The organism is Streptomyces sp. NPDC048590, from assembly GCF_043199535.1.
Taxonomy (GTDB): domain Bacteria; phylum Actinomycetota; class Actinomycetes; order Streptomycetales; family Streptomycetaceae; genus Streptomyces.
The window spans coordinates 171,343-220,284 of record NZ_JBICWC010000006.1 but is presented as its reverse complement, the minus strand read 5'-3'; the positions used below and the strand labels follow the sequence as shown (position 1 = coordinate 220,284).

At 70.7% G+C, this 48,942-nt stretch carries 38 protein-coding genes (1 of these 38 only partly in view); 16 read left to right on the top strand and 22 right to left on the bottom strand.

Translation table 11 applies throughout. From position 1 onward, the window contains the following. Nucleotides 1-343: 343 nt before the first annotated feature. Nucleotides 344-2,401 (bottom strand): PhoX family protein, encoded by a 2,058-nt coding sequence (locus ACGFNN_RS19435; RefSeq protein WP_393557340.1) that lies wholly within the window; start codon nucleotides 2,399-2,401, stop codon nucleotides 344-346. Between the two features lie 279 nt (nucleotides 2,402-2,680). Between ACGFNN_RS19435 and ACGFNN_RS19430 the strand changes: the two genes are divergently transcribed. Further along, the gene (locus ACGFNN_RS19430) at nucleotides 2,681-4,333 is read left to right on the top strand and encodes a VWA domain-containing protein (protein WP_393557338.1); all 1,653 of its coding nucleotides are present in this window, start codon (nucleotides 2,681-2,683) and stop codon (nucleotides 4,331-4,333) included. Here ACGFNN_RS19430 and ACGFNN_RS19425 read toward each other — a convergent pair. Further along, entirely contained in the window at nucleotides 4,270-5,463 is a 1,194-nt protein-coding gene (locus ACGFNN_RS19425; protein WP_393557748.1) for a sensor histidine kinase, read from the bottom strand. The two genes, ACGFNN_RS19430 and ACGFNN_RS19425, sit on opposite strands and share 64 nt — an antisense overlap. A gap of 59 nt (nucleotides 5,464-5,522) precedes the next feature. Next, nucleotides 5,523-6,176: a response regulator transcription factor gene (locus tag ACGFNN_RS19420; RefSeq protein WP_393557746.1), complete on the bottom strand. Its 654-nt coding sequence runs from the start codon at nucleotides 6,174-6,176 to the stop codon at nucleotides 5,523-5,525. Nucleotides 6,177-6,344: 168 nt separating this feature from the next. On the opposite strand from ACGFNN_RS19420, the gene metG reads away from it, so the two are divergent. Further along, entirely contained in the window at nucleotides 6,345-7,958 is a 1,614-nt protein-coding gene (metG, locus tag ACGFNN_RS19415) for a methionine--tRNA ligase (protein WP_393557336.1), read from the top strand. Between the two features lie 90 nt (nucleotides 7,959-8,048). Here the strand turns inward: metG and ACGFNN_RS19410 are convergent, their stop codons facing one another. The 3 genes from ACGFNN_RS19410 to aspS form a co-directional block, all read right to left on the bottom strand. Continuing rightward, nucleotides 8,049-8,810 (bottom strand): hypothetical protein, encoded by a 762-nt coding sequence (locus tag ACGFNN_RS19410; RefSeq protein ID WP_393557335.1) that lies wholly within the window; start codon nucleotides 8,808-8,810, stop codon nucleotides 8,049-8,051. Nucleotides 8,811-9,018: 208 nt separating this feature from the next. After that, the gene (locus tag ACGFNN_RS19405) at nucleotides 9,019-9,963 is read right to left on the bottom strand and encodes an intradiol ring-cleavage dioxygenase (protein WP_393557333.1); all 945 of its coding nucleotides are present in this window, start codon (nucleotides 9,961-9,963) and stop codon (nucleotides 9,019-9,021) included. A gap of 154 nt (nucleotides 9,964-10,117) precedes the next feature. Beyond that, a complete protein-coding gene (gene aspS, locus ACGFNN_RS19400; protein WP_362545067.1) occupies nucleotides 10,118-11,935 on the bottom strand; it encodes an aspartate--tRNA ligase in 1,818 nt (605 codons plus the stop codon). A 189-nt stretch (nucleotides 11,936-12,124) separates the two neighbouring features. Between aspS and ACGFNN_RS19395 the strand changes: the two genes are divergently transcribed. Further along, nucleotides 12,125-14,245, top strand: a complete 2,121-nt coding sequence (locus ACGFNN_RS19395; RefSeq protein WP_393557331.1) for a SpoIIE family protein phosphatase — start codon at nucleotides 12,125-12,127, stop codon at nucleotides 14,243-14,245. 62 nt (nucleotides 14,246-14,307) lie between these two features. On the opposite strand, the gene ACGFNN_RS19390 is transcribed toward ACGFNN_RS19395, so the two are convergent. Next, nucleotides 14,308-15,408 (bottom strand): AI-2E family transporter, encoded by a 1,101-nt coding sequence (locus ACGFNN_RS19390; RefSeq protein WP_393557329.1) that lies wholly within the window; start codon nucleotides 15,406-15,408, stop codon nucleotides 14,308-14,310. Nucleotides 15,409-15,678: 270 nt separating this feature from the next. On the opposite strand from ACGFNN_RS19390, the gene ACGFNN_RS19385 reads away from it, so the two are divergent. After that, nucleotides 15,679-15,897 (top strand): hypothetical protein, encoded by a 219-nt coding sequence (locus tag ACGFNN_RS19385; protein ID WP_393557328.1) that lies wholly within the window; start codon nucleotides 15,679-15,681, stop codon nucleotides 15,895-15,897. Beyond that, complete coding sequence (locus ACGFNN_RS19380; protein WP_393557326.1) at nucleotides 15,894-17,510, top strand: serine/threonine-protein kinase; 1,617 nt, start codon at nucleotides 15,894-15,896, stop codon at nucleotides 17,508-17,510. The genes ACGFNN_RS19385 and ACGFNN_RS19380 overlap by 4 nt, the downstream gene beginning before the upstream one ends. Nucleotides 17,511-17,556: 46 nt before the next feature. On the opposite strand, the gene ACGFNN_RS19375 is transcribed toward ACGFNN_RS19380, so the two are convergent. Together ACGFNN_RS19375 and ACGFNN_RS19370 are read right to left on the bottom strand one after the other, a co-directional pair. Beyond that, nucleotides 17,557-18,513: a pirin family protein gene (locus ACGFNN_RS19375; RefSeq protein ID WP_393557324.1), complete on the bottom strand. Its 957-nt coding sequence runs from the start codon at nucleotides 18,511-18,513 to the stop codon at nucleotides 17,557-17,559. Between the two features lie 151 nt (nucleotides 18,514-18,664). Then, a complete protein-coding gene (locus tag ACGFNN_RS19370; RefSeq protein WP_362673482.1) occupies nucleotides 18,665-19,105 on the bottom strand; it encodes an SseB family protein in 441 nt (146 codons plus the stop codon). 172 nt (nucleotides 19,106-19,277) lie between these two features. Between ACGFNN_RS19370 and ACGFNN_RS19365 the strand changes: the two genes are divergently transcribed. From ACGFNN_RS19365 to ACGFNN_RS19355, 3 genes are all read left to right on the top strand, one after another. After that, complete coding sequence (locus ACGFNN_RS19365; RefSeq protein ID WP_393557322.1) at nucleotides 19,278-21,104, top strand: acyl-CoA dehydrogenase; 1,827 nt, start codon at nucleotides 19,278-19,280, stop codon at nucleotides 21,102-21,104. A gap of 161 nt (nucleotides 21,105-21,265) precedes the next feature. Then, nucleotides 21,266-22,564, top strand: coding sequence for a M18 family aminopeptidase (locus tag ACGFNN_RS19360; RefSeq protein ID WP_362675486.1), 1,299 nt, complete (start codon nucleotides 21,266-21,268; stop codon nucleotides 22,562-22,564). A gap of 102 nt (nucleotides 22,565-22,666) precedes the next feature. Then, on the top strand, nucleotides 22,667-22,888 hold the full coding sequence (locus ACGFNN_RS19355) for a DUF6458 family protein (RefSeq protein ID WP_327116942.1): 222 nt from the start codon (nucleotides 22,667-22,669) through the stop codon (nucleotides 22,886-22,888). 61 nt (nucleotides 22,889-22,949) lie between these two features. Here ACGFNN_RS19355 and ACGFNN_RS19350 read toward each other — a convergent pair whose 3' ends face one another. Continuing rightward, nucleotides 22,950-24,761 carry an NHL domain-containing thioredoxin family protein gene (locus tag ACGFNN_RS19350; protein WP_393557319.1) on the bottom strand — a complete coding sequence of 604 codons (1,812 nt, stop codon included), beginning with the start codon at nucleotides 24,759-24,761 and terminating at the stop codon, nucleotides 22,950-22,952. A gap of 64 nt (nucleotides 24,762-24,825) precedes the next feature. On the opposite strand from ACGFNN_RS19350, the gene ACGFNN_RS19345 reads away from it, so the two are divergent. Next, the gene (locus tag ACGFNN_RS19345) at nucleotides 24,826-25,317 is read left to right on the top strand and encodes an LURP-one-related family protein (RefSeq protein WP_362545111.1); all 492 of its coding nucleotides are present in this window, start codon (nucleotides 24,826-24,828) and stop codon (nucleotides 25,315-25,317) included. 59 nt (nucleotides 25,318-25,376) lie between these two features. On the opposite strand, the gene ACGFNN_RS19340 is transcribed toward ACGFNN_RS19345, so the two are convergent. Continuing rightward, nucleotides 25,377-26,174: a carbon-nitrogen family hydrolase gene (locus ACGFNN_RS19340; protein ID WP_393557318.1), complete on the bottom strand. Its 798-nt coding sequence runs from the start codon at nucleotides 26,172-26,174 to the stop codon at nucleotides 25,377-25,379. A 200-nt stretch (nucleotides 26,175-26,374) separates the two neighbouring features. On the opposite strand from ACGFNN_RS19340, the gene ACGFNN_RS19335 reads away from it, so the two are divergent. Beyond that, nucleotides 26,375-27,199 (top strand): maleylpyruvate isomerase family mycothiol-dependent enzyme, encoded by an 825-nt coding sequence (locus ACGFNN_RS19335; protein ID WP_393557317.1) that lies wholly within the window; start codon nucleotides 26,375-26,377, stop codon nucleotides 27,197-27,199. A 66-nt stretch (nucleotides 27,200-27,265) separates the two neighbouring features. Here the strand turns inward: ACGFNN_RS19335 and ACGFNN_RS19330 are convergent, their stop codons facing one another. Both ACGFNN_RS19330 and ACGFNN_RS19325 read right to left on the bottom strand, forming a co-directional pair. After that, on the bottom strand, nucleotides 27,266-28,573 hold the full coding sequence (locus ACGFNN_RS19330) for a nitrate/nitrite transporter (protein WP_393557316.1): 1,308 nt from the start codon (nucleotides 28,571-28,573) through the stop codon (nucleotides 27,266-27,268). After that, the gene (locus ACGFNN_RS19325) at nucleotides 28,570-29,265 is read right to left on the bottom strand and encodes a GntR family transcriptional regulator (RefSeq protein WP_362545123.1); all 696 of its coding nucleotides are present in this window, start codon (nucleotides 29,263-29,265) and stop codon (nucleotides 28,570-28,572) included. Before ACGFNN_RS19325 ends, ACGFNN_RS19330 begins: the two co-directional genes overlap by 4 nt. Before the next feature lie 223 nt (nucleotides 29,266-29,488). On the opposite strand from ACGFNN_RS19325, the gene ACGFNN_RS19320 reads away from it, so the two are divergent. Next, nucleotides 29,489-30,391: a D-alanyl-D-alanine carboxypeptidase family protein gene (locus ACGFNN_RS19320; protein WP_393557315.1), complete on the top strand. Its 903-nt coding sequence runs from the start codon at nucleotides 29,489-29,491 to the stop codon at nucleotides 30,389-30,391. Nucleotides 30,392-30,683: 292 nt separating this feature from the next. Here ACGFNN_RS19320 and ACGFNN_RS19315 read toward each other — a convergent pair whose 3' ends face one another. From ACGFNN_RS19315 to pdhA, 3 genes are read right to left on the bottom strand one after another with little or no spacing between them, the layout of a single operon-like run. Then, nucleotides 30,684-32,084, bottom strand: coding sequence for a dihydrolipoamide acetyltransferase family protein (locus tag ACGFNN_RS19315; RefSeq protein ID WP_393557314.1), 1,401 nt, complete (start codon nucleotides 32,082-32,084; stop codon nucleotides 30,684-30,686). 10 nt (nucleotides 32,085-32,094) lie between these two features. After that, nucleotides 32,095-33,075: an alpha-ketoacid dehydrogenase subunit beta gene (locus tag ACGFNN_RS19310; RefSeq protein WP_362545135.1), complete on the bottom strand. Its 981-nt coding sequence runs from the start codon at nucleotides 33,073-33,075 to the stop codon at nucleotides 32,095-32,097. 2 nt (nucleotides 33,076-33,077) lie between these two features. After that, nucleotides 33,078-34,226 carry a pyruvate dehydrogenase (acetyl-transferring) E1 component subunit alpha gene (gene pdhA, locus ACGFNN_RS19305; RefSeq protein ID WP_362673033.1) on the bottom strand — a complete coding sequence of 383 codons (1,149 nt, stop codon included), beginning with the start codon at nucleotides 34,224-34,226 and terminating at the stop codon, nucleotides 33,078-33,080. Nucleotides 34,227-34,570: 344 nt separating this feature from the next. Here pdhA and ACGFNN_RS19300 point away from each other — a divergent pair, with 344 nt between their 5' ends. The 3 genes from ACGFNN_RS19300 (at nucleotide 34,571) to ACGFNN_RS19290 (ending at nucleotide 36,905) form a co-directional block, all read left to right on the top strand. Beyond that, entirely contained in the window at nucleotides 34,571-35,230 is a 660-nt protein-coding gene (locus ACGFNN_RS19300; RefSeq protein ID WP_362545141.1) for a response regulator transcription factor, read from the top strand. 90 nt (nucleotides 35,231-35,320) lie between these two features. Continuing rightward, on the top strand, nucleotides 35,321-35,848 hold the full coding sequence (locus tag ACGFNN_RS19295; protein ID WP_393557312.1) for a pyridoxamine 5'-phosphate oxidase family protein: 528 nt from the start codon (nucleotides 35,321-35,323) through the stop codon (nucleotides 35,846-35,848). 1 nt (nucleotide 35,849) lies between these two features. Beyond that, on the top strand, nucleotides 35,850-36,905 hold the full coding sequence (locus tag ACGFNN_RS19290) for a phosphotransferase (RefSeq protein ID WP_393557310.1): 1,056 nt from the start codon (nucleotides 35,850-35,852) through the stop codon (nucleotides 36,903-36,905). Between the two features lie 101 nt (nucleotides 36,906-37,006). Here the strand turns inward: ACGFNN_RS19290 and ACGFNN_RS19285 are convergent, their stop codons facing one another. Next, nucleotides 37,007-38,623: a protein kinase gene (locus ACGFNN_RS19285; RefSeq protein WP_393557308.1), complete on the bottom strand. Its 1,617-nt coding sequence runs from the start codon at nucleotides 38,621-38,623 to the stop codon at nucleotides 37,007-37,009. A gap of 294 nt (nucleotides 38,624-38,917) precedes the next feature. Between ACGFNN_RS19285 and ACGFNN_RS19280 the strand changes: the two genes are divergently transcribed. Together ACGFNN_RS19280 and ACGFNN_RS19275 are read left to right on the top strand one after the other, a co-directional pair. Then, a complete protein-coding gene (locus tag ACGFNN_RS19280) occupies nucleotides 38,918-40,543 on the top strand; it encodes a protein kinase (RefSeq protein WP_393557307.1) in 1,626 nt (541 codons plus the stop codon). A 1,143-nt stretch (nucleotides 40,544-41,686) separates the two neighbouring features. Then, a complete protein-coding gene (locus ACGFNN_RS19275) occupies nucleotides 41,687-42,232 on the top strand; it encodes a bacterial proteasome activator family protein (protein ID WP_385020282.1) in 546 nt (181 codons plus the stop codon). Between the two features lie 165 nt (nucleotides 42,233-42,397). On the opposite strand, the gene ACGFNN_RS19270 is transcribed toward ACGFNN_RS19275, so the two are convergent. The 5 genes from ACGFNN_RS19270 to ACGFNN_RS19250 form a co-directional block, all read right to left on the bottom strand. Then, nucleotides 42,398-43,384, bottom strand: a complete 987-nt coding sequence (locus tag ACGFNN_RS19270; RefSeq protein WP_393557305.1) for an NAD(P)H-quinone oxidoreductase — start codon at nucleotides 43,382-43,384, stop codon at nucleotides 42,398-42,400. Nucleotides 43,385-43,676: 292 nt separating this feature from the next. After that, the gene (locus ACGFNN_RS19265) at nucleotides 43,677-44,822 is read right to left on the bottom strand and encodes a potassium channel family protein (RefSeq protein WP_393557303.1); all 1,146 of its coding nucleotides are present in this window, start codon (nucleotides 44,820-44,822) and stop codon (nucleotides 43,677-43,679) included. Further along, nucleotides 44,780-46,336, bottom strand: a complete 1,557-nt coding sequence (locus ACGFNN_RS19260; RefSeq protein WP_393557744.1) for a molybdopterin-binding protein — start codon at nucleotides 46,334-46,336, stop codon at nucleotides 44,780-44,782. Before ACGFNN_RS19260 ends, ACGFNN_RS19265 begins: the two co-directional genes overlap by 43 nt. Nucleotides 46,337-46,488: 152 nt before the next feature. Continuing rightward, a complete protein-coding gene (locus ACGFNN_RS19255; protein WP_393557301.1) occupies nucleotides 46,489-47,364 on the bottom strand; it encodes an NTP transferase domain-containing protein in 876 nt (291 codons plus the stop codon). An 835-nt stretch (nucleotides 47,365-48,199) separates the two neighbouring features. After that, nucleotides 48,200-48,942: the 3' portion of a dihydrolipoamide acetyltransferase family protein gene (locus tag ACGFNN_RS19250; protein WP_393557299.1), read on the bottom strand. The gene runs 610 nt beyond the window's last position; 743 of the gene's 1,353 nt are visible here — the last part of the coding sequence; its start codon lies off the right edge, out of view — the gene reads right to left on this strand; it ends in the stop codon at nucleotides 48,200-48,202.

The window sequence follows — 48,942 nt, the reverse complement described above, 5'->3', positions numbered from 1 at the left end:
GGGGGGGGGGGCCCCCGCCCCCGGCCCCCCCGGGCCCCGCCCGCTCGGCGTTTAGCCCGCCCCCACCGCCACTGGGGGGGCCCTTCCGTGGGGGCCCCCCCCCCGGGGGGGGGCCCGGGGGGCCCCCCCCCCCCCCCGGCCGGTCACGCTAACAACGCAACTTCGTTCCCCACACATGCATTTGTGCGACGCCCATCGTGCCCCCACCGCTCGGGCACGTCCGGAGGACGGCTTCCGCTTGGTCCGTCACGCCGGTGAGCCCGGCGGTCGGTCTCCGCCACGGTCGGACGGCGATGTCGCTGCCGTCCTTGCGCCGGACGGCGATGTCGCTGCCACCCTCGGCTCAGACGCCGATGTCGCTGCCGTCCTTGCGCCAGACGGCGACGACCGACGGGCGGACGATCCTGCCCGGACCGTCCGGCCAGGTGCTCGCCGGCTTCTCGACCGACGCGCCGTCGACCTCACCCGGGTGCTGCACGGCGACCAGGACCCGGCGGTCCTGGATCAGCGGGCCGCACGTCTCGGCACCGGTCGGCACCGTCAGGAACTGCTTCAGCTCGCCCCGGCGCTCGCCCTGGGTGGCGACACCGAACAGCCCGTCGTGCGAGCCGAGCTGGTTGCCGTCCGTGGAGATCCAGAGATTGCCGTGGCTGTCGAAGGCCACGTTGTCCGGGCAGGAGATCGGGCTGACCTTGTCCTTGGGGAAGCCCGAGAAGTACGTGGCCGGGTCCTCCGGGTCGCCCGCGACGAGGAAGAGCCGCCAGGCGAAGCCGTCACCGGCCGGGTCGTCCCAGTTCTCCGCGAGCTCGAGGACCTGGCCGTGCTTGTTGGCGTTGCGCGGGTTGGCCTCGTCGGCACCGGCCTTGCCGGCCTTCCCGCGGTCGGTGTTGTTGGTGAGCGCGACGTACACCCGGCCGGTGCGCGGCGACGGCTCGACGTCCTCGGGGCGGTCCATCTTCGTGGCGCCGACCTTGTCACCGGCCAGGCGGGTGAAGACGTAGACCTCGTCGGCGGTCATGCCGGGCACGTGCGAGGTGTCACCGGTCGCCAGCGGGATCCAGACGCCGCTGCCGTCGAACTCGCCGTCCGAGGGCAGCTTGCCCGAGCCGTCGAACTCACCGGCGGGGGAGTCGCCCGTCAGCTTGGCGACGTAGAGCGTCCCTTCGTCCAGCAGCGTCAGGTTGTGCTCACGGGCGGCCCGTGAGTTCCCCTTCCGCATCTGCTTGCTGGAGACGAACTTGTAGAGGTAGTCGAAGCGTTCGTCGTCGCCCATGTAGACGACCGGACGGCCGTCCGCCGTCAGCCGGGGCTGCGCCGCCTCGTGCTTGAAGCGGCCGAGTGCGGTCCGCTTCCGGGGCGTCGAGTCCGGGTCGTACGGGTCGAGTTCGACGACCCAGCCGAAGCGGTGCGCCTCGTTCGGCTCCTGAGCGAGGTCGAAACGCTTGTCGAACCTCTCCCACTTGCGCTCCGTCGCGGCGGTGCCGATGCCGTAGCGCTTGTCGGTGTCGCTGGAACCGTTGGCGAAGTACTGGTTGAAGTTCTCCTCGCCGTGCAGCGTGGTGCCCCACGGGGTCGTGCCGCCCGCGCAGTTGTTGAGCGTGCCGAGGACCCTGCTGCCTGTGCGGTCGGCGGAGGTGCGGAGCAGCGGGCTGCCCGCCGCCGGACCGGTGATGCGGAACTCGCTGGTCGCCGTGAGGCGGCGGTTCAGCGGGTGACGGCTGACCGGGGTCAGCTTGCCGGTGCGGTTCTCCTCCTGGACGACGACCACGGAGAGTCCGTGTGCGGCCCAGGCGATCTCCACCTGCTCACGCGTCGGGTTGGCCGGATCGTAGCCACGGAACATCAGGATCTCGTCCGTGTACTCGTGGTTGGCGACCAGCACCTGACGGCCGTGTTCACCCTTGAGGGGGAGCAGGGAGAGGAAGTCGTTGTTGTAACCGAACTGACCCGCCTGGGCCTTCGCGGTCTGCTTGTCCGGGTTGAAGGCGGGGGCACCGCGCAGGATCGGTTCGCCCCAGCGGATCACCACGTTCTGGCCGTACCCGTCGGGGACGGTCACCTTGTCGTCCTTGTTGGGCGCGACGGCGCCGAACCGCAGACCACGGGCACCCGAAAGGGTGGGCTTCGGCTTGCCGCCGTGGCGGCCGGCGAGCGGGGCGGCCTCGGCGGCGGGCGCGGCCGGGCCGCCGAGCGCGGCGGTTCCGGCGGCGGCCACGGTCACCACGGCCGCGGCGCGCATCATCGACCGGCGCGACAGGGCACCGGCGATGATGTCGCCCGCGTACTCGTTCTCGCTGGTGTTGGGGATGTCCTGGAAGCAGGCGTCACCGCAGCGGTAGCGGCAGGTCAGCGCAGAGCGCCCGCCCGGGTGCGAGCCGATGAGCGGCAGCAATTTGCGCACGTTTTCGTCCCTCCGTCTGTGTGTCACGCGTGACGGTAGGTCCGCGTCCACGCCATACGTGGGACTGCCGGTGAACAGACGGTGAAGTCCCGGCCACCGCTGGTCTCACGGCCGTCCAGGACTCGGTTTCGACTCGGTTGGAGCTCGGTTGACGCGGGGGCGGGCCGCGCCGCCGAACGGCCGGATCCGGCCGCTAACCTTACGTATCCGCCCTGGCCAGGGATCAATTCCCGCAGTACGGACATTTATCGCACCCAACTCATGCGAAAGGCCTCGCTCATGGGCATTCGGAGCTTGCTGCGCAAGGTGTTCGGCCGGACGGAGCAGGACGAGCCGACCACGGCCACCGTCCCGCCCCAGGCCGAGCGCACTCAGCCCACGGAGGCGGAGAAGACCACCACTTCGGCGGCCGAGCCGGCGCAGACGTCGGTTCCGGCCCCCGCTTCATCCCCGGACCGGTCCGCCGGTGACGGGCACGACGACGGACAGGCCTCGGACCTGGTGGCGGCGGCCTTCGACAAGCCGGCCGCGGCGGTGACCGCGCCGGTCTCGGCGCCCACGCCCCGCGTTCCCGCCCAGGGGTCGGACCCGGAGGCGAAGCCGGCCGGGAACGCCGCGGACGCCACGGAGGAGCCGGTTGGCGCCGTCGAGGCCGCGGCGGAGGACTCCGCCGAGGCCGAGCCGGCTCCGATCACGATCGACATGGACGACCCGGAGCCGGAGCCGGCCGTCGTGCCCGCCACCACCGCCGACGCGGACGCCGCACCGGCCGCCACCTCCACGGAGGCACCCGCCTCCGAGGCGCCCACGGCCGAGGAGACCGCCCAGGACGCACCCGCGGCCGAGGCCGCCATGCCCGCCGCTCCGGAGGAGCCCGCGGCCGAGACCGCCGCTTCGGAGGAGCCTTCCGCGGAGAAGCCCGCCGTCGAGACCGTCGAGCCCGAGACCGTCGCCGAAGCCGCGCCCCTCGCAACCGAGCCCGTCGCCGCTGAGCCGGCCGCCGTCGTGGAGCCCGTCGCCGTCACCGCCGAGCCCGAGCCCGTCGTGGAGCCCGAGCCGGTCGTCGCCGAGGCCGCCCCCGTCGCCGAGGCCGCCCCCGTCGCCGAGGCCGCCCCCGTCGCCGAGCCGCTCGCCGCGCCGGCGCCGGTCGCCACGCCCGAGCCCGAGCCCGTCGGCGTCCCCGAGCCTGTCGCCGCAGCGGCCGCTCCGGAGGCCGCTCCGGCGCCCAAGGCCGCCCCCGCGGGCAAGCCCGCCGTGACCCTCGCCCGGGTGAAGGGTGCCGCCCCCGAGCTGGTCACCCCGTACAAGGCCGCGCAGGCCGCGCTCAAGGCCCAGGGGCTGACCGGGCTGCGGGCCACCGTGTACCTGGTCCTCGACCGGTCCGGGTCCATGCGGCCGTTCTACAAGGACGGCAGCGCCCAGCACCTGGGCGACCGCACCCTTGCGCTCGCCGCGCACCTGGACACCGGCGCCACCGTGCAGGTCGTGTTCTTCTCCACCGACATCGACGGCACCGGCGCGATCGACCTCACCGCCCACGAGGGCCGGATCGACGAACTGCACGCCGGACTCGGCCGCCTCGGCCGTACGAACTACCACCGCGCGGTCGAAGAGGTCGTCACCCACTACGAGAAGTCCGGCGCCACCGGTCCTGCCCTGGTCGTCTTCCAGACGGACGGCGCCCCGGACGCCAAGGTCGCCGCCAAGCAGGCGCTGACCGACGCGGCCCGGCTCCCGCTGTTCTTCCAGTTCGTCGCGTTCGGCGACGAGGACGCCAAGGGCTTCGACTTCCTGCGCCGGCTGGACGCCGACAACGCCGGGTTCTTCCACGCGGGCCCCGCCCCCCGCGAGGTGCCCGACGCGACGTTCTACCGCGAGGTGCTCGCCGGGCTGCCCGCCTGGGCCGCCGCGCGCGGAATCGTCGAGGGCTGACCCACCGGCAGCCGTACGGTCACGGCGAGCCCGCCTTCGGGGCCGGGTGCAGCCGTGACCGTACCGCCGTGAGCCACGGCGATGGAACGCACGATCGACAGTCCCAGTCCCGACCCCTGGCCCATCCGGTCCCGGCCCTCTCCGCGCCGGAACGGCTGGAAGAACCCGGCGATGTCCCCCTCGGCCACCACCGGCCCCGTGTTGCGGACCACCAGGACCCCGCCGGCCGACAGCGACACGTCCACCCGGCCGCCCGCCACGTTGTAGCGCACCGCGTTGGACAGCAGATTCGCCACCAGCTGGGCGAGCAGCTGCCGGTTGCCCCGTACGACGCAGGGCTCCGCCGCGACCGTGACCTCCGGGCGGGGCACCGCCGTCCGGTCGGTCGCCGCCGGGGGCCGCGCCGCCTCCTCGGCGACCACCCCCGCGAGGTCGACCTCCACACGCTCGCCGTTCGCCAGCCCCCGTTCACTGCGCGCCAGTACCAGCAGTCCCTCGATGAGCCGCTCGCTGCGCCTGTTGTTGTCCAGCAGTGTCTGCCGGGTGCGTACGAGGTCCTCCGGCGAGGGGTCGTCGAGGCCCACCTGGATCGCCGCCCGCTGGGTGGCCAGCGGCGTGCGCAGCTCGTGCGAGGCGTTCGCGATGAATCTCCGCTGGCTGTCGAAGGCCTTCTCCAGCCGCGCCAGCAGCGCGTCCAGCGTCTCCCCCAGCTCCTTCAGCTCGTCGTCCGGGCCGCTGGAGGCGATCCGCTCGTGGAGGGTGTGCTCGGACAGCCTCCGCGCCTTGGCGGTCATCGCGTGGACGGGCCGCAGCACCCGCCCGGCGGTCCACCAGCCCACCCCGACCGCGCACCCCGTCATGACGAGCAGCGCGGCGACGGACCAGTAGAGGAGCTCCCGGCTCGCGGCGTCACTGACGTCGTCGGTGACGTCGTAGACCGTGGGCGGACCGAGACGGCCCCTGGTGTGCAGGGGCCCGTTGACCGCGAACCCGGGCTGGGAGACGGCGGCGGAGGTGGCGATCGCCCGCGCCTGCGAGTCCGTACCGGCGCGTGAGGCCAGGTTCACCGTGGTGAGCAGCGCCGTGCCGAGGACCAGGAAGACCCCGCCGTACACGAGGGCGATCCGCATGCGGATCGTCGAGTGCCGGACGGCGGGCGCCCTCACGGCCCGCAGCAGCCCCGGCCGGCTCACAGCGCGTACCCGACGCCCTGCACGGTACGGATCAGCGCGGGCTCCCCCAGTTTGGCCCTGAGCTTGCTCATGCAGACCCGGACGGCCCCCGTGAAGGGGTCGGCGTTGGCGTCCCAGGCCCGCTCCAGCAGCTCCTCCGCGCTGACCGTGCCGCCGTCCGCCTCCAGCAGGAGCTGCAGCACGGTGAACTCCTTCGGCGACAGGTCCAGCTCCCGACCGTCCCGGGTGGCTGCCCGCCGGGCACTGTCGAGGCGGATGCCGTACCGCTCCAGCCGGGGCGGCACCGGGCGGGCGCTGCGACGCCGCAGGGCGCGGACCCGGGAGACCAGCTCGGGGAACTCGAAGGGCTTGCTCACGTAGTCGTCGGCGCCGAGGTCGAGCCCCTCCACCCGGTCCTCCATGGTCCCGGAGGCCGTGAGCATCAGGATCCGCGTCCGCGAACCGGTGGACACCAGCCTGCGGGCCACGTCGTCGCCGTGCACCCGGGGCAGATCCCGGTCGAGGACGACCACGTCGTAGTCGTGCAGCCCGAGGTAGGCGAGCGCCGCGTCCCCGCTGTACACGGTGTCCACGGCGAATCCGGCCCTCCGGAGCCCGGTCGCCACCAGCTCCGCCAGGATCTCCTCGTCCTCGGCGACCAGTACCCGCATCGTGTCGTCCCCTGCCTCGCGCACCCGTGCCCACTCCTCCCAGGATGCGTCTTTGGTACCTGAGGAGATGTTTCGCAAAGCTCTCCGGGACGGGGCGGGGCGGAGGCGAGGTCGGTGCACCCCTTATCGATGTGAGTGGATCACCCACGGGCCGTTAGGATTTCGACCATGGCGGCCACTGGATCCGAGAAGCAAGGGGGCGACGGCGTGAAGGGTTTCTACGTCTCGACCCCCATCTACTACGTCAACGACGCTCCTCACCTGGGCCACGCCTACACGACCGTCGCAGGCGACGTGCTCACCCGTTGGCACCGCCAGCGCGGCGAGAAGGTGTGGTACCTCACCGGCACGGACGAGCACGGTCAGAAGATCATGCGCACGGCCGAGGCGAACAACGTCACCCCTCAGGCCTGGTGCGACAAGCTCGTCGAGGAGGCCTGGAAGCCCCTCTGGGAGCACCTGAACATCGCGAACGACGACTTCATCCGCACGACGGAGAAGCGGCACACGGACCGTGTGCAGGAGTTCGTGCAGGACCTGTACGACAAGGACCAGATCTACAAGGGCGGGTACGAAGGCCCGTACTGCGTGGGCTGTGAGGAGTACAAGCTCCCCGGCGATCTGGTCGAGGCCGAGGACGGCACGAAGCTGTGCCCGATCCACAAGAAGCCGGTGGAGCTCCTCAAGGAGGAGAACTACTTCTTCAAGCTCAGCGAGTACGGCCCGAAGCTCATGGAGCTCTACGCGGCCAACCCGGACTTCATCCAGCCCGAGTCGGCGCGCAACGAGATCGTGAACTTCGTCAAGCAGGGCCTGCAGGACCTGTCGATCTCGCGCTCCACCTTCGACTGGGGCGTCCCCGTGCCGTGGGACCCGAAGCACGTGATCTACGTGTGGATCGACGCGCTGCTCAACTACGCGACGGCGGTCGGCTACGGCGCCAACCAGGAGAAGTTCGACAGCACCTTCCCGGCGAACGTCCACCTGATCGGCAAGGACATCCTCCGGTTCCACTCGGTGATCTGGCCGGCCATGCTCATGGCGCAGGGCCTCCCGGTGCCCGGCAAGGTCGTCGCCAACGGCTGGCTGATGGTCGGCGGCGAGAAGATGTCGAAGTCGAACCTGACCGGCATCAAGCCCCAGGACCTCACCTCGCACTTCGGCGTGGACGCCTACCGCTGGTACTTCCTGCGCGCCATCGCGTACGGCAGCGACGGCTCCTTCTCCTGGGAGGACTTCACCGCGCGCTACACCTCGGAGCTCGCCAACGACTACGGCAACCTCGCCTCGCGCGTCGCGGCGATGGTCGGCAAGTACTTCGGCGGCGCACTCCCCGAGGCCACGGCCGCCGGTGAGGCGGAGCAGGCGGTCCAGGAGGGCCTGGCGCAGGCCGTCTCCACCGCCGACCGGAAGATCGGCGAGGAGCTGGACTTCCAGGGCGGCATCCTGGCGATCTTCGACTTCGTGAAGCAGGTCAACGGCTACATCACCGAGCAGGAGCCCTGGAAGGTCGCCAAGGACACCTCGCCGGAGGGCCAGGCGCGCCTCGCGACCATCCTGTACACGGCGGCCGAGTCGCTGCGCGGTGTCGCGGTCCTGCTCAACGCGGTCATGCCGGACACCTCGCAGAAGCTGTGGGACTCCCTGGGCGCCGAGGCGTCCCTCGGTGCCCTCACCGCTCAGCCGGTCCAGGACGCGGGCCGCTGGGGACAGCTGCCCGCCGGGGCGACGGTCACCAAGGGCGCGGTGCTCTTCCCGCGCCTGGAGGAGAAGCCCGCGTAAGCGGTTCACGCACACGCCGAGGAGCCCGGACCCGATCACATCGGGTCCGGGCTCCTTCGTACGTACGGCCTGTCAGCACGTACCCGGGAATCAGCGGGCCAGTGAGGCCTGGTCCCCCATCACGATCACCGGTTCCTTCGCCGGGTCCAGGGTGAGCAGCAGCTCCCGCATCCGGTCCTCGGTCAGCGAGACGCAGCCCTGGGTGGGACCGCCGTGGTCCACGTGGATCCAGATGCCGCCGCCACGTTCCTCGCCCATCGGCCGCGTACGGTCCAGCGGGCTGGTGCCCGCGACACGGTTGTAGTTGATCGCCACGACGTAGTCGAAGGAGCCTTCGAGCGGCTCCCCGAGGAAGCCCTCGCCGGACACCGCGAACCGGTGCTCCTCGTCGTACGGGAGCAGCGCGCCCGGGTCGGGCAGCCGGCCGCCCGCGTCGGTGAGCCCGAAGATTCCGACCGGTGACCGCAGGTCGTCGGTGAGGTGGTGGTCGGTCCAGCCCTCCATCCCGTTGTGGGCGGGCCAGGGACCCGCCAAGGGCCGCCAGCCCCTGGCCGCGTCGTCGCGGCTGTACAGCTCCACCGCCGAGCGGTTGGAGTCGGGGCCCTGGCCGGTCACCAGCACGGCCTGCCGCGCGGTGTCCGGAAGCTGTGCCAGGGTCTCCGGTCCGAGTCCCGGGATCTCGGCGGGAGCCACATAGGGCTCGACGGTACGGGGCGGAGCCGCTGAGGCGCCGGGCCCGGACAGCGCCCGGGGCCCCGAGGGGTCGGAGCTCCGCACGGCTCCCGAGGAACAGCCGATGACCAGCAGGAAGAGGGCGACGAGAAGGACGTACGGGCGACGCGGGACGGACACGGTGCGCAACTCCTCGGTGGCGGGCGGGCGAGCACTTCCGGTGCCATGTGCCGGGGCGGGCGGCGCCCAACCTGAACCGGTGCCATCCGGATGTACCCGGACCGCGTACCCCCGCTCCACGCGTTCCGCACGTCTCACCCGTACGCAGCAAGAAGGCCCGGAGCCCGAACGGCCCCGGGCCCGCTGCGCCGGAAGTGCTGGGCGCGTCCTAGAGGTCCGTGCCGTCGTGCGTCTCGTCGGGGTCGACGCCCATCGTGATCGAGCCGGTCACCCCTCGCGCCATCCGCCCCTTGCGGTACGAGAGCTTGAGCAGACCTCCGGTCACACCGCTCTGGTCGTAGATGGTGTCCTCGGTCAGCGTGGTGCGGGGCGTGGTGCTGGTCGAGTACGGCTCCGCCTTCGCCGAGTCGAGGACCGCGGACTCGGCGAAGAAGAACTGGCCGGTGTGGCAGGTGTGCCCGCCCTCGTACCCGGCGTCGGTCATCTTCCCGCCGACGTGAACCTTCGTGTGGATGTGGACGGCCCGGCCCTGGTACCAGCCCGGGAAGACAGTCTTGAACTCGACGTATCCGTGCTGGTCGGTGAGCTGGGTGCCGCGCAGATAGCGCTCGTCGTCGGTGGGCTCGCTGTGACCGCCACCGCCGCCCGGACCGCCGGAGGGAGGGGTCCCGGTGGGCTGACCGGTCGGAGCGTCCGTGGGGATGTCCGTGGGCGCGTCGGTGGGGGTGCCGCTCGGCGGGGTGCCACCGCCGCCGGGCCCACCGCCCTGGCTCATGCTCTCGTAGCCGGAGTAGATCCCCAGGGCGTCGCAGTGCCAGATGTCGACGGCCGCCCTCTTCAGCGGCTTGCAGGTGTCGGAATCGATCACCTTGAGCCGGAGGGTCATCGGAATGCCCTCCCTGTCCTCCGTGATGTCCTTCCGGATCTTGTCGGCGTCGATGTAGTACGGGCCTTCGGTCGTCTCCGAGGTGAGGCGGTAGCAGGCCTCACCCTCTCCGGGCCTGCTGCCGGAGGACTTCGTCTCCTCGTCGGCCGACGCCGTGGCGACGAAGCCGGCGCCGACCCCGGCAGCCGCCACCACGGCTCCACCGGTGAGGATCATGCGTCGCCGGGTCATGTCCTTCTTGTGCGCGGGTCCCTGAGTCTCTGTCATGCCTCGGGAGGCTAGGCAGCCTGCCTGGCAGGAACATGAGGGTCGGCTGTGCGTTCCTGTGCGTGGCCGCCGGGGAAGGCGGCGGGAACGCGAACAGTCCCCGGCGGGGCGGCCGGGGACTGTTTCACGTGGAACCGAAGCGGAACCTCGGGCCTTACTTGGCGCCGGTGTCCCTCGCCACGGAGTCCTTCGCGTCGGCCTTGTCCTTGGCCGCCGCGACGGGCTTGCGGAGCTGGATGTTCAGCTCGCGCAGGCGGGTCTCCTCCAGCACGGTCGGGGCGCCCATCATCAGGTCCTGGGCGTTGCCGTTGAGCGGGAAGGCGATCGTCTCGCGGATGTTGGGCTCGTCGGCGAGCAGCATCACGATGCGGTCGACGCCGGGGGCGATGCCACCGTGCGGCGGGGCGCCGAGACGGAAGGCGCGCAGCATGCCCGCGAACTCCTGCTCGACGGTCTCGCGGTCGTAGCCGGCGATCTCGAAGGCCTTGAGCATGAGCTCGGGCTCGTGGTTACGGATGGCGCCGGAGGACAGCTCGATGCCGTTGCAGACGATGTCGTACTGCCAGGCGAGGATGTCCAGCGGGTCCTTCTCCTCCAGGTCGGCGAGGCCGCCCTGGGGCATGGAGAAGGGGTTGTGCGAGAAGTCGATCTTGCCGGTCTCCTCGTCCTTCTCGTACATCGGGAAGTCGACGATCCAGCAGAACCGGAAGACGCCCTCCTCGAAGTGGCCGGCGCGCTTGGCGGCCTCGACCCGGACCGCCGACATGATCTTGGAGACCTCGTCGAACTCGCCCGCGCCGAAGAAGACGGCGTGGCCGGGGACGAGGGAGAGCCGCTCGGTGAGCGTCTTGACGTCCGCCTCGGTGAGGAACTTGGCGATCGGACCGGCCAGCGTGCCGTCCTCGCCGACGCGGACCCAGGCGAGGCCCTTGGCGCCGTGCTCGACGGCGTACTCGCCGAGGCCGTCGAAGAACTTCCGGGACTGACCGGCGGTGTCCGGGACGGGCAGCGCGCGGACGTGCTTGCCGGCGAACGCCTTGAAGCCGGAGTCGGCGAAGACGTCGGAGATGTCGACGAGCTCCAGCTTGGCGCGCAGGTCGGGCTTGTCGTTGCCGTACTTCAGCATCGACTCGCGGAACGGGATGCGCGGGAACGGCGAGGTGACCTCGCGGCCGTTGCCGAACTCGGTGAAGAGCTCGGTCATCAGCTTCTCGATCGGCTGGAAGACGTCCTCCTGCTCGACGAAGGACATCTCGACGTCGAGCTGGTAGAACTCGCCCGGCGAACGGTCGGCACGGGCGTCCTCGTCGCGGAAGCAGGGCGCGATCTGGAAGTAGCGGTCGAAGCCCGAGATCATCAGCAGCTGCTTGAACTGCTGCGGCGCCTGCGGCAGCGCGTAGAACTTGCCGGGGTTCAGCCGGGACGGGACGACGAAGTCACGGGCGCCCTCGGGGGAGGTCGCGGTGAGGATCGGGGTCGCCATCTCGTTGAAACCGAGGGCCACCATCTTGGAGCGGATGGAGGCGATCACGGCGGAGCGCAGCATGATGTTGCGGTGCATGCGCTCACGGCGCAGGTCCAGGAAGCGGTACTCCAGACGCCGCTCCTCGTTGACGCCGTCCTCGGTGTTGATCGTGAAGGGCAGCGGTCCGGCCTCGCCGAGCACCTCGACCTCGGAGACCTCGATCTCGATCTCGCCGGTCGGCAGCTCCGGGTTGACGTTGTCGGCGCCACGCGCCGAGACCTTGCCGTCGATCCGGACGACGGTCTCCTTGGTCAGCTTTGCCAGGGCCTCGTTGCCGGGCGTACCGGGGCGGGCCACGAGCTGCACCAGACCGTAGTGGTCGCGCAGATCGATGAAGAGGATGCCGCCCAGGTCTCGGCGATTGTGCAGCCAGCCGCTCAGCCGGACGTCGGTGCCGACGTCAGAGGCGCGGAGCTCGCCGCAGGTGTGGGACCTGTACCGATGCATCGTCGTTCATCCAGTCTTCGCGGGGCGGGGGTGTCCGATTGACACCCCAGGCTACCGCCCGCGGGCACACCTCCCGCGAGGGATTACCGCCGGACAGGCCCGAGGCGCACCCGGACACCTCCGGCGGGCGACCGCCGGGCGGAAGACCCTCGGTGGCGACAAGGAAGAGAATCTTCCTAAAGTGGGGCAATGCGCACCGAGGAGATCCTGGCTGCGATCGGGACCGGCCTGTGGAGCTGGGACAGCTCGTCAGGCACGGTCACGCTCGACGCCGAGGCGGCGCGGCTGGTGGGACTGCCCGCCGAGGCCGTGTCCCGCCCCGGCGACGAGGTGCGCCCCCGTTTCCACCCCGCCGACTGGAACGAGATCTTCGGCATCGTGAACTTCGCGATCGCCGAGCGCACGGTCGCCGAGGCCCGGATGCGCATCGTGGACGAGGACGGCGCGGTCGTACGCACCGTGCGCAGCAGGTCCAAGCCGGTAGCGAAGGACACCCCGGGCCGGCACGCGTACGTGCTGATGGGGATCCTCCAGGAGGTCGTCGAGCCTCCGGGGGCGACGGCGGCGCAGACCCCGCTCACCGGGGACTGGCGGCGGTCGCGCGAGGCGTTCCTGCTGGACGCGGGCCGGGCCCTGGCCGAGGCGGGGTCCACCGAGGAGGTGCTCCGGGTCGCGGGTTCGCTCTCCATGCCGGGCTTCTCACCGGACGGTCTCGCCGTCTTCGGGATCTCGGGCGAGCACCTGACGGTCATCGGACATCACGGGCACAACGAGGGCGACGAGAAGCCGTTCACCGACATGCCCCTGCAGACCGACTACCCGGCCGCCGAGGTCGTACGGACCGGCCAGGCCATCTACCTCGCCTCGCCGGACGAGTACCGGCGGCGCTTCCCCGCCACCTGGCCGCTGGCCAAGGGGTTCGGGCGCCAGTCCTGGGCCTTCCTGCCGCTGATCGCGTCCGGGCACACCATGGGGGCCTGGATGGCCGGCTTCCGCCACAACGTGGCCTTCTCCCCCGACGAGCGCTCCGTGCTCACCACGGTGGCCAGGATGCTGGCACAGGCGCTGACGCGCGCCGGGGCCGCCGAGACCGAGCGCGAGCTGTCCCTGGGCCTCCAGCGGGCGATGAGGCCGTCCCTCGGACCCGGTGTGCCGGGCCTGACGGTCGCCGCCCGCTACATCCCCACGGGAGGAGGCCTCCAGGTCGGGGGCGATTGGTACGACGTGATCCCGCTCCCCAACGGCAGGATCGCCCTGGCCATCGGCGACGTCCAGGGACACGACGTACGGGCGGCCGGCCTGATGGGCCAGCTGCGCATCGCCCTGCGCGCCTACGCCTCCGAGGGCCACCGACCCGACGCGGTCCTCGCCCGCGCGTCACGCTTCCTGTCCGGGCTGACCGAGACCTACGACCTGACCGACGGCGAGGACCCGTCCGACGTCACACGCTTCGCGACCTGCCTCTACGCGGAGGCCGACCCGGAGACGGGCACCCTGGACATCGCCAGGGCGGGCCACCCGGACCCGGTGGTGATCAGCGTCGACGGCACCGCGGTGATCCGGCAGACCGCCGGTGGACTGCCGCTGGGCGTCGAGGAGGACGCCGACTACCCGACGACGCGCGTCGTCCTCGACCCGGGCGAGACGATCATGCTGTGCACCGACGGGCTCATCGAGACCGGCGGCCACGACATGGCCACCGGCTGGACCCGGCTCCGGCCGGTCCTCGAGAAGCCCGTCGACGACCTGGAGGAGCTCGCCGAGGCCCTCGTACAGACGGTGCACGGGCCCGGCTCGCACTACACGACCGGGCCGCTGGTCGACCGCCGCGAGGACGACATCGCGCTCGTGGTCATGCGCCGCGAGGCGTCACGGACGCGAAGGACCCCCGGCCGGCGCTCCGCCATGTCGATCGCCCAGGCGGAACCGGAGCAGGTCGCGGCCGCCCGCCGGCAGCTGCGGGAGCTGCTGCACGACTGGGCGGACTCGGAACAGGTCGACTCGGCGGAGCTGATGGTCTCCGAGATGGCGACCAACGTGCTCGTCCACACGGACGGGGACGCGCTCCTGGTCGCCGAGGTCACGGGCGAGGCGGGCGAGCGGCGGTTGCGGGTCGAGGTGGCGGACACCAGCGACGAGCTGCCGCACAAGCGGAGGCCGGGGGAGATGGCCTCCAGCGGCCGTGGCCTGGTCCTGATGGAGATGCTCGCCGACACCTGGGGGGTGGACCCGAGGGGCGAGGGCAAGTCGATCTGGTTCGAGCTGTACGAGTCCGCGGATCCGGTGGAACTGGCTGCCGTCGGTTCATGAGCTGCTGCCCGGAGCCCCCGTACGGCCTTCGGTTCATGAACCGCTGCCCGGAGCCCCGCGGTTCATGAAGTGCCGCCCGGGGCCCCGTACGCGTCGCCACCGGCCTCGTGGCTCCCGCCCCCGGCCTCGTACCTCCTGCGCAGCACCCCGATCACCCCGAACGCCGCGGCGCACAGCGGCACCGCGAGCAGCATGCCCAGGATGCCCGCCACGCTCGCTCCGGCCGTCAGGGCGATCATGATCATGGCGGGATGCATCTGGACCGTACGGCTCTGGATGGCGGGCTGCAGCACATGGCCCTCCAGCACCTGGACGGCGAGCACCACGCCCAGTGCCCAGAGCGCGATCACCAGCCCCCGGTCGGCGAGCGCCACCAGCACGGCCACGGCGCCGGAGAGGAAGGCCCCGAGGTACGGGATGTAGGCGCCGACGAAGACCAGCGCCCCCAGCCCCACCGCGCCCGGTACCCGCAGGATCAGCAGACCCACGGTGATGCAGATCGCGTCGATCAGGGCGATGAAGGTGGTACCGCGCATGAAGCCCTCGACGGCCTCGAAGGCCCTGCGGCCCATCGCCTCCACCAGGCCACCCGTCCCGCGCGGGGCGATCGAGTGGGCGAGATGCACGGCACGGTCCGAGTCACGGAGGAAGAAGAAGGTCAGCAGCAGCGCGAGGACTCCCGTCGTGACGAGCGACCCGATGAGGCTGATCCCGCTGAGCAGCCCGCCGGCCGCGCTCGCCCCGAACTTCTCGACGAGGGACTTGGCGTTGTCCGCCAGGTCGTCGACGTCGGCGACACCCGCGATCTCGAAGTGGTCGATGACCCACTGCGCGGTGTCCTTCAGGGAGTCCACGATCTGCTCACCGGTGTCGACGAGCGCGGTGACGACGATGTACCCGGCGCCGCCGCCCACCGCCACCAGGGCGACGCAGGTGAGTCCGGCGGCCACCGACCGGTTCACCCGGTGAGCCACCAGCCAGCGGTGCACCGGACCGAGCAGCGCGGTGCCGAGCAGCGCCAGCAGCACCGGAGTGACCGCGGTCTTCAGTACGACGCACAGCCAGACAGCCACAGCCGCGACACCGGCGACGAGGAGCAGCACGCCGCACCAGGCGGCCGTCCGCCGCGCGACGTCGGGCAGGAGGGGCTTCCGGGTAGGCACCATCCCACCCGATCACGGACCCGGGGCCGCGGCCCTCCCGGAGGTGCGTACGGGTGAAGGGCCCTGACGAAGCGGACGACGCGTCACCTGGCGTCGCGCACGCGGCGACCACCTTGCGCACGCCCAACACCGTTCACAATAAACGCAGTTGATTAGAACCGAATTATAGTTACCGCTCGTCCTGTCCTTGAGCGGGCACCGAGCCGGGCCCAGTCGGGCCGGCCGGAGGAGCCCCCGGCGCAGCAGACGACCAGAGGAGGCCGGACCGGCATGGCCAGTGCCAACGGCGGAGGACGGGACGAGGGACCGCGGGAGTGTGAGGGATCCGGCCAGGAGTCCCACGCCGGCGACGAGGTCGAGGGACTCCAGCCCCTCACCGCGTCGGACCCGCCGCGCATCGGCCCGTACCTGCTGCTCGGACGCCTCGGCGCGGGCGGCATGGGGAGGGTCTACCTCGCACGCGCGCAGGGAGCCGCACGGTCGCGGTGAAGGTGGTGCACGAGGAGCACGTCGCCGACCCGCAGTTCAGGGCGCGCTTCCGCCGGGAGATCGACGCCGCCCGGCGCGTGGGCAAGCGCCACACCGCCCCCGTGCTCGACGCCGACCCGGACGCGAACCTCCCCTGGGTCGCCACCGGCTACATCCCGGGCCTCTCCCTGGAGGAGGTCGTACGCCGGCACGGCCCGCTGCCGCCCTCCTCCGTGCGGGCACTCGCCCAGGGGCTGCTGAAGGCCCTCGACGACATCCACGGCGCGGACATAGTCCACCGTGACCTCAAGCCGTCGAACATCATGCTCACCGTCAACGGCCCCCGGGTCATCGACTTCGGCATCGCCCGCGCCCTGGAGACGTCCGTCGGGTCGGTGCTGACCAGCATGGGGCTGATCGTCGGCTCACCGGGCTTCATGTCGCCGGAACAGATCCGGGGGCAGGAGATCGGACCGAAGAGCGACGTCTTCTCCCTCGGCTGCGTCCTGAACTGGGCGGTCACGGGCCAACTGGCCTTCGGCCCGCCCGGCGCCCATCCCCACTCCGTCAACTACCACGCCGCCGAGAGCGCGCCCGACCTGGAACGGGTGGGTGACACGGCCCTGCGGGACCTGATCTCACGCTGCCTCACCAAGGACGTGGACGAACGGCCGGACGTGGCCGCCCTGCTCTCCGACGAGCAGGGCGCCCGGTCCATGCCGGCGAACGGGGCATGGCTGCCCCCGGACGTCATCGCCGAGCTCGCGGACCGCTCGGCGCGGCTGCTCGACGTCGACGCGGCGCCACTGCGCGAGGCGCCGCGTGACCGGGAGACGTATGCCCTGCGCCCGAAGGCCGCCCCTGTCGCGGGGGCGGACGTGACGCCGGCCGCGGACGAGGCACGGACGAGCTCGGGGCGCGGGAAGCGGCGTCGCAACTGGTTCGTGGCGATCCCCCTGGTGGTGGTGGTCACCGTCGGCGGCGGGACGGCGGTGGTGCTCGGCCCCTTCGCCGACAAGGGGGACGCCGACGCCGCTGACAGGGTCGCGCCGAGCAGCGCCCCGTCCGTACCGGGCTCCGCCACGGCCTCGCCGCCCGGGAAGGCCGGCCCTAGTCCGTCGCGGAGCAGGAGCAAGGCCCCGAAGGACAAGGACGAGGGCGGGAAGGACGGCGGGGGGACCGGTCCGGTCGAGGCCGGCGGTGGCGTCGGGGGCGCCTCGGGAGGGGGTTCGTCCGCAACCGGCGGTTCGTCCACATCCGGCGGCGGTTCAGGAACCTCCGGAGGGTCGTCCTCCGGCGGGGGATCGAGCGCCTCGGGCGGATCGGCGGGCGGCGGCTCGGGCGGGGCCGTCCCCTCGTACTTCGTCGGCACCTGGAAGTTCGACGGCCTGTCCGGGAACCATCCGGGCACCATCGCCATCAGCCAAGGGGCCGAGGGCGCGCGGGTGGTCCGCTACATCACCGACGCGCTCGTCATCGGTCACTGCGAATGGGTCGGACGGCTGGAAGCCGTCACCAACTCGGGTACCCGTCTGGAGATCACCTCGGCCCCGGTCGACGAGGCGAAGACGACCGGAGCGGCCTGCAACCGCGACCACCCCTCCCAAGGGGACGGCCACCACTACATCCGTTAGCCGTCCGTGCCGGTCCCGGAGCGCGGGACCGGCACGGCGGAGGACCTCACATGCCGTGCACGGCGGGCACCGTGCCCAGCCGGCCCTTCTGGAAGTCCTCGAAGGCCTGCTGCAGCTCCTCGCGGGTGTTCATGACGAACGGGCCGTAGTGCGCCATGGGCTCACGGATGGGCTGTCCGCCGAGGAGGACGACCTCCAGGTCCGGCGTGTGGGAGTCCTGCTTCTCGTCCGCCCGGACGGTCAGCGCGCCACCGGCCCCGAAGACCGCGGTCTGGCCGACGTGGACCGGCCGGCGCTCGGCACCGGCCGAACCCTTGCCCGCCAGCACGTATGCCAGCCCGTTGAAGTCCTCGCGCCACGGCAGGGTGATCTCGGCACCCGGCGCGAGCGTCGCGTGGACCATGGTGATGGGCGTGTGCGTGATGCCCGGACCCTGGTGCCCGTCCAGCTCACCGGCGATGACCCGGAGGAGCGCGCCGCCGTCGGCCGAGGTGAGCAGCTGCACGCTGCCGCCCCGGATGTCCTGGTAGCGCGGGCCCATCATCTTGTCCTTGGCCGGCAGGTTCACCCACAGCTGGAGGCCGTGGAAGAGACCGCCCGACATGACGAGGGACTCCGGCGGGGCCTCGATGTGCAGCAGACCCGAACCGGCCGTCATCCACTGGGTGTCACCGTTGGTGATGGTGCCCCCGCCGCCGTTGGAGTCCTGGTGGTCGAAGGTCCCGTCGATGATGTACGTGACGGTCTCGAAGCCCCGGTGCGGGTGCCAGGGCGTTCCCTTCGGTTCACCCGGCGCGTACTCCACCTCGCCCATCTGGTCCATCATGATGAACGGGTCGAGGTGCCGGTAGTTGATCCCGGCGAAGGCGCGCCGCACCGGGAAGCCCTCGCCCTCGAAACCGCTGGGCGCGGTCGTGACGGTGAGCACGGGGCGGGCCACGGCATCGGCCGGTGCCGCGACCTTCGGCAGGGTCAGCGGGTTCTCGACGGTCACTGCGGGCATGGGAGCCACCTCCGGAAGTCTTCTGCGACCAATTTAGTTGAACAGTGAACATCCTGCAAGGCGACATCCATTCCCGCCCCGGATCCGGACAGCACCGAGGGCCCGCACCGGTCCGGTGCGGGCCCTCGGCCCAGGATGTCGGGTGCGGCCGTCAGCCGTACATGCGGCGCATCGCGAAGTCCACCATCTGCTCCACGGCCTTGGCGTCGAACACCATGCGGTGATCGCCCTCCATGTCCAGGACGAAGCCGTAGCCCGTGGGCAGCAGATCGATCACCTCCGCGCCGGTGATCACGAAGTACTTGGACTCCTTGCCCGCGTACCTCCTGAGCTCCTTGAGCGTGGTGAACATGGGGATCACCGGCTGCTGGGTGTTGTGGAGCGCCAGGAAGCCGGGGTTGTCACCGCGCGGGCAGTAGACCTTCGCCGTGGAGAAGATCTGCTGGAAGTCCTCAGCGGCCAGCGAACCGGTCGTGAAGGCCCGTACCGCGTCGGCCAGGGACGGCGGAGAGGGCTCGGGGTACAACGGCTGCTCGCCGTAGCCGCCACCCATCTGCTGCTGCGCGCCCGGGTTCTGGTCGTAGCCATACATGCCGCAAAGAGTAATCGGACACATCTGCGCCTCGGGGGGTTGCATCTTATTACTGACGGGTAGCATCATCGGAGGGGTCAGGTGATATACCCGCGCCGACCGTCCGTCGCCCGCACCTCACACTCCTCCACGGGGCGCTGCGCGCCACTGCTATTGATTACGGAGCCTTGCCATGGGGCACTACAAGTCGAACCTCCGCGACATCGAGTTCAACCTCTTCGAGGTCCTCGGGCGCGACAAGCTCTACGGCACGGGCCCGTTCGCGGAGATGGACGTCGACACCGCGAAGAGCATCCTCGACGAGGTCACCCGCCTCGCGGAGAACGAGCTCGCCGACTCGTACGCCGACGCCGACCGCAACCCGCCGGTCTTCGACCCCGAGACGAACACCGCCCCCGTCCCGGCCTCCTTCAAGAGCTCCTACCAGGCGTTCATGGACTCCGAGTACTGGCGCCTCGGCCTGCCCGAGGAGATCGGCGGCACCACCTCCCCGCGCTCCCTGATCTGGGGTTACGCGGAGCTGCTGCTCGGCGCCAACCCGGCGGTCTGGATGTACAGCTCCGGCCCCGCGTTCGCCGGCATCCTCTTCGACGAGGGCAACGAGGCGCAGAAGAAGGTCGCCGAGATCGCCGTCGAGAAGCAGTGGGGCTCGACGATGGTGCTCACCGAGCCGGACGCCGGTTCGGACGTGGGCGCCGGCCGCACCAAGGCGGTCGAGCAGGAGGACGGCTCCTGGCACATCGAGGGCGTGAAGCGCTTCATCACCTCGGGCGAGCACGACATGTCCGAGAACATCCTCCACTACGTCCTGGCGCGCCCCGAGGGTGCGGGACCGGGCACCAAGGGCCTCTCCCTCTTCCTGGTCCCGAAGTACCACTTCGACTGGAACACCGGCGAGCTCGGCGAGCGCAACGGCGTGTACGCGACGAACGTCGAGCACAAGATGGGTCTCAAGGCGTCGAACACCTGTGAGATGACCTTCGGCGACCAGCACCCCGCCAAGGGCTGGCTGATCGGCGACAAGCACGACGGCATCCGCCAGATGTTCCGCATCATCGAGTTCGCCCGCATGATGGTCGGCACGAAGGCCATCGCCGCGCTCTCCACCGGCTACCTCAACGCGCTGGAGTACGCCAAGGAGCGGGTCCAGGGCACCGACCTGTCGCAGTTCATGGACAAGGCGGCCCCCAAGGTCACCATCACCCACCACCCCGACGTGCGCCGCTCCCTCATGACACAGAAGGCGTACGCCGAGGGCATGCGCTCGCTCGTCCTCTACACCGCCTCCGTCCAGGACGCGATCCAGGTGAAGGAGGCCGCGGGCGAGGACGCCAAGGCGCTCAACGGCCTCAACGACCTCCTCCTGCCGATCGTCAAGGGCTACGGCTCCGAGAAGTCCTACGAGCAGCTCGCGCAGTCGCTGCAGACCTTCGGCGGCTCCGGTTACCTCCAGGAGTACCCGGTCGAGCAGTACATCCGTGACGCCAAGATCGACACCCTGTACGAGGGCACCACGGCCATCCAGGGCCAGGACTTCTTCTTCCGGAAGATCGTCCGCGACCAGGGCGCCTCGCTGAACGCCCTGTCCGAGGAGATCAAGAAGTTCCTCGCGGGCGCACAGGGCGACGAGGAGCTGTCCGGCTCGCTCGACAACCTCGCCAAGGCCGCGGTGGACCTCGAGGCGATCGTCGGCACGATGATCACCGACCTCACCGCGACCGGCGAGGACGTCAAGAACATCTACAAGGTGGGCCTCAACACCACCCGCCTCCTGATGGCGTCCGGCGACGTCGTCGTCGGATACCTCCTGCTCAAGGGCGCGGTCGTCGCCTCCGAGAAGCTGCGCACCGCCTCCGCCAAGGACGCCGCCTTCTACCAGGGCAAGATCGCCGCCGCGAAGTTCTTCGCCGCGAACATCCTGCCGGGCGTCTCCGGGGAGCGCGCGCTCGCCGAGAACGTCGACAACTCGCTGATGGAACTGGACGAGGCGGCCTTCTAGTCGCCCGCTCCGCACTTCGCACCACACCGCGCCGCCACCCGGACAACCGGGTGGCGGCGCCGTCGTACCCGCCCGGTCCGGACCGCGAACCACGGGACCGTCCGGTGGACGGACGGCCACCAGCGGATTGCGGACGGATCGTCCTCGTTAAGGTGAGGAGCATGAGCTCTCCCATCCGCTTCGACCGCGGGCACACCGACGACCTGATGGCCTTCCTGATGGCCTCCCCTTCCCCGTACCACGCCGTGGCGACCGCAGCCGCGAGGCTGGAGAAGGCCGGGTTCCGGCAGGTCGAGGAGACGGACGCGTGGGACGGCTCCAAGGGCGGGAAGTACGTCCTGCGGGGCGGCGCGATCGTGGCCTGGTACGTGCCGGAGGGCGCGGGCGCGCACACTCCGTTCCGGATCGTGGGCGCACACACCGACTCGCCCAACCTGCGGGTCAAGCCGCTGCCCGACACCGGCGCCCACGGCTGGCGGCAGGTCGCCGTCGAGGTCTACGGCGGGACCCTGCTGAACACCTGGCTGGACCGGGACCTCGGGCTGGCCGGGCGCATCTCGCTGCGCGACGGCACCCACCGGCTGGTGAACATCGACCGTCCGCTGCTCAGGGTGCCCCAGTTGGCCGTGCACCTCGACCGCTCGGCCAACCCCGACGGCCTCAAGCTCGACCGCCAGAAGCACATGCAGCCGATCTGGGGGATCGGTGACGTGCGGGAGGGTGACCTCATCGACTTCGTCGCCGGGGAAGCCGGCGTCGACGCCGCGGAGATCACCGGCTGGGACCTCATGCCGCACCCCGTCGAGGCCCCCTCCTACCTCGGCCGGGACAACGAGCTGCTCGCCGGGCCGCGCATGGACAACCTGCTCTCGGTGCACGCGGGCACGGCCGCACTCGCCGCGGTAGCCTCACGGCCCGACGGCGAGCTGCCGTACATCCCCGTGCTGGCCGCCTTCGACCACGAGGAGAACGGCTCCCAGTCCGACACCGGTGCGGACGGCCCGCTGCTGGGCACGGTCCTCGAACGTTCCGTGTTCGCCCGCGGCGGTTCCTACGAGGACCGGGCCCGCGCCTTCGCCGGGACGGTCTGCCTCTCCTCGGACACCGGCCACGCGGTCCACCCCAACTACGCCGAGCGCCACGACCCGACGCACCACCCGGTGGTCAACGGCGGGCCGATCCTCAAGGTCAACGTCAACATGCGTTACGCGACCGACGGCGGCGGCCGCGCGGTCTTCGCGGCCGCGTGCGAGAAGGCCGACGTTCCGTGGCAGACCTTCGTCTCCAACAACTCCATGCCGTGCGGCACCACGATCGGCCCGATCACCGCGGCCCGGCACGGCATCCGGACCGTCGACATCGGGGTGGCGATCCTGTCGATGCACAGCGCCCGCGAACTCTGCGGCGCCGACGACCCGTACCTCCTCGCCAACTCCCTCGCGGCGTTCCTCACGGGCTGATCCGGTATCCCAACCGCCTTCCCGGACATGCTTGTTGCCGGGCCGGGTACGCGACCCCGTACACCGGCCCGGAGTCACCGGGCCGTCGAGGAGGCGGAAATCATGGGACTCGGAGGATGCATTCTCCTGATCGGTGCCGGGGCGATTCTGGCGTTCGCCACGGACTGGGAGATGGACACCGTCAACGTCGACCTGGTCGGCTGGATCATGATGCTCGTCGGCCTCGTCGGGGTCTTCGTCTACGTGAGCATCGCGCGTCGCCGGCGCATGGTCGTCCCGCCCACCACCACGGTGGTCACGGAGGAAGAGCGCCGCTACCAGTAGACGCGCCGTAAGGCCCCCCGTCCGCCGGACAGGCGGACGGGGGTGAAGACTTCCCGGGCCGTCAGGCCTGCTCGTCCATCCCGGCCAGCACCAGGGGAAGCCTGGACGCCCCGGTGGCGGTGACCGTGACGGGAACGCCCCAGTCCTGCTGGTGGACATGGCAGGCCGGGTACTCGTTCTCCGGGTCGTCGTCGCAGGACGCCGCCATGGCGGACACGTGCAGGACCCCTTCCGTGGCCCCGTCCGCGAGGACCAGGTCACGGCTCAGGTCCGTGCCCTGCCCCGCCCCCTCGGCCAGCAGCTCCGGCGGGGTCGAGGAGACCAGCAGCCGGGTCGACGGCCCGTAACGGGTGTCGAGCTTCTGCCCGGCGGGAGCCTGGAAGACCACGTCCAACCGCAGCGTCCCGGCCGCCACCTCGGTGGCCGCCCGCTGCGTGCGGTGGGCCCGGTCCGCGACGCGCACGGCCTCCTCCGGAAGCCGCAGCCTGGTCAGCCGGTGGCGTGCGGACTCGACGACGACCAGATCGCCGTCCACCAGCACCGCGTCACTCGGCTCCCGCAGATCCGTGGCCAGCGTGGTGACCTCGCCGCTCTCCGGGTCGTACCGCCGCAGCGCGTGGTTGTAGGTGTCGCTCACGGCGACCGATCCGTCCGGGAGGGCGGTGACGCCCAGCGGGTGCTGGAGGAGCGCCTGGCCGGCCGGGCCGTCACGGTGCCCGAAGTCGAAGAGGCCCGTGCCGACGGCGGTGTGCACCTCTCCCGCCTCGTCCACGTAGCGCAGCGCCGAGGTCTCCGAGTCGGCGACCCAGAGGCGGTCGCCCGCGGCGGCCAGCCCCGAGGGCTGCGCGAACCACGCCTCGTCTCCGGGACCGTCGACCAGACCCTCGTTGGTCGTGCCCGCGGCCACCCGCACGGTGCCCTCGGCGAGGTCGTAGGTCCACAGCTGGTGCACACCGGCCATCGCGATCCACAGCCGGTCGCCGAACCAGGCGATGTCCCACGGCGACGACAGGTCCACCTCGGTGGCGGTGCCGCTGGTCGCGGAGCCCTGCCACCACTGCCGGCCGGTCCCGGCCAGCGTCGTCGTCTCCCCCGTCGCGAGGTCGAGGGCCCGGATCGCGTGGTTCACCGTGTCCGCGACGGCGATCCGTCCGTCCGGCAGGACGGCGAGGCCCTGGGGTTCGCTGAACCGGGCCTGGCCGGGGGAGCCGTCCACGAACCCCCGCTCGCCGGCGCCGAAGTGGCGCCGCACCGTTTCTCCGTCCGGCTCCAGCTCCACCAGGCGGTGACGGGTGGTGTCCGACACCAGGAATCCGCCGTCCGGCAGGACCAGTGCCTTCCCGGGGAAGCGCAGGTGCGTGGCGACCGGCTCGGGTGCCACGTAGGGGCCGTCCCCGCGGCGCAGGGTGCCCTTGGCCGCGTGCTCGGCCTCCAGCTCCTCGACCAGCTTCTCGATGGCGTGGGCGTGGCCCTCGCCGGCGTGCTGGGCGACGACGTAGCCCTCCGGGTCCACGACGACCAGCGTCGGCCAGGCGCGGACGGCGTACTGCTTCCAGGTGGCCAGCTCGGGGTCGTCGAGGACGGGGTGGTGCACCTCGTACCGCTCGACGGCGTCCACGACGGCCTGGTGGTCCGCCTCATGGACGAACTTCGGCGAGTGGACACCGATGATCACCACGGTGTCGCGGTGCTTCTCCTCCAGCTCGCGCAGCTCGTCGAGGACATGCAGACAGTTCACACAGCAGAATGTCCAGAAATCGAGAATGACAATCCGTCCCCGCAGCTCAGCAAGGGTGTACTGCCGGTCGCCTGTATTGAGCCATCCGCCCTTGCCGATCAGTTCGGGGGCGCGGACACGTGCACGTGCTGTCATGACACCAGTCAACAGCAACCTCGCCTGCCCGCATTCCGTCAGGGCGTCGGGGAACCTGTGATCCATGAGACTTCTCGTGCGTGAGCGCCTTTTCGGCATCGGCGACGACTACTGGATCGAGGACGCGGACGGGCACAAGCTCTTCCTCGTGGACGGCAAGGCCATGCGCCTGCGCGACACCTTCGAGTTGAAGGACACCGACGGCCGGGTGCTGGTCGAGGTCCGGGAGAAGCTGGTCAGCCTCCGCGACACGATGGTCATCGAGCGGGACGGCGAGGGGCTCGCCAAGGTCAAGCGCAAGCGTCTCTCGCTGCTGCGCAATCACTACCGGGTGACCCTGGTGGAGGGGACCGAACTCGACGTCAGTGGCAAGATCCTCGACCGCGAGTTCGCCATCGAGTACGACGGTGAGCTGCTGGCCCAGATCTCGCGGCGCTGGCTGAGCGTCCGCGACACCTACGGCGTCGACATCGTGCGTGAGGACGCCGACGTACCCCTGCTCATCGCGGTGGCGGTCTGCGTGATCGTCCTCGCGGACAAGGAGCGCGAGGACTGAGACCTCGCCGGAGGCCCGCACGGCCCGGTTTCACGTGAAACCGGGCCCCGAGGATGCACTCAGGCCAGTCGGCGCGGGGCGAGGCCCAGGCGGCGGTCCTTGAGAGCCGGGAACTGCTCACGGGTGGTGGCGGCCTTCGCCGGGTCGAACTCCACGGTGAGCACCTCCTCACCTGCTCCGGCCTCGGCGAGCACCTCACCCCACGGGTCCACGACGATGCTGCGGCCCGCCTGCTCGACTCCCGCGTGGGTCCCCGCGGAGCCGACCGCCAGGACGTACGCCTGGTTCTCCACCGCGCGGGCCTGGGCCAGCAGCGTCCAGTGCGAGCGCCGGCGCTCCGGCCAGCCGGCCGCGACGACCAAGGTCTCCGCCCCCGCGTCGACCAGCCCCCGGAACTGTTCCGGGAAGCGGAGGTCGTAGCAGGTGGCGAGGCCGAGTGTGGTCTGCGGCAGGGCGACGGTGACGAGCTCCTCGCCCGCTCCCATCATCACCGCCTCGCCCTTGTCGAAGCCGAACCGGTGGATCTTGCGGTAGGAGGCGGCCCGCTCGCCCTCGGGGGAGAAGACGAGCGAGGTGTTGTAGAGGGTGCCGTCCTCGGCGCGCTCGACGAAGGACCCGGCATGCAGCCAGACCCCGGCCTCGGCGGCCGCCTTCGCCATGATCTCGTGGGTGGGGCCGTGCAGCGGCTCCGCCTCTTCCTCGAACGCGGTGTAGGCGAAAGCGCCGACGGGCCAGAGTTCCGGCAGGACCACGAGGTCTGCGCCGCGCTGGTCCACGACCAGCGAAGCCACGCGTTCTCTACGGGAATTGACCGATTCATCCGGGTTTACTGCGATCTGGATGAGGGAGGCGCGCACACTACCACCGTCCTGGCATGAGAGCCGTCAACACGGGCCTACGATCGTCACACGAAAGCACTGCCGGGGTGCCTGCTCGCAGCGTAACTTAGCGAGCGAACCTCCCACGCAGCCCGCAGACAGCACCGTCGGTGCCGGCCCTCCCGCCGGCACTCCCCTGCTCTCCAGCCCATGCACCGCAGAACCGCACGAGGGGTCCCGTGACCGTCCATCCCAGCCTCCAGACCTATGCCGATGCCTGGACCCACTCCATCGAGGCGATATCCGAGCTGGTCAAGCCGCTCGCCGACGCCGAGTGGAACCGCCGGACGCCCTGCCCGGGCTGGTCGGTCCGCGACATCGTCTCGCACGTCATCGGCATGGAGTGCGAACAGCTCGGCGACCCCCGTCCGATCCACACCCTGCCGCGCGACCTCTACCACGTGCAGAACGACCACCAGCGCTACATGGAGATGCAGGTCGACGTCCGGCGCCACCACACCGCGCCGGAGATGACCTCGGAGCTGGAGTACACGCTCATCCGGCGCATGCGCCAGCTGCGCAACGAGACACGCGCCCCCGAGACGATGGTGCGGGCACCGCTCGGCGCCGAGCAGACCCTGGAACTGGCACTGCACATGCGGGCCTTCGACGTCTGGATCCACGAGCAGGACCTGCGGACGACACTGGGACAGCCCGGCAACCTGGATTCCCCCGGCGCCCTGGTCGTCCGGGACACCCTGCTGGCGGGGCTGGCGAAGGTGGTCGCCAAGGACGCGGCCGCACCGCCGCACTCGGCCGTGGTCTTCGACGTGCACGGCCCGCTGGAGTTCCTGCGTACGGTCAGGGTCGACGCCGACGGGCACGGGTCGGTGGACGGCTCGCCGTCCCTGGGACCGGCCGCGACGCTCACGATGGACTGGGAGACGTACTACCGGCTGGCCTGCGGCCGGGTGCGCGTCCAGGCCGTCGAGGACCTCATCAAGATCGAGGGCGACCAGGAACTGGCCGCCGAGATCCTGCGCAACTTCGCCGTGACCCCGTAGCGCCCGCCCGACGGGCAGGTCCGCCGGCGGCCCTCGAACGGGCTCGCCGGCGGGGGATCGCCCAGGTCACACGGGGACGTGCACGGCCTCCACGCGGCTCACGACATGGTGGTCGCGCTCACGGTGCGTGGCACTGGCGTACAGCCGCAGGATCTGCGTGACGCCGATCGCCTCCAGGACGAAGACCGAGGCGAACGCGACGCGGTAGTTGTCACCGGTCGCGTCGAGCAGCACGCCCACCGCGAACAAGGTCGTCATCGAGGCGACGAAGCCGCCCATGTTGACGATCCCCGAAGCCGTTCCCTGGCGTTCCGGAGGATTGGCGGGCCGGCCGAAGTCGAAGCCGATCATCGACGCCGGACCGCAGAAGCCGAGGGCCACGCACAGGGTGACGAGCAGCCACATCGGCGCGTGGTCACCGGGGTAGAAGATGGTGCTCGCCCACACCAGCGCGGTCATCGCGACCGTACCGAGGGCCAGCGGAGCGCGTGCCGCGTGGTGGCGGGCGATGACCTGTCCGTAGACCAGGCCGACCACCATGTTGGACAGCACCACCAAGGTGAGCAGTTCACCGGCGGTGCCCCTGCTCAGGCCCTGCGCCTCCACGAGGAACGGCATCCCCCACAGCAGCAGGAAGACCATGCCGGGGAACTGGGTGGTGAAGTGCACCCACATGCCCAGCCGGGTGCCGGGCTCCCGCCAGGCGGCGGCGATCTGCCTGCGTACGTAGGCCGCTCCGGCGTGCTCGGCGGGAGGCGGTTCATGCCCTTCGGGATGGTCCTTCAGGAAGAGCAGCAGCAGGACGAGCACCACCACGCCGGCGAAAGAACTTCCGACGAAGGTCGTGGTCCAGCCGAGCCCGTGCAGCGCGCGGGCGATGAAGAGCGTCGAGACGAGGTTGCCCGCCATCCCGAAGAGCGCCGCCACCTGGCTGATCAGCGGACCACGCCGGGCCGGGAACCACCGGGCCCCGAGCCGCAGGACGCTGATGAAGGTCATCGCGTCACCGCAGCCGAGCAGCGCCCGGGAGGCGAGCGCCGTGCCGTAGGAGGGGGACAGGGCGAAGCCCAGCTGCCCCACGGTGAAGAGCACCACTCCGAGGGTGAGGACCTTCTTGGTGCCGAGCCGGTCGACCATCAGACCGACGGGGATCTGCATGCCGGCGTAGACCAGCAGTTGCAGGATCGAGAACGTCGAGAGGGCCGAGGCGTTGACGTCGAAGCGGTCGGCGGCGTCCAGTCCGGCGACACCCAGACTCGTGCGGAAGATGATGGCGACGAAGTAGACGGCGACACCGATGCCCCAGATCCAGACGGCCCGCCGGCCGCCGGGCGGGTCACCGGGCAGGGAGAGGGAGGGTGCGGCGGAGGTCATCGGTCGTCCCCCCGGACCAGGACCCTGACCCGGCCGACATGGCGGCGTACGACCTGGGCGGCACCTTCGGCGTCGCCGGCCCTGATCGCGTCGAGGAGTTCACCGTGCTCGGTGAGGTTGGCGGCGATCCGGTCGGGGTGCGCCTCCATCACGGCGACCCCCATCCGGAGCTGCCGGTCCCGGAGCTGGTCGTAGAGGCGCGAGAGGATCTCGTTGCCGGCGTTCTTCACGATCTCGGCGTGGAAGCAGCGGTCCTTGACGGACACCGCGGCCAGGTCGCCGACCTCTGCGAGCTCCCGCTGCTCCTCCAGGAGCTGTTCGAGCCGGGCGATCAGCCGCGGCGGGGCGGGAACGGCCTTGCGGGCGGCGAACTCCTCGACGAGCAGCCGGGTTTCCACCACGTCGGAGATCTCCTGTGCGGAGACCGCGAGCACCAGGGCGCCCTTCTTCGGGTAGAGCTTGATCAGCCCTTCGACCTCCAGGCGGAGGAGGGCCTCGCGCACCGGCGTCCGGGAGACCCCGACGGCCTCCGCCAGATCGCCCTCGGTCAGGAGCGTGCCGCCCTCGTAACGGCGGTCGAGAACCGCCTCCTTGATGTGGGTGTAGACACGCTCGGCTGCCGGTGGGGGCTTGGGGTCCGCCTTGCGGACCGTGGGTGGGGCAGAGGGTGAGGCGGTGGGCGCTGCAGGCATGCACACAGCATAGATACAAGATGTGTGCGTCTGCTGGCGCGTCCGGGATACGGGATGCGCCAGGCCGCCGAAGCCGGGCCCGGACTCCACGAGCCCGCTTCCCTCACACTCGGCCGGCATGAATTCACCCGCACGGGTGAGCAGCCCTTCGACGCTCCCGCGCGTCTCACATCAGGGCAGGCCTCCCACTCGCCGCCCTTCCGGACACTTTGGAGCGTCTACCTTGAAATTCGGCACCACGGTCACCCGTCGCACTTCCGTCGCGGCGACGGTCGCCCTGACGGCGGGAGCCGTCCTCGCGACGGGAGCCTTCGCCTCCACGGCGCAGGCGGCCGCCGCCCCACCGGTACCCACGATCACCGCCAAGGGCGGTTTCGTGATGAACGACGCCACCAAGAAGGCCCTCTACGGCAAGGCGGCGGACACCCGCCGGTCCACCGGTTCCACCACGAAGATCATGACGGCCAAGGTGGTGCTGGCACAGAAGAACCTGAACCTCGACGCCAAGGTCACCGTCCAGAAGGCCTACAGCGACTACATCGTCTCGAAGACCGCCTCGTCGGCCCGCCTGATCGTCGGTGACAAGGTCACCGTCCGGCAGCTCCTCTACGGGCTGATGCTGCCGTCGGGCTGCGACGCCGCGTACGCACTGGCCGACAAGTTCGGCAGCGGATCGACCCGGGCCGCCCGGGTGAAGTCCTTCATCGGCAAGATGAACGCCGATGCCAAGAGCCTGGGCCTGACGAACACCCACTTCGACTCGTTCGACGGCATCGGCGGCGGCTCCAACTACTCCACGCCGCGCGACCTCACCAAGCTGGCGAGCAGCGCGATGCGGAACTCCACTTTCCGCGCGGTCGTGAAGACGAAGTCGACCAAGCAGAAGGTGACCACGAAGAACGGCGGCTACCGCTACATGTCGTGGTCCAACACCAATGCCATGCTGGGCAGTTACAGCGGCATGACCGGCGTGAAGACCGGCTCCGGCCCGTCCGCCAAGTACTGCCTCGTCTTCGCCGCGACCCGGAACGGCAAGACGGTCGTCGGGACCGTCCTGACCTCGACGTCAGCGACCACCCGAACCGCCGACGCGAAGAAGCTCCTGGACTACGCCTTCAAGAAGTAGGGCCCTCGGCGGTGTCGGGGGAGCACGCGCGAGGCCTGCGCCCCTCCCCCGGCCGCCGGGTCCAGGTCCGCGGAGGCCGGCCGTGAACGCCCGGTGAGCGGCTGCACGGCTGGCTCGCCAGCGAGGACGAGTACTACGGCAGGGGGCTGATGATCGTGGCGGATCTTGCCGAGCGTTGGGGCGTCGAGCCGCGCACGGTCGGCAGGACCGTGTACGCGGAGCTCGCCGTACGCCCCGGACATGCCGGTGGGCCCGCGCGCACTCCGCGCGGGCCCACCGGGTGAACGGCCTGTCAGGCCCAGGTGATCAGCCGCTTCGGCTGCTCGAGGATCGCGGCGACATCCGCGAGCACCTTGGAGCCGAGCTCGCCGTCGACCAGACGGTGGTCGAAGGAGAGGGCGAGCGTGGTCACCTGCCGGGGCTTGACCTTGCCCTTGTGGACCCAGGGCTGGAGCTTGATCGCACCGACCGCGAGGATCGCGGACTCGCCCGGGTTGAGGATCGGCGTACCGGTGTCGACGCCGAAGACGCCGACGTTGGTGATGGTCACCGTGCCGCCGGCCATCGCGGCGGGGGAGGTCTTGCCCTCCCTGGCCGTGGTGACCAGCTCACCCAGCGCCCCGCCGAGCTGGGGCAGGGTCATCCCGTGCGCGTCCTTGATGTTCGGCACGATCAGCCCGCGCGGGGTGGCCGCGGCGATGCCCAGGTTGACGTAGTGCTTCTGGACGATCTCCTGGTTGGCCTCGTCCCACGTGGCGTTGATCTCCGGGTTGCGCTTGATCGCGACCAGGAGGGCCTTGGCGATGATCAGGAGCGGGTTGACCCGCACCCCCGCCATGTCCTTGTCCTCCTTGAGCTCCGCCACGAGCTTCATCGTGCGCGTCACGTCGAGGGTCACGAACTCCGTGACGTGCGGTGCGGTGAAGGCGCTGCCGACCATGGCCTGCGCGATCGCCTTGCGCACACCCTTCACCGGGATGCGGGTCTCACGGCCGGCCGCGTCCACCGGCACGGCGGCGGGCACGGGGGCGAGGGCGGGAGCCCCGGGCTGCGCCGGGACCTCCTCGGCCACCGGTGCGGCGGCCGCGTGGACGTCCTCGCGGGTGATGACGCCGCCCTCTCCGGTCGGGGTCACCGTCGCCAGGTCGATGCCCAGGTCCTTCGCCAGCTTGCGCACCGGCGGTTTGGCCAGCGGACGCGTCTCGGGCGCCACCGGGGCGGAGTGCCCGTTCATCTCCGCCTGGATGGCGGCAGCCGCCGGACCGGGGATCACGACCCCCTTGCGCGCCCGGCGCTTGGTGGAGGTCTCGGCCACGCCGTAGCCCACCAGGACCGGCTGGCGGCCCTTGGGCTCCTCGGCCTCCGGCTCCGCCGCGGGCTGCGGCTCGGCGGGTTCCGCGGCGGCCGGAGCGGCGTCACCGCTGCCGGGCGCCACGTCCACCGCGATGATCACCTGGCCGACGTCGACGGTCGCCCCCTCGGGGAAGCGCAGCTCGTGCACCACCCCGTCGAAGGGGATCGGCAGCTCGACGGCGGCCTTGGCCGTCTCGACCTCGCACACCACCTGGCCGTCGGTGACGGTGTCACCGGGCTGGACGAACCACTTGAGGATCTCGGCCTCGGTCAGCCCCTCGCCCACGTCGGGCATCTTGAACTCACGGAAACGCGCGGACGTCTCGGTCATCGTCGTCACGGCCCTCTCCTCAGTACGCCAGCGAGCGGTCGACGGCGTCGAGCACCCTGTCGAGCCCGGGCAGGTACTCGTCCTCGATCCTGGCGGGCGGGTAGGGCGCGTGATAGCCGCCGACCCTCAGCACCGGGGCTTCGAGGTGGTAGAAGCAGCGCTCGGTGATCCGGGCCGCGATCTCCGCCCCGGAGCCGTAGAACACCGGCGCCTCGTGGACCACCACGAGCCGGCCGGTCTTCTCCACGGAGGTCTGCACGGCGTCGAAGTCGATGGGGGACATCGACCGCAGGTCGAGGACCTCGACCGACTTGCCCTCCTCCTGCGCCGCGGCGGCCGCCTCCAGGCAGACCTTCACCATCGGGCCGTAGGCGGCGAGCGTCAGATCGGAACCCTCACGGGCCACGGCGGCCTTGTGGAGCGGGCCGGGGATGGCCTCGGTGTCGAGCTCCCCCTTGTCCCAGTAGCGCCGCTTGGGCTCGAAGAAGATGATCGGATCGTCGCTCTGGACGGCCTGCTGCATCATCCAGTAGGCGTCGCTCGCGTTGGACGGCGAGACGACCTTCAGCCCCGCCACATGGGCGAACAGGGCCTCGGGGGACTCGCTGTGGTGCTCGACCGCACCGATGCCGCCGCCGTAGGGGATGCGGACGACGACCGGCATCTTGACCTTGCCGAGCGCCCGGGCGTGCATCTTGGCCAGCTGCGTCACGATCTGGTCGTACGCGGGGAAGACGAAGCCGTCGAACTGGATCTCGACCACCGGGCGGTACCCGCGCAGGGCCAGACCGATCGCCGTACCGACGATCCCGGACTCGGCGAGCGGGGTGTCGATGACCCGGTCCTCGCCGAAGTCCTTCTGCAGCCCGTCCGTGATGCGGAAGACCCCGCCGAGCTTGCCGACGTCCTCACCCATGATGAGGACCTTGGGGTCGGTCTCGAGAGCCTTGCGCAGCGACTCGTTGAGCGCCTTCGCGATGGACATCTTCTCGGTGGCCATGGCTAGTTGCCCTCCTCGGCGAACGATGCCTGGTAGGCGGCGAACTGGGCGCGCTCCTCGTCGACGAGCGGGTTGCCGTCGGCGTACGCGTGGTCGAACATCGCCAGCGGCTCGGGGTCGGGCATGGCCCGTACCGCCTCGCGCACCCGCTTGCCGAGGGTCTCGCTCTCCTCGTCCAGCGCGGTGAAGTACGCCGCGTCGGCCAGACCCTGCTTCTCCATGTAGGTGCGCAGCCGCAGGATCGGGTCCTTGGCCTCCCAGGCCGCCCGCTCCTCGTCCGCCCGGTACTTCGTCGGGTCGTCGGAGGTGGTGTGGGCGCCCATGCGGTAGGTGAAGGCCTCCACCAGTGTCGGGCCCTCACCCCGCCGGGCGCGCTCCAGCGCGTGGCGGGTCACGGCCAGGCAGGCCAGGACGTCGTTGCCGTCGACCCGGATCCCGGGGAAGCCGAAGCCCTGGGCGCGCTGGTAGAGCGGGACCCGGGTCTGCTTCTCGGTCGGCTCGGAGATCGCCCACTGGTTGTTCTGGCAGAAGAACACCACGGGGGCGTTGTAGACGGCGGAGAAGGTGAACGCCTCCGCGACGTCACCCTGGCTGGACGCGCCGTCACCGAAGTACGCGATCACGGCCGAGTCCGCGCCGTCCTTGGCCACGCCCATGGCATAGCCGGTGGCGTGCAGGGTCTGCGAGCCGATGACGATCGTGTAGAGGTGGAAGTTGTTGGAGTTGGGGTCCCAGCCGCCGTGGTTCACACCGCGGAACATCCCGAGCAGGTTCGTCGGGTCGACGCCACGGCACCAGGCCACGCCGTGCTCCCGGTAGGTCGGGAAGACGTAGTCGTCGTCACGAAGCGCCCGGCCGGAACCGATCTGCGCGGCCTCCTGGCCCAGCAGTGAGGCCCACAGGCCCAGCTCGCCCTGGCGCTGCAGCGCGGTGGCCTCGGCGTCGAAGCGACGCGTCAGGACCATGTCCCGGTAGAGGCCCCGGAGCTCTTCGGCGCCGAGGTCGATCTCGAAGTCCGGGTGCTCGACCCGCTCGCCCTCGGGCGTCAGCAGCTGCACCAGCTGGGGGCCGGAACTGTCCGGCGCCTTCGCGGCGCTGGTCCGCTTGCTGCTGCGTCGCGGTTTACGCGCGGCAGTGCTCTCCACGGTCACGTGCGTGCTCCTCCGTCGGTCCGGCCCCCGGGATGGCCGGGAACCAGTGCGGCTCGCCTGCGTCCGGACCCGCGCACGGGGTGGGTGCGGCTCGGTCGGAACAGACGTACAGGTGCCCCGGCGAGCGTCCTGTCATAAGCACGTTACCCAGTGCTTCGCATAACTGCGAAACACCCTGTGACCTGCAATTTTGCTTGGATTTCCAAGTAAATCGCAAAAATCGCGAAGTCCCGCTGGTCACAGCACCGGTAACGCCCCGACAGCTGGCCGGAACAACGGCACGTTATCCCGGGCGCCACCCCCAGGGAAGGGCGGACGGGAAAGGAGTGTGTGAGACTTCGAATGTGCGCGAAGAAGGAAAAATCACGGTATTCCTGCTCGATGACCATGAAGTCGTCCGACGGGGAGTCCACGAGCTGCTGTCCGCCGAGGAAGGCATCGAGGTCGTCGGGGAGGCCGGCACCGCGGCGGACGCGCTCGCGCGCATCCCGGCGACGAGGCCCGATGTCGCCGTCCTGGACGTCCGGCTGCCGGACGGCAGCGGCGTGGAGGTGTGCCGGGAGGTCCGCTCCAGGGACGAGAGCATCAAGTGCCTGATGCTCACCTCGTACGCCGATGACGAGGCGCTCTTCGACGCGATCATGGCAGGCGCCTCAGGCTACGTACTGAAGGCCATCCGGGGGAACGAACTGCTCAGCGCGGTGCGCGACGTCGCGGCCGGCAAGTCCCTGCTGGACCCGGCGGCCACCGCCAGGGTGCTGGAGCGGCTGAGGGAGGGCAAGGAGGCCAAGGGCGACGACCGGCTCTCCGGCCTGACCGAACAGGAGCGCAGGATCCTCGACCTGATCGGTGAGGGGCTGACGAACCGGGCGATCGGCGAGCGGCTGCACCTCGCGGAGAAGACCATCAAGAACTACGTGTCCAGCCTGCTGTCCAAGCTGGGCATGGAGCGGCGGTCGCAGGCCGCGGCGTACGTCGCGAGGCTCCAGGCCGAGAAGCGCTGAGGAGCGGGCCGTGGGGCAGGGACTTTGGTCCCTGTGCCGCGGGGCCCCGGACCCTTACACGGTCCCTACCTGTGGCGGACAGTGGAAGCCATGTTCTTCTCCCGCCCCTCCGGTACGGACACCTGCCCCACGACGGGCTCCGGTGTCCCGGCACCGGCCGGACGCACCCGTGACGCCGCATCCGCCGCCGCGGAGCGGCTGCGCGCCATGGACCTGCTCGGCAGCGTGCCATTCGGCCGTCTCGCCCTGAGCATGCGGGCCCTGCCCTTCCTCGCGGTGGCACGGCACATGGTGATCGAGGGCGGAGTCGTCCTGCGGATCCACCGGGGCCTCGGCTTCCACGCCTCCTGCGACGGAAGCGTCGTGGCCTACGGGGCGGACAACCTCAGCTCCCCTTCCCCCGACGGCACCGAGGACCTCTGGTCGGTGCAGTTCACCGGCCCGGCGGAGATCGTGCACCCGGACCGCGATCAGCGCGACCGCTTCGGGGCGGGACCCACGGAGGTGAACGGCGAGCACTTCGATCCGGTGTACCTCCGGGTCGAGCCCCACCTCACCCATATGCACACTCTTACCTTCGGTGCAACTCCGTCGGATCGGACACATAGCGTCACCTAACATGTGGCGAGTGCTGCGCTCATCTGTGACCCTTCCGCCTGTCCCTCCGATCGGTGAGGTCCTGCGCCGCTACCCGGACGCCGGCGAGCCGCTCGCCTGCGAACCTCTCAACAAGGGCCTGCTCAACCACGGTTACCGTGTGTCCACCACCCGAGGCTCGTACTTCCTCAAGCACCACCTCGACAAGCACCACCTGGACGACTCCAGCGGCGACCACGCGACGATCGTCCGGCAGCACCGGGCGACCCAGCAGCTGCACTCCCTCGGAGTGCCGGTGGCTCCGCCTCTTGTGGACACGGAGGGTGACACGGTCTCGGTGATCGGCGGGCAGCGCTACGCCCTGCACCGATGGGTGGACGGGCTCCACCGCGACGGAACACAGCTCACGACGGCCCAGTCCCGCCGCCTCGGGACGCTGCTCGGCACCGTGCACACGGGCCTGGCACAGGTCATGGAGGCGGACCAGCCCTCGCCCGTGCGCGGCCGGAGCCCCGACCCCGCCGACACCTTCGCGCTCATCGACGACCTGCTGGAGGCCGCGAGGAGGACGGGTCCCCGCGACGCCTTCGACGAACTCGCCGTACACCGCCTCGTCGAACGCCGCGCACTGCTGGAGCGGCACGCACACCGCCGTCCACCGACCCCCGGGGTATCCGCCAGGGGGTGGGTCCACGGCGACTTCCATCCGCTGAACCTGCTCTACCGGGACGCCGACCCGGTGGCGATCGTTGACTGGGACCGGCTCGGGGTCCAGCCGCGGGCCGAGGAGGCGGTGAGGGCCGCGGCGATCTTCTTCGTCCGGCCGGACGGAAGGCTCGCGCTGGAGAAGGTACGGGCGTACGCCCGCGCCTACCGGCGCTCGGCCGGAGCGGGAGCCGCCGAGCTGGCGGCAGCCGTGCACCGGGTGTGGTGGGAACGCCTCAACGACTTCTGGATACTGCGCTGGCGCTACCGCCTCCACGACCGCAGGGCCGACCCGCAGTTCCCTGCGGTGTCGGCCCTGGCGGTGTGGTGGACGCGCGAGTACGAGGCCGTCGGCGAGGCCTTCACGGAGTGAGACCGGGGGCCCCTTGACCGTCCGGCTCCATGTCACGGGCGGGCCGTGTACTCACGCGTGCGGACCATGCCTGCGGTCGGGGGTGTCGCCGTGAGCCGCGGTCAGGGTGTCGTGCCCGCCGTGGTGCCGGTCGCCGCTCCCGCCGCCGTCCCGGCCGGGGTGCCGCCCGAGGTGGTGCCTTCCGTCGTCCCCGCCGTGTCGTCGCCGGTGCCGCCGTCGTCACCGGTACCACCGTCGTCACCGGTGCCGCCGTCGTCGCCGGTGCCGCCGTCCGTGGTCGTCCCACCGTCGGAGGTTCCGCCCGTGCCCGGGTCGGGCGAGGTGGGCGTCTGGGTCGGCGCCTTCGTCGGCTCCGTCGGCTGGTCCGAGGGGGTGTACGAGGGTTCCGAGGTCTCCCATGTCTGGCCGCCCGACGAGTCGTCCGGCTGCTCGGGCTCCTCCGACTCCTCGTCCGTCGGCTCAGGAGAGGACTCACGTTCCGAAGGGGAGACCGAACTGGAGGGCGAGACGGGGGACTTCTTGCCGCCGCCGTCGTCGTTGGCCGCCTGGACGGCGAACGCGACACCCGCACCGATCGCGATCAGCGCGAGGACGACGAACAGCCACATCTTCCCGCGGCCGCCACCGTTGTGGTGACCGCCCGTGTACGCCCCGTCGTCCGGGTTCATGGGCGGCAGGATCGGCCCCTGCGAGGTGTCCCCGTGCATGGGCCGGGCCATCGCCGCCGTACTGCCGCCGAGGTTCATCGCCGCGGTGCGGCCGCTGTCGTTCAGAGCGACCGGGCCGGTGTTCCACGTGCCCGTGTGCCCGCCCTGGACCTGCAGCATCTGCAGGCCGTACTGGACGAGGCCGCGCATCTCCTCGGCGCTCTGGAACCGGTCGTCCGGATCCTTCGCGAGGGAGCGCATGACGAGGCCGTCCAGCTCCGGCGGGACGGCGCCGGCCACCTGGGAGGGCGGAACCGGCATGTCCTGGACGTGCTGGTACACCACCGAGAGCGGGGTCTCACCCGTGAACGGAGGCCGCAGCGCCAGCAGTTCGTAGAGCAGGCAGCCGGTGGCGTACAGGTCGGAACGGTGGTCGACCGCCTTGCCGAGCGCCTGCTCCGGGGAGAGGTACTGGGGCGTGCCCATGACCATGCCGGTCTGCGTCATCGTCGACTGGGCGCCGTGCAGGGCGCGGGCGATGCCGAAGTCCATCACCTTGACCGCACCGGAGTGCGTGATGATCACGTTCGCCGGCTTGATGTCACGGTGCACGATGCCGTGCTGGTGGGAGTAGGCCAGGGCTTCCAGGACGCCCGCGACGATGATCAGCGCCTGCTCCGGCGGCGGCGCCTCGGCCTCCAGCAGCAGGTCACGGATGGTGTTGCCCTCGACGAGCTCCATGACGATGTAGGGCACGGTCGCCCCGCCGACGACATCCTCGCCGGAGTCGTACACGGCGACGATCGCGTGGTGGTTGAGACCCGCGACCGACTGTGCCTCACGCGTGAAACGGGCCTTGGAGACCGGGTCCTCGGCCAGATCGGACCGGAGCAGCTTCACCGCCACCGTACGGCCCAGACGGACGTCCTCCGCGGCGTAGACCTCGGCCATACCGCCACGGCCGAGCCGGTGGGTCATGCGGTAACGGCCGTCCCCGACCACACCACCGACGCCCCAGGAGTCGGTGCCATCCGAAACTCCGCCGCCGTTTGCTTCGGATTCGGGTGCCATCAGTCCTCGCCGTCGTATCTGTCCGCACGTCTGCGGGTTCTCGCGGTGCCTTGCTGCATCGCCACGTCACGCTACAGGCTCTGTCCGGCACACCGGTTTCCGGAGTGACGGGCCATCCAATCGGCTCGCGCGCCGTACGCGCAAATTCCATGCGCTTCCTGTAACGCTTCCGAGACGCTTCTTGTGCGTAGGGTCACGGAACGGGCACCTGGCTTGACGTGTCGTACCCCTCGGGCAGACTTGGCCCGTAATCGGGTTGACCGCGTCCGTCGGGCGCCGAGGGGGATGCAAGTCATGAGCCACGACGGCGCACAGGGGCGCTACGCGGGCGGTTCTGTGGCCGGTGGCCGCTACCAGCTGCGCGACCTGCTCGGTGAAGGCGGCATGGCGTCCGTCTACCTGGCATACGACTCGGCACTCGACCGGCAGGTCGCGATCAAGACCCTGCACACCGAGCTGGGACGCGAGCAGTCCTTCCGTGAGCGCTTCCGGCGCGAGGCGCAGGCCGTCGCGAAGCTGCAGCACACCAACATCGTCTCGGTGTTCGACACGGGTGAGGACGAGCTCGGCGGCGCCCTGATGCCGTACATCGTCATGGAGTACGTCGAGGGGCAGCCGCTCGGCTCCGTGCTCCAGTCGGACATCCAGCAGTACGGCGCGATGCCGGCCGACAAGGCCCTCAAGGTGACGGCCGACGTGCTCGCGGCGCTGGAGACCAGCCACGAGATGGGCCTGGTCCACCGTGACATCAAGCCCGGCAACGTGATGATGACCAAGCGCGGCGTCGTCAAGGTCATGGACTTCGGTATCGCCCGTGCCATGCAGTCGGGGGTCACCTCGATGACCCAGACCGGCATGGTCGTCGGCACCCCGCAGTACCTCTCCCCGGAGCAGGCACTCGGCCGCGGCGTCGACGCGCGCTCCGACCTGTACTCGGTCGGCATCATGCTGTTCCAGCTGCTCACGGGCCGTCTTCCCTTCGACGCGGACTCCCCGCTCGCCATCGCCTACGCGCATGTGCAGGAGGAGCCGGTCGCCCCGTCGACCATCAACAGGTCGGTCACCCCGGCGATGGACGCCCTCGTCGCCCGCGCGCTGAAAAAGAACCCGAACGAGCGCTTCCCCAGCGCGGCCGCGATGCAGGACGAGATCACCCGCGTGCTGAGCGCGAGCGGTCCGGCGGGCGCCCCGGTGATCACCGGTGGCAGCGGTCCGGCGAACAGCGGCTCCGGCGTCGGCTCGGCGGTCTTCCCGCCCGTCGACCAGAGCACCCCTGCCCCGCAGGGCGTTCAGATGCCGTACCAGCCGCACGCGCACCAACAGCACCAGCCGGGCCCCTACGCCACGCCCGCGCCCACACCGGGCTACGGCTACCCGCAGGCGGCGCAGCCGTACGGGACCTCGGGCGGGCTCGGGCACCAGCAGACCCCGCCGCCGTACACGATGTCCCCGCAGACCTCCTCGATGGCGGGCGGCAACAACGGCTCCGGGCGGAACATGCCCGTGATCGTGGGGGCGATAGTCGTCGCCCTGGTCGCGATCGGCGGCCTGGTCACCTTCCTGAGCCTGCAGGACGACGACTCCGGCAAGGGCGGCGACCCGAGCACCTCCGAGTCCAGCGTGGCCGGCGAGCACAAGCCTCCGGAGCGCAACCGGACCATGGACACCGAGGACTGCACCGACGCCACCGAGGACACGGACGACCCGGCCAAGGTGCAGGCTCCGAACTTCGTCTACAAGGACATCATCTCGGCGAAGACCTGCATCGCCGCCGCGGGCTGGACGGTCAAGGTCATCAAGGTGGAGGGCAACACCTACGCCGAGGACCAGGTCATCGACCAGTTCCCGACGACGGGTACGGCCGTCGCCGAGCGGGGCGCCCACTTCGAGCTGCGGATCGCGACGGGCGACCCTGCCTGACGGGCGACCCTGCGCGGACGTACCACCGGCTCCTTCCGTGACGCGGGAGGAGCCGCTCGTCTGAGACCTCACTCCGGAGCTCTTTGCCCCACGTGACCTCGTCCCCACCTCTCAGGGGGCGTCCGTCCTCGGTGCGGGCGGGGGCTGGGCTGCTTCCCTCGGGGGTGTCCGGCGGCCTCCGGGACGCGTCCGAGGCGGCTGAGGCCCCTGAATCCTCCGGTTGCATTCGAGATGCCGGACAAATCGGGGTATGTGACTCTGATCGCATGCCTCCAGGACTCCCGGTTCCACGGCCGTCACGGTGCGTCGTCGCCTGCCTGGTGATGGCCATCGGGATCGCCCTCGGCCCATCTGACGGGGCATACGGCGATGGCGGCGCCCCCGCTCCTGACACCGCCGCCTCCGTGACCCCTGAAACCGCCTCCGAGCCTTCCCGTTCGGAGGGGCAGGCTCCCTCAGGGCGCCCGGAGGGGCGAACCGATCCCGCGCAGCACCTCGACACACGCCGCCCGTCCGGAGCGTTCCCGTTCCCGTTCCCGGAGGAGGTTCCTGCCGCCCTCGCCCCGTTTCCGGGAGGCCGACCCGCGGCCGTTGGGTCTCCGGACGACCGGCCCGCCCTCGACCCGCCCCTGAAGGGCCTTCCTGCGCCCGGTCCGTCCCTGAAGGGCCTTCCCGCGCCTGGTGCCCCTTCCGGGTCACCGTCCCCCGGGGAACGCCCTCCCGCAACGGAATCCCCCCTGGCGGGGCGAGAGGCGGGCCAGGGGCGCGCGCGACCCGGGCGTTCGCTCTCCCCGGTCGAGGTCGCGGACTCCGAGGCCGCGGCGGACGAGGTGCCACCGGACCCGGACCCCGTCGACGTACCCGCCTTCACGCCGCCACCGGATGCGTTCCCCGAGCCCGGGGAGACCGCACGGCAGCGTAGGCAGGCGCTGGACGATCCCGCCCTGCGGGAGGTGCGTGACGTCTCCCTGGGAACCGGGATCGTGCTGGTAGGTCTGGGGCTGGCGTTTCTAGGGTTCCGACTGCGCCGTACACATTGACCGAACAGGCCTGTGACGGCCTTCCGCGACGGCTTCCAGGGATGATCTACCCGTTCCGGGGGCACCACCATGTCGTGAAGGCCGTGTGCGCGACAATGTCTGCATGGAGATGCCGAGGAATGAACGGTCGCAGGAGCACCCCCAAGTCCTCGTGGTGGGACAGGACGGAATGGCCATCGGCGGCGGAGGCGACGACGAGTCGCGCGAGGTCCCGGTGACCGAGATGGTGGAGCAGCCCGCCAAGGTCATGCGCATCGGCAGCATGATCAAGCAGCTTCTGGAAGAAGTCAGGGCCGCTCCTCTCGACGAGGCGAGCCGGGTCAGGCTCAAGGAGATCCACGCCAGTTCGGTGAAGGAACTCGAGGACGGGCTCGCGCCCGAGCTGGTGGAGGAACTGGAGCGGCTGTCCCTGCCGTTCACCGAGGAGTCGGTCCCCTCCGAGGCCGAGCTGCGCATCGCCCAGGCCCAGCTGGTCGGCTGGCTGGAAGGGCTCTTCCACGGAATCCAGACCGCGCTCTTCGCCCAGCAGATGGCTGCTCGCGCACAGCTGGAGCAGATGCGCCGGGCCCTTCCCCCCGGTGTGGGGCACGAGGACGAAGAAGGCGGCATCGACCCGCACGGACCGGCACGCTCCGGCCCGTACCTGTAAGGATCACCGGCCCCGCGCGGGGGCCGACGGCAGCGGACCGCGGCTATGGCGGCCGCCGACAGCGCGCCGATGCATGTCGCACCGGGGCCCGGCACGCAGGGTGCGTGCCGGGCCCCGGTGCGCGACCGGCGTTCCGGACCCGGCCGTGAACCGGGTTCACTCCCATCAGGCCTGCGGTGCGGCCAGGAGGATCTTCCCGATGTGGCTGCTGGACTCCATCAGCCGGTGCGCCTCCGCGGCATCCTGCATGGGAATCGTGCGGTCCACGACCGGCCGGACCACTCCGTCGGCCAGCAGCGGCCACACATGCTCACGAACCGCCGCGATGATCGCGGCCTTCTCGGCGAGCGGCCTTCCGCGCAGCGACGTCGCCGTGACCGCGGCCCGCTTGCTCAGCAGGGCGCCCAGATTCAGCTCGCCCTTGACTCCGCCCTGGAGACCGATGATGGCGAGACGGCCGTTGACCGCCAGCGCCCGCACGTTCCGGTCCAGGTACTTCGCCCCGACGATGTCCAGGATCACGTCCGCACCGGCCCCGTCCGTCGCCTTGCGCAGCTCGTCGACGAAGTCCTGCTCGTGGTAGTCGATGAGGATGTCGGCGCCGAGTTCCTTGCAGCGGGCCAGTTTCTCCGGGCTTCCCGCGGTCACCGCCACACGTGCTCCGACAGCCTTGGCGAGCTGGATCGCCATCGTGCCGATGCCGCTCGACCCCCCATGGATCAGCAGGGTCTCGCCGGGGCGCAGGTGCGCCACCATGAAGACGTTGGACCAGACGGTCGCCGCCACCTCCGGGAGCGCCGCAGCCTGCGCCAGGTCCACACCGTCGGGCACCGGCAGCAGCTGACCGGCGGGGACCGGAACCTTCTCCGCGTAACCGCCCCCGGCGAGCAGCCCGCACACCTCGTCGCCCACGGACCATCCGCTCACCCCGGGACCGAGCTCCACGATCCGGCCCGCACACTCCAGCCCGGGATAGGGGGAGGCTCCGGCCGGCGGGTTGTAGAACCCCTGTCGCTGAAGAACATCGGCCCGGTTGACCGCGCTGGCCACGACCTCGACGAGGACTTCGCCCTCGCCCGGTACGGGATCTGGCACCTCGGCCCACACGAGCGCTTCAGGGCCACCTGGTTCGGGGATCGTGATCGCATGCATGGCCGCGAGGCTACTCCGTGCCCACCCTCGACGAGGCGGGACCTGCCTGGGACGATCCCAACCGTCGCCCTGGGAGCTCGGGGTTGTCAGGTGCTGGGCCCTTGGGAGCCCGGGGAGGCCCCGCGACGTCCGGGGGTGAGACCTACGGCCACCACGGGCGGGTGCGGGGAGGCCTGGGGCGGCTGCGGGTGACGTTCGAAAGGTCTCCTCAGGGCGGTACGGCCGTGCGGAGGGCACACGCCCATGCCGGGTTCGTCCGCCTGCCACACCGTTCTGTCAGGGCGGCAGGGCGTCAGGGCAGTTGCTGGTTGGACTGCTGCGGAGGGTGCGGATTCGCCGGATGCAGCGGCGTAGCGCGCACGATCGTGATCACTCTGTCCGTCAGCTGCAAGGGGCTCGCGGCCGGATCGTCGTAGCCGAGGAGCCGGTGACCGCGCAGCACACTGACGACCAGATCGTCGGTCTCCCGAACGTTCTTGCCCACCTCTGCCTTTATGACCGGCCTCTCGACGAGGTCGAGCCCGCTGCCCTGCTGGATGAGGTCTTCCATCACCGTGCCCGCGCTGGGGCTGAGGACGGAGAGGCCCAGCAGGCGCCCGGCGGCGCTGGCGCTGGTGATCACGGCGTCGGCGCCCGACTGCCGCAGCAACGGTGCGTTCTCCTCCTCACGCACAGCGGCCACGATCTTTGCACCACGGTTGAGTTGACGTGCGGTCAGGGCGACGAGCACCGCTGTGTCGTCCCGCTGCGTCGCGATGATGATCTGGCGGGCCTTCTGCAACTCGGCACGCAACAGCACGTCGCTGCGCGTCGCATCACCCAGCACCCCGACGAACCCCTCGGCGTTGGCGGCTTCGATGACCTTTCCGGCAGGGTCGACGACAACGATCTGTTCCTTCTTCAGACCGGTGGCACAGAGCGTCTGGATCGCGGAGCGGCCCTTGGTGCCGAAGCCGACGACAACGGTGTGTTCACGCAAGTTGGTTCTCCAACGGTTCAGCCGGAAGTCCTCGCGGGTCCGCTCGGTCAGGACCTCGAGGGTGGTGCCGACCAGGATGATGAGGAAGAGCACGCGCAGCGGCGTCACCAGAACCACGTTCACCAGCCGGGCCGGGTCGCTGTACGGGACGATGTCGCCGTACCCGGTGGTCGACAGCGTCACCGTGGCGTAGTAGACGGCGTCGAGGAAGTCGACCTGTTCATCGGCGTTGTCGTGGTAACCGCCCCGGTCGGCCCAGACGATGAAGACCGTGAGCGCGAGCACCGAGAGAGCCATCGCCAGCCGCTTGGCCACCTGACGGAGCGGCCGGTCGACCACACGCCGGGGCAGAAGCACCCGGGTGGGCACGACATGTTCGTCCGCTCGCCTGGCCATCGCATCGTGGCCGGGAAGTTTCACGTGAAACACCCTTCCGTCCACGGCGAAGCCGAGGCCCAAGGTAGATCGAGGATCTCCACCTCGGTGCCGGACCGTACCCCGCCGGGTGGCACCACGGCCAGCCCGTCCGCAGCGGCGATTCCCCTGAGCATGGCGGGACCGTTGTAGTGGAGAGGCACGACGGTGTCATCCCGATGGACGACGGGGATGAGCCGGGTGTCGTGCGGATGCCCGTGAACCTCTTCATGGACGCGCGCACGGTAGCGGCCCTGGGCAGACCGGCCGGCGATCCCCCGGAGCAGGGGCTCGGCAAGCGTCAACAACCCGGACACCGCTGCCAGGGGGTTGCCGGGCAGGCCCACCAGGCAGGGCCCGCGCTCGGCCAGCCGGGCCAGCAGCATCGGATGGCCGGGACGTACGGCCACGCCGTCGACGAGCAACTCGGCTCCGATCTCCGCCAACACCGGATGCACGTGGTCCACGGGGCCGGCAGCCGTCCCACCGGTGGTGATCACAAGATCGGCGTCGGAGGAGAGGAGTGCCCTGCGAAGCACTTCGGCGTCGTCGCCGAGACGCCTGGGTTCCGTGACCTCCGCACCGAGGGACCGCAGCCAGGGCGCCAGCATCGGGCCGAGTGCGTCACGGATGAGCCCTTCACGCGGCAGCCCGGCGGTGAGCAGTTCGTCCCCGAGCACGAACACGTCGACACGGGGACGGGGTACGGCGGCGAGAGCGTCGTATCCCGCGGCCGCCGCGAGCCCGAGGACCGGAGGGGTCACCACGGTCCCGACGGGCAGGAGTTCGTCGCCGGACCGGCACTCCTGCCCCCTCGGCCGGATGTCCTGCCCCGGGACGACCTCCCGGGTGGCGTGCAGAATCCCTTTCGCCTCGTCGTTCAGCGCGTGCTCGCTGCGGATCACCGCGGTGGCGTCCGCCGGAAGGCGTGCGCCGGTGGCGATGCGCGTGGCCTGGCCGTCGGGCAGCGGTTCCGTGACCTCGCGTCCGGCGAGAAGGCCCCTACCTTCGCGTACGGTCCAGGGTCCCGGGCCCGCGACGACCCATCCGTCCATGGCCGAGGTGTCGAACGACGGCAGGTCGGTCAGTGCGACGACGGCTTCGGCCAGTACATGACCGAGCGCCCGGTCCAACGGGAGGCGGTGGGCAGTCAGAGGGGTGGCTCGGCCCAGACGGTCGGCCGTGGCGCGCGCGTCCTCCCAGGCGCTTGCCCGGACACGGTGATCCTTCTGCGCAGGCGCCGGCGGCCAGGAGTCGGATGGTGTTGAGGAATCGGGAGCGCCGTGATGAGCCGGTACGTTGCCCGGAGGTGTGGCACCGTCTGCGGCCGAGGCTTCCGGGGGGCAGGGCCCTGACGTGTCGTCCGGAACAGGAACCCCTGGGACGGAATCGCATGCGGAGGAGATCTCGGGGTCGCAGCCGCTGCGGGAAGTGGACACCGGCCCCGAGGCGCCCGGTGACACGGTCGACGCCGGCCCTGTGACGGGGACGCCGGCCTCTGCTGGTGCCCGTGAGGACGAGGCGTTCACAGCTGTCACCGGTGCGGTCGGCTCGGACACGGTCGGTCGCGGGTGGGGCTGGTACGGGTGGGGCGGGTACGTCTGATGCCCGACGATCGCCAGTGCCTGCTCGACCGCTCTCTCCTCCTCGGCATCCCGTGCCTGCGCGGCCCGCCGCCCTTCAGTGGACCGCGCTTCGCCTCGGTCCGCGGTCACGGCGTGTCGGGCCCGCTGTCCGCCTGCGTCTCCTCCTCCCACCTGAGCGCGAGGGCAGTCGCCCTGCGGGAGGCGTCCGCAACTGCTCGGGCCCCCTCTTCCGGGCCTTTCCCGCTGCTCGCCAACGCCGCCGCGTACCCCACGAGAAAGGTGGTCAACGGGGCAGCGGGCCGAGCCACTCCGTGCGCGGCGTCACGGGCCAGATCGAGCAGGACGGCGGTGTCGACGTCGAGTTCGATGCCCAGTTCGTTCTTGACTGCGGTGATCCATTCATCCAGCACGGTCCCATGCTCCCTGATCCGTGCTCTGGCGGCAGCAATGTCTTCCCAGGTGTCGCAGTCGAAGGAGGCCAGCGGATCGGCCTCGACGCGGGCCAGTTCGAGCTCAGCGGTCAGCAAGCGCAGCGGAAGACCTGCCAGGCTGCCGTGCTCGGTTGCGAGCAGGGCCAGTTCACGGCGGAGCGGCTCCGCACGGTAGACCGCGACCAAGGGCTGGTCTCGTCCGTCCCGATCGGTGCAGAGCGCTCCTTCACGGCCCGCCTCCCCTGACGCGTCCAGCAACGAGCGGACGGTCGTCTCGCTCAGGAAGGGCAGATCGGCCGAGAGCACCAGGACGCGCTCCGCCCGGGTGAGACGAACCCCGGCGCCGAGCGCCGCCAACGGCCCTCCACCTTCGGGGACTTCACGTGCCCATGTGACGGGGCGCACAGTGGGCCTGCGTCCGCCCACCACGACGGTGGAACCGGCGTCGCCGCATGCGGCCAGCACCCGGTCGAGCAGGGCGCGGCCACCCACACTGAGGCCGGGCTTGTCCGCACCACCAAGGCGCTTCGCGGCCCCGCCGGCAAGAATGATGGCGTCATACGCGGTCATGCCCCGAGTATGCGGGCACTGCCCGGCAAACTGTTCCGGGGGACCCGACTCCTGGAAGCCCGGCAGACGGCCGAGGCTTCGGCGCCTCGGCCCTCCGGAAGCCAGTCCGGCGGCCGGCCACATGCACGCCGGGCCGCGAGCCTGAGCAGATCCGAACCAGACAGATCGAGCCGGAACCGCGCCAAGCAGATCCGGGCCGGCCACGTGCCCGCCGACCACGTGCCGTCGGCCAGGTCCACGCAGCCGTGCCCGCGCCTCGGCAGGACCGCAGTGCTCCGACGACGACCGGCGAGACTTCACCAGCGGTCCGGCATTCGGCGGTCCTGCGGATCCGAGGGGGTACGGATGCCGGAGGGGTGCGCCGAGCGACCGGCGGGCGCGCGCCGAGGGACCGGAGGGACAACGGCGAGGAACCGAAGGGCGGGCGCCGAGGGACCGGAGGGCGGCGGGGCGCGCGGCGTAGCCCGGAGCACGGGAGCCCGGAGCCCAGGAGGCGCGAGCCCCGAGCCCGGGAAGCCGGAGGCCGGAGTACGGGAGCCCGGAGCCCGAGCAGCCGAAGGCCGGAAGCCGGAGGCCGCAGCACGGGAGGCGTGAGCCCCGAGCCTGAGAAGCCGGAACCCGAGCAGCCGGAGCCGGGGAGCCCGAGAAGCCGGAGCCGGGGAGCCCGAGAAGCCGGGGCCCGGAAAGCCGGGGCCCGGAAAGCCGGGGCCCGGAAAGCCGGAAGCCGGCCCACAGGAGGCGGGGCCGAGGGCCGGCGCCGCCGGCTCCTCAGTCCGCTTCCGGCGGTGTCCGGCGGTGCCCGCCTCTCCGGTACGCCGGCTCGGCAACGCCGCCGCTACAGCGAGCGCAACAGAACAGCAGGCCGTTCCACGCAGTCGGCCACGTACCGGAGGAAGCCTCCCGCCGTCCCACCGTCACAGACCCGGTGGTCGAAGGTGAGGGAAAGCTGTACGACCTGGCGGATCGCCAGCTCACCTTCGTGCACCCAGGGTTTGGGCACGATTCGTCCGACGCCGAGCATGGCCGCCTCGGGGTGATTGATGATGGGCGTCGATCCATCGACCCCGAACACGCCGTAGTTGTTCAACGTGAAGGTCCCGCCGGTGAGCTGCGCCGGCGTCAGTTTTCCGTCCCTGGCCAGCTCCGTGAGCCGGCTGATCTCGTTGCCGATCGACTCCGTGGTCCGCTGGTGTGCGTCCCTCACGACCGGAACGACCAGACCTCGCTCCGTCTGCGCGGCGAATCCAAGATGGACCTGGGACTGCCGGACGATCTCCCGGGCCTCCGTGTCCACCGTCGAGTTGAGTTCGGGGAAGCGGGCCAGAGCCGCCGTACAGATGCGGGCCAGCAGGGCGAGGACCGAGATCTTTGGCCCCACGGCGGAACCCCCGGCGGTGTTCATCGCTGCCCGCGTGGCCATCAGCTCGGTGGCATCGGCATCGACCCAGCAGGTGGCGTCGGGGATCTCGCGTCTGCTCCGCGACAGCTTCTCCGCGACAGCCCCCCGGACACCACGCAGGGCGATACGTTCACCCGTCGTCTTCGGGCCCGAACTCACCGTGGCTTCGCCCACCGCAC

Bases quoted from the DNA above. Each gene is read 5' to 3' on its own strand.
- ACGFNN_RS19430 (WP_393557338.1), top strand. From the start codon at position 2,681: ATGGGCATTCGGAGCTTGCTGCGCAAGGTGTTCGGCCGGACGGAGCAG.
- ACGFNN_RS19425 (WP_393557748.1), bottom strand. From the start codon at position 5,463: ATGCGGATCGCCCTCGTGTACGGCGGGGTCTTCCTGGTCCTCGGCACG.
- ACGFNN_RS19420 (WP_393557746.1), bottom strand. From the start codon at position 6,176: ATGCGGGTACTGGTCGCCGAGGACGAGGAGATCCTGGCGGAGCTGGTG.
- metG (WP_393557336.1), top strand. From the start codon at position 6,345: ATGGCGGCCACTGGATCCGAGAAGCAAGGGGGCGACGGCGTGAAGGGT.
- ACGFNN_RS19405 (WP_393557333.1), bottom strand. From the start codon at position 9,963: ATGACAGAGACTCAGGGACCCGCGCACAAGAAGGACATGACCCGGCGA.
- aspS (WP_362545067.1), bottom strand. From the start codon at position 11,935: ATGCATCGGTACAGGTCCCACACCTGCGGCGAGCTCCGCGCCTCTGAC.
- ACGFNN_RS19395 (WP_393557331.1), top strand. From the start codon at position 12,125: ATGCGCACCGAGGAGATCCTGGCTGCGATCGGGACCGGCCTGTGGAGC.
- ACGFNN_RS19385 (WP_393557328.1), top strand. From the start codon at position 15,679: ATGGCCAGTGCCAACGGCGGAGGACGGGACGAGGGACCGCGGGAGTGT.
- ACGFNN_RS19375 (WP_393557324.1), bottom strand. From the start codon at position 18,513: ATGCCCGCAGTGACCGTCGAGAACCCGCTGACCCTGCCGAAGGTCGCG.
- ACGFNN_RS19370 (WP_362673482.1), bottom strand. From the start codon at position 19,105: ATGTATGGCTACGACCAGAACCCGGGCGCGCAGCAGCAGATGGGTGGC.
- ACGFNN_RS19365 (WP_393557322.1), top strand. From the start codon at position 19,278: ATGGGGCACTACAAGTCGAACCTCCGCGACATCGAGTTCAACCTCTTC.
- ACGFNN_RS19360 (WP_362675486.1), top strand. From the start codon at position 21,266: ATGAGCTCTCCCATCCGCTTCGACCGCGGGCACACCGACGACCTGATG.
- ACGFNN_RS19355 (WP_327116942.1), top strand. From the start codon at position 22,667: ATGGGACTCGGAGGATGCATTCTCCTGATCGGTGCCGGGGCGATTCTG.
- ACGFNN_RS19350 (WP_393557319.1), bottom strand. From the start codon at position 24,761: ATGACAGCACGTGCACGTGTCCGCGCCCCCGAACTGATCGGCAAGGGC.
- ACGFNN_RS19345 (WP_362545111.1), top strand. From the start codon at position 24,826: ATGAGACTTCTCGTGCGTGAGCGCCTTTTCGGCATCGGCGACGACTAC.
- ACGFNN_RS19330 (WP_393557316.1), bottom strand. From the start codon at position 28,573: ATGACCTCCGCCGCACCCTCCCTCTCCCTGCCCGGTGACCCGCCCGGC.
- ACGFNN_RS19325 (WP_362545123.1), bottom strand. From the start codon at position 29,265: ATGCCTGCAGCGCCCACCGCCTCACCCTCTGCCCCACCCACGGTCCGC.
- ACGFNN_RS19310 (WP_362545135.1), bottom strand. From the start codon at position 33,075: ATGGCCACCGAGAAGATGTCCATCGCGAAGGCGCTCAACGAGTCGCTG.
- ACGFNN_RS19295 (WP_393557312.1), top strand. From the start codon at position 35,321: ATGTTCTTCTCCCGCCCCTCCGGTACGGACACCTGCCCCACGACGGGC.
- ACGFNN_RS19290 (WP_393557310.1), top strand. From the start codon at position 35,850: ATGTGGCGAGTGCTGCGCTCATCTGTGACCCTTCCGCCTGTCCCTCCG.
- ACGFNN_RS19285 (WP_393557308.1), bottom strand. From the start codon at position 38,623: ATGGCACCCGAATCCGAAGCAAACGGCGGCGGAGTTTCGGATGGCACC.
- ACGFNN_RS19280 (WP_393557307.1), top strand. From the start codon at position 38,918: ATGAGCCACGACGGCGCACAGGGGCGCTACGCGGGCGGTTCTGTGGCC.
- ACGFNN_RS19275 (WP_385020282.1), top strand. From the start codon at position 41,687: ATGGAGATGCCGAGGAATGAACGGTCGCAGGAGCACCCCCAAGTCCTC.
- ACGFNN_RS19270 (WP_393557305.1), bottom strand. From the start codon at position 43,384: ATGCATGCGATCACGATCCCCGAACCAGGTGGCCCTGAAGCGCTCGTG.
- ACGFNN_RS19255 (WP_393557301.1), bottom strand. From the start codon at position 47,364: ATGACCGCGTATGACGCCATCATTCTTGCCGGCGGGGCCGCGAAGCGC.